Origin of the sequence: Demequina maris (assembly GCF_000971155.1) — a bacterium.
Classification (GTDB): domain Bacteria; phylum Actinomycetota; class Actinomycetes; order Actinomycetales; family Demequinaceae; genus Demequina; species Demequina maris.
This window is the reverse complement of sequence record NZ_BBLX01000009.1, coordinates 1-55,309: the sequence shown is the minus strand read 5'-3', so window position 1 is coordinate 55,309 and position 55,309 is coordinate 1. Positions and strand designations below refer to the sequence as shown.

The 55,309-nt window shown below is 72.9% G+C and carries 59 protein-coding genes (1 of these 59 cut by a window edge); 33 read left to right on the top strand and 26 right to left on the bottom strand.

Annotation, left to right across the window (positions count from 1 at the left end; genetic code table 11):
- The 4 genes in view from moaC to AOM02_RS11015 are tightly spaced (at most 41 nt apart) and all read left to right on the top strand, a layout consistent with a single transcriptional unit that may run on beyond the window.
- On the top strand, window positions 1-170 hold the end of the coding sequence (gene moaC, locus AOM02_RS11030) for a cyclic pyranopterin monophosphate synthase MoaC (protein ID WP_062299209.1). 331 nt of this gene lie to the left of the window's left edge; only the last 170 of its 501 coding nucleotides appear in the window; the start codon falls outside the window, past its left edge; its stop codon occupies window positions 168-170.
- Between the two features lie 41 nt (window positions 171-211).
- Window positions 212-778, top strand: a complete 567-nt coding sequence (gene mobA, locus AOM02_RS11025; RefSeq protein WP_062299208.1) for a molybdenum cofactor guanylyltransferase — start codon at window positions 212-214, stop codon at window positions 776-778.
- The gene (locus tag AOM02_RS14560) at window positions 775-1,026 is read left to right on the top strand and encodes a DUF6457 domain-containing protein (RefSeq protein ID WP_062299207.1); all 252 of its coding nucleotides are present in this window, start codon (window positions 775-777) and stop codon (window positions 1,024-1,026) included. Before mobA ends, AOM02_RS14560 begins: the two co-directional genes overlap by 4 nt.
- Window positions 1,023-1,256: a MoaD/ThiS family protein gene (locus tag AOM02_RS11015; RefSeq protein WP_062299248.1), complete on the top strand. Its 234-nt coding sequence runs from the start codon at window positions 1,023-1,025 to the stop codon at window positions 1,254-1,256. The genes AOM02_RS14560 and AOM02_RS11015 overlap by 4 nt, the downstream gene beginning before the upstream one ends.
- An 89-nt stretch (window positions 1,257-1,345) precedes the next feature.
- On the opposite strand, the gene AOM02_RS11010 is transcribed toward AOM02_RS11015, so the two are convergent.
- Window positions 1,346-2,725, bottom strand: coding sequence for an HNH endonuclease signature motif containing protein (locus tag AOM02_RS11010; protein WP_062299206.1), 1,380 nt, complete (start codon window positions 2,723-2,725; stop codon window positions 1,346-1,348).
- A 154-nt stretch (window positions 2,726-2,879) separates the two neighbouring features.
- On the opposite strand from AOM02_RS11010, the gene AOM02_RS11005 reads away from it, so the two are divergent.
- On the top strand, window positions 2,880-3,500 hold the full coding sequence (locus AOM02_RS11005; protein ID WP_062299205.1) for a GyrI-like domain-containing protein: 621 nt from the start codon (window positions 2,880-2,882) through the stop codon (window positions 3,498-3,500).
- Window positions 3,501-3,511: 11 nt separating this feature from the next.
- Here the strand turns inward: AOM02_RS11005 and moaA are convergent, their stop codons facing one another.
- The 8 genes from moaA to AOM02_RS10965 form a co-directional block, all read right to left on the bottom strand.
- Window positions 3,512-4,510: a GTP 3',8-cyclase MoaA gene (gene moaA, locus AOM02_RS11000; RefSeq protein ID WP_062299204.1), complete on the bottom strand. Its 999-nt coding sequence runs from the start codon at window positions 4,508-4,510 to the stop codon at window positions 3,512-3,514.
- The gene (locus tag AOM02_RS10995; RefSeq protein ID WP_062299203.1) at window positions 4,507-4,923 is read right to left on the bottom strand and encodes a molybdenum cofactor biosynthesis protein MoaE; all 417 of its coding nucleotides are present in this window, start codon (window positions 4,921-4,923) and stop codon (window positions 4,507-4,509) included. Before AOM02_RS10995 ends, moaA begins: the two co-directional genes overlap by 4 nt.
- Window positions 4,920-5,411, bottom strand: a complete 492-nt coding sequence (locus AOM02_RS10990) for a MogA/MoaB family molybdenum cofactor biosynthesis protein (RefSeq protein WP_062299202.1) — start codon at window positions 5,409-5,411, stop codon at window positions 4,920-4,922. Before AOM02_RS10990 ends, AOM02_RS10995 begins: the two co-directional genes overlap by 4 nt.
- A gap of 62 nt (window positions 5,412-5,473) precedes the next feature.
- On the bottom strand, window positions 5,474-6,496 hold the full coding sequence (locus AOM02_RS10985) for a sulfate/molybdate ABC transporter ATP-binding protein (RefSeq protein WP_062299201.1): 1,023 nt from the start codon (window positions 6,494-6,496) through the stop codon (window positions 5,474-5,476).
- Window positions 6,493-7,272, bottom strand: a complete 780-nt coding sequence (locus tag AOM02_RS10980; protein WP_062299200.1) for an ABC transporter permease — start codon at window positions 7,270-7,272, stop codon at window positions 6,493-6,495. Before AOM02_RS10980 ends, AOM02_RS10985 begins: the two co-directional genes overlap by 4 nt.
- Window positions 7,269-8,039 carry a molybdate ABC transporter substrate-binding protein gene (modA, locus tag AOM02_RS14595; protein WP_062299199.1) on the bottom strand — a complete coding sequence of 257 codons (771 nt, stop codon included), beginning with the start codon at window positions 8,037-8,039 and terminating at the stop codon, window positions 7,269-7,271. Before modA ends, AOM02_RS10980 begins: the two co-directional genes overlap by 4 nt.
- A complete protein-coding gene (locus AOM02_RS10970) occupies window positions 8,036-8,437 on the bottom strand; it encodes a TOBE domain-containing protein (protein ID WP_062299198.1) in 402 nt (133 codons plus the stop codon). Before AOM02_RS10970 ends, modA begins: the two co-directional genes overlap by 4 nt.
- A 78-nt stretch (window positions 8,438-8,515) precedes the next feature.
- A complete protein-coding gene (locus AOM02_RS10965; RefSeq protein ID WP_062299197.1) occupies window positions 8,516-9,091 on the bottom strand; it encodes a PH domain-containing protein in 576 nt (191 codons plus the stop codon).
- A 167-nt stretch (window positions 9,092-9,258) separates the two neighbouring features.
- Here AOM02_RS10965 and AOM02_RS10960 point away from each other — a divergent pair, with 167 nt between their 5' ends.
- The 3 genes from AOM02_RS10960 to AOM02_RS10950 are packed head-to-tail and all read left to right on the top strand — an operon-like array spanning window position 9,259 to window position 12,535.
- Entirely contained in the window at window positions 9,259-10,785 is a 1,527-nt protein-coding gene (locus AOM02_RS10960) for a circularly permuted type 2 ATP-grasp protein (protein ID WP_228373825.1), read from the top strand.
- The gene (locus tag AOM02_RS10955) at window positions 10,779-11,702 is read left to right on the top strand and encodes an alpha-E domain-containing protein (RefSeq protein ID WP_062299195.1); all 924 of its coding nucleotides are present in this window, start codon (window positions 10,779-10,781) and stop codon (window positions 11,700-11,702) included. The genes AOM02_RS10960 and AOM02_RS10955 overlap by 7 nt, the downstream gene beginning before the upstream one ends.
- The gene (locus AOM02_RS10950; RefSeq protein WP_062299194.1) at window positions 11,699-12,535 is read left to right on the top strand and encodes a transglutaminase family protein; all 837 of its coding nucleotides are present in this window, start codon (window positions 11,699-11,701) and stop codon (window positions 12,533-12,535) included. Before AOM02_RS10955 ends, AOM02_RS10950 begins: the two co-directional genes overlap by 4 nt.
- Before the next feature lie 19 nt (window positions 12,536-12,554).
- Here AOM02_RS10950 and AOM02_RS10945 read toward each other — a convergent pair whose 3' ends face one another.
- Together AOM02_RS10945 and AOM02_RS10940 are read right to left on the bottom strand one after the other, a co-directional pair.
- Window positions 12,555-14,384: a D-alanyl-D-alanine carboxypeptidase family protein gene (locus tag AOM02_RS10945; protein ID WP_062299193.1), complete on the bottom strand. Its 1,830-nt coding sequence runs from the start codon at window positions 14,382-14,384 to the stop codon at window positions 12,555-12,557.
- 148 nt (window positions 14,385-14,532) lie between these two features.
- A complete protein-coding gene (locus AOM02_RS10940; RefSeq protein ID WP_062299192.1) occupies window positions 14,533-15,294 on the bottom strand; it encodes a CAP domain-containing protein in 762 nt (253 codons plus the stop codon).
- A gap of 354 nt (window positions 15,295-15,648) precedes the next feature.
- Between AOM02_RS10940 and leuS the strand changes: the two genes are divergently transcribed.
- Entirely contained in the window at window positions 15,649-18,150 is a 2,502-nt protein-coding gene (gene leuS / locus AOM02_RS10935) for a leucine--tRNA ligase (RefSeq protein ID WP_062299191.1), read from the top strand.
- Window positions 18,151-18,225: 75 nt separating this feature from the next.
- Window positions 18,226-19,080, top strand: a complete 855-nt coding sequence (locus AOM02_RS10930; protein ID WP_062299190.1) for a DegV family protein — start codon at window positions 18,226-18,228, stop codon at window positions 19,078-19,080.
- A 23-nt stretch (window positions 19,081-19,103) separates the two neighbouring features.
- On the opposite strand, the gene AOM02_RS10925 is transcribed toward AOM02_RS10930, so the two are convergent.
- A complete protein-coding gene (locus tag AOM02_RS10925) occupies window positions 19,104-19,655 on the bottom strand; it encodes a hypothetical protein (protein ID WP_156156192.1) in 552 nt (183 codons plus the stop codon).
- A gap of 176 nt (window positions 19,656-19,831) precedes the next feature.
- On the opposite strand from AOM02_RS10925, the gene AOM02_RS10920 reads away from it, so the two are divergent.
- From AOM02_RS10920 to holA, 3 genes are read left to right on the top strand one after another with little or no spacing between them, the layout of a single operon-like run.
- Window positions 19,832-20,545, top strand: coding sequence for a ComEA family DNA-binding protein (locus tag AOM02_RS10920; RefSeq protein WP_062299188.1), 714 nt, complete (start codon window positions 19,832-19,834; stop codon window positions 20,543-20,545).
- Window positions 20,546-20,549: 4 nt separating this feature from the next.
- Window positions 20,550-22,835, top strand: a complete 2,286-nt coding sequence (locus AOM02_RS10915; protein WP_062299187.1) for a ComEC/Rec2 family competence protein — start codon at window positions 20,550-20,552, stop codon at window positions 22,833-22,835.
- Between the two features lie 5 nt (window positions 22,836-22,840).
- Window positions 22,841-23,821 (top strand): DNA polymerase III subunit delta, encoded by a 981-nt coding sequence (gene holA, locus AOM02_RS10910; protein ID WP_062299186.1) that lies wholly within the window; start codon window positions 22,841-22,843, stop codon window positions 23,819-23,821.
- Window positions 23,822-24,122: 301 nt separating this feature from the next.
- Here holA and AOM02_RS10905 read toward each other — a convergent pair whose 3' ends face one another.
- The 4 genes from AOM02_RS10905 to AOM02_RS10890 all read right to left on the bottom strand — a co-directional run bounded on the left by AOM02_RS10905 (window position 24,123) and on the right by AOM02_RS10890 (window position 27,424).
- The gene (locus AOM02_RS10905; RefSeq protein WP_062299185.1) at window positions 24,123-24,797 is read right to left on the bottom strand and encodes an EAL and HDOD domain-containing protein; all 675 of its coding nucleotides are present in this window, start codon (window positions 24,795-24,797) and stop codon (window positions 24,123-24,125) included.
- 108 nt (window positions 24,798-24,905) lie between these two features.
- Window positions 24,906-25,166 (bottom strand): 30S ribosomal protein S20, encoded by a 261-nt coding sequence (gene rpsT / locus AOM02_RS10900; RefSeq protein WP_062299184.1) that lies wholly within the window; start codon window positions 25,164-25,166, stop codon window positions 24,906-24,908.
- 75 nt (window positions 25,167-25,241) lie between these two features.
- Window positions 25,242-25,736, bottom strand: coding sequence for a type II toxin-antitoxin system PemK/MazF family toxin (locus tag AOM02_RS10895; protein ID WP_228373819.1), 495 nt, complete (start codon window positions 25,734-25,736; stop codon window positions 25,242-25,244).
- Window positions 25,733-27,424: a putative bifunctional diguanylate cyclase/phosphodiesterase gene (locus AOM02_RS10890; RefSeq protein WP_062299183.1), complete on the bottom strand. Its 1,692-nt coding sequence runs from the start codon at window positions 27,422-27,424 to the stop codon at window positions 25,733-25,735. The genes AOM02_RS10895 and AOM02_RS10890 overlap by 4 nt, the downstream gene beginning before the upstream one ends.
- Window positions 27,425-27,590: 166 nt before the next feature.
- On the opposite strand from AOM02_RS10890, the gene lepA reads away from it, so the two are divergent.
- Window positions 27,591-29,444: a translation elongation factor 4 gene (gene lepA / locus AOM02_RS10885; protein WP_156156191.1), complete on the top strand. Its 1,854-nt coding sequence runs from the start codon at window positions 27,591-27,593 to the stop codon at window positions 29,442-29,444.
- Window positions 29,445-29,496: 52 nt separating this feature from the next.
- Window positions 29,497-30,681, top strand: coding sequence for a radical SAM family heme chaperone HemW (gene hemW, locus AOM02_RS10880; protein ID WP_082105044.1), 1,185 nt, complete (start codon window positions 29,497-29,499; stop codon window positions 30,679-30,681).
- Between the two features lie 74 nt (window positions 30,682-30,755).
- Here hemW and AOM02_RS10875 read toward each other — a convergent pair whose 3' ends face one another.
- Window positions 30,756-31,241 carry a DUF4870 domain-containing protein gene (locus AOM02_RS10875; protein WP_062299181.1) on the bottom strand — a complete coding sequence of 162 codons (486 nt, stop codon included), beginning with the start codon at window positions 31,239-31,241 and terminating at the stop codon, window positions 30,756-30,758.
- An 82-nt stretch (window positions 31,242-31,323) separates the two neighbouring features.
- The gene (locus tag AOM02_RS10870; RefSeq protein ID WP_082099344.1) at window positions 31,324-31,719 is read right to left on the bottom strand and encodes a DUF4870 domain-containing protein; all 396 of its coding nucleotides are present in this window, start codon (window positions 31,717-31,719) and stop codon (window positions 31,324-31,326) included.
- Window positions 31,720-31,909: 190 nt separating this feature from the next.
- Between AOM02_RS10870 and hrcA the strand changes: the two genes are divergently transcribed.
- From hrcA to era, 9 genes are all read left to right on the top strand, one after another.
- On the top strand, window positions 31,910-32,917 hold the full coding sequence (hrcA, locus tag AOM02_RS10865) for a heat-inducible transcriptional repressor HrcA (protein ID WP_062299180.1): 1,008 nt from the start codon (window positions 31,910-31,912) through the stop codon (window positions 32,915-32,917).
- Entirely contained in the window at window positions 32,918-34,051 is a 1,134-nt protein-coding gene (gene dnaJ, locus AOM02_RS10860; protein ID WP_062299179.1) for a molecular chaperone DnaJ, read from the top strand.
- 2 nt (window positions 34,052-34,053) lie between these two features.
- Window positions 34,054-34,827 (top strand): 16S rRNA (uracil(1498)-N(3))-methyltransferase, encoded by a 774-nt coding sequence (locus AOM02_RS10855; protein ID WP_062299178.1) that lies wholly within the window; start codon window positions 34,054-34,056, stop codon window positions 34,825-34,827.
- Window positions 34,824-35,168, top strand: a complete 345-nt coding sequence (locus tag AOM02_RS10850) for a histidine triad nucleotide-binding protein (protein WP_062299177.1) — start codon at window positions 34,824-34,826, stop codon at window positions 35,166-35,168. Before AOM02_RS10855 ends, AOM02_RS10850 begins: the two co-directional genes overlap by 4 nt.
- A gap of 38 nt (window positions 35,169-35,206) precedes the next feature.
- Complete coding sequence (locus AOM02_RS10845; protein ID WP_082099421.1) at window positions 35,207-36,211, top strand: PhoH family protein; 1,005 nt, start codon at window positions 35,207-35,209, stop codon at window positions 36,209-36,211.
- On the top strand, window positions 36,208-36,657 hold the full coding sequence (gene ybeY, locus AOM02_RS10840; protein WP_062299175.1) for an rRNA maturation RNase YbeY: 450 nt from the start codon (window positions 36,208-36,210) through the stop codon (window positions 36,655-36,657). The genes AOM02_RS10845 and ybeY overlap by 4 nt, the downstream gene beginning before the upstream one ends.
- Window positions 36,658-36,690: 33 nt before the next feature.
- Window positions 36,691-37,353: an NADase-type glycan-binding domain-containing protein gene (locus tag AOM02_RS10835; RefSeq protein ID WP_062299174.1), complete on the top strand. Its 663-nt coding sequence runs from the start codon at window positions 36,691-36,693 to the stop codon at window positions 37,351-37,353.
- A gap of 83 nt (window positions 37,354-37,436) precedes the next feature.
- The gene (locus AOM02_RS10830) at window positions 37,437-38,753 is read left to right on the top strand and encodes a hemolysin family protein (protein WP_062299173.1); all 1,317 of its coding nucleotides are present in this window, start codon (window positions 37,437-37,439) and stop codon (window positions 38,751-38,753) included.
- Window positions 38,746-39,648 carry a GTPase Era gene (era, locus tag AOM02_RS10825; protein WP_062299172.1) on the top strand — a complete coding sequence of 301 codons (903 nt, stop codon included), beginning with the start codon at window positions 38,746-38,748 and terminating at the stop codon, window positions 39,646-39,648. The genes AOM02_RS10830 and era overlap by 8 nt, the downstream gene beginning before the upstream one ends.
- A 121-nt stretch (window positions 39,649-39,769) precedes the next feature.
- Here the strand turns inward: era and AOM02_RS14370 are convergent, their stop codons facing one another.
- Window positions 39,770-39,928, bottom strand: coding sequence for a hypothetical protein (locus tag AOM02_RS14370; RefSeq protein ID WP_156156190.1), 159 nt, complete (start codon window positions 39,926-39,928; stop codon window positions 39,770-39,772).
- A 379-nt stretch (window positions 39,929-40,307) separates the two neighbouring features.
- Here AOM02_RS14370 and leuA point away from each other — a divergent pair, with 379 nt between their 5' ends.
- Both leuA and AOM02_RS10815 read left to right on the top strand, forming a co-directional pair.
- Window positions 40,308-42,053 carry a 2-isopropylmalate synthase gene (leuA, locus tag AOM02_RS10820; RefSeq protein ID WP_062299171.1) on the top strand — a complete coding sequence of 582 codons (1,746 nt, stop codon included), beginning with the start codon at window positions 40,308-40,310 and terminating at the stop codon, window positions 42,051-42,053.
- Entirely contained in the window at window positions 42,050-42,577 is a 528-nt protein-coding gene (locus tag AOM02_RS10815) for a hypothetical protein (RefSeq protein ID WP_062299170.1), read from the top strand. The genes leuA and AOM02_RS10815 overlap by 4 nt, the downstream gene beginning before the upstream one ends.
- 63 nt (window positions 42,578-42,640) lie before the next feature.
- On the opposite strand, the gene AOM02_RS10810 is transcribed toward AOM02_RS10815, so the two are convergent.
- Together AOM02_RS10810 and AOM02_RS10805 are read right to left on the bottom strand one after the other, a co-directional pair.
- Complete coding sequence (locus AOM02_RS10810) at window positions 42,641-43,399, bottom strand: DUF4386 domain-containing protein (protein WP_062299169.1); 759 nt, start codon at window positions 43,397-43,399, stop codon at window positions 42,641-42,643.
- A 27-nt stretch (window positions 43,400-43,426) separates the two neighbouring features.
- Window positions 43,427-44,437 carry an NAD(P)-dependent alcohol dehydrogenase gene (locus AOM02_RS10805; RefSeq protein WP_228373818.1) on the bottom strand — a complete coding sequence of 337 codons (1,011 nt, stop codon included), beginning with the start codon at window positions 44,435-44,437 and terminating at the stop codon, window positions 43,427-43,429.
- Window positions 44,438-44,536: 99 nt separating this feature from the next.
- Here AOM02_RS10805 and AOM02_RS10800 point away from each other — a divergent pair, with 99 nt between their 5' ends.
- The 4 genes from AOM02_RS10800 to AOM02_RS10785 are packed head-to-tail and all read left to right on the top strand — an operon-like array spanning window position 44,537 to window position 47,411.
- Window positions 44,537-45,211 (top strand): TetR/AcrR family transcriptional regulator, encoded by a 675-nt coding sequence (locus AOM02_RS10800; RefSeq protein WP_062299168.1) that lies wholly within the window; start codon window positions 44,537-44,539, stop codon window positions 45,209-45,211.
- Between the two features lie 19 nt (window positions 45,212-45,230).
- Complete coding sequence (recO, locus tag AOM02_RS10795; RefSeq protein ID WP_062299167.1) at window positions 45,231-45,977, top strand: DNA repair protein RecO; 747 nt, start codon at window positions 45,231-45,233, stop codon at window positions 45,975-45,977.
- Window positions 45,974-46,642, top strand: a complete 669-nt coding sequence (locus tag AOM02_RS10790) for an HAD family hydrolase (protein ID WP_062299166.1) — start codon at window positions 45,974-45,976, stop codon at window positions 46,640-46,642. Before recO ends, AOM02_RS10790 begins: the two co-directional genes overlap by 4 nt.
- 10 nt (window positions 46,643-46,652) lie before the next feature.
- Window positions 46,653-47,411: an isoprenyl transferase gene (locus AOM02_RS10785; RefSeq protein ID WP_062299165.1), complete on the top strand. Its 759-nt coding sequence runs from the start codon at window positions 46,653-46,655 to the stop codon at window positions 47,409-47,411.
- 3 nt (window positions 47,412-47,414) lie between these two features.
- Here AOM02_RS10785 and AOM02_RS10780 read toward each other — a convergent pair whose 3' ends face one another.
- The 5 genes from AOM02_RS10780 to AOM02_RS10760 are packed head-to-tail and all read right to left on the bottom strand — an operon-like array spanning window position 47,415 to window position 50,964.
- The gene (locus tag AOM02_RS10780) at window positions 47,415-47,957 is read right to left on the bottom strand and encodes a DedA family protein (RefSeq protein WP_082105050.1); all 543 of its coding nucleotides are present in this window, start codon (window positions 47,955-47,957) and stop codon (window positions 47,415-47,417) included.
- Window positions 47,957-48,373 (bottom strand): Fur family transcriptional regulator, encoded by a 417-nt coding sequence (locus tag AOM02_RS10775; RefSeq protein ID WP_062299163.1) that lies wholly within the window; start codon window positions 48,371-48,373, stop codon window positions 47,957-47,959. The genes AOM02_RS10780 and AOM02_RS10775 overlap by 1 nt, the downstream gene beginning before the upstream one ends.
- On the bottom strand, window positions 48,370-49,206 hold the full coding sequence (locus AOM02_RS10770; RefSeq protein ID WP_267127686.1) for a metal ABC transporter permease: 837 nt from the start codon (window positions 49,204-49,206) through the stop codon (window positions 48,370-48,372). Before AOM02_RS10770 ends, AOM02_RS10775 begins: the two co-directional genes overlap by 4 nt.
- Window positions 49,203-50,030, bottom strand: a complete 828-nt coding sequence (locus AOM02_RS10765) for a metal ABC transporter ATP-binding protein (RefSeq protein WP_228372998.1) — start codon at window positions 50,028-50,030, stop codon at window positions 49,203-49,205. Before AOM02_RS10765 ends, AOM02_RS10770 begins: the two co-directional genes overlap by 4 nt.
- Window positions 50,023-50,964: a metal ABC transporter substrate-binding protein gene (locus AOM02_RS10760; protein WP_062299162.1), complete on the bottom strand. Its 942-nt coding sequence runs from the start codon at window positions 50,962-50,964 to the stop codon at window positions 50,023-50,025. The genes AOM02_RS10765 and AOM02_RS10760 overlap by 8 nt, the downstream gene beginning before the upstream one ends.
- A 273-nt stretch (window positions 50,965-51,237) precedes the next feature.
- Here AOM02_RS10760 and AOM02_RS10755 point away from each other — a divergent pair, with 273 nt between their 5' ends.
- From AOM02_RS10755 to AOM02_RS10745, 3 genes are all read left to right on the top strand, one after another.
- Window positions 51,238-52,623, top strand: a complete 1,386-nt coding sequence (locus tag AOM02_RS10755) for a glycine--tRNA ligase (protein WP_062299161.1) — start codon at window positions 51,238-51,240, stop codon at window positions 52,621-52,623.
- Between the two features lies 1 nt (window position 52,624).
- Window positions 52,625-53,893, top strand: a complete 1,269-nt coding sequence (locus AOM02_RS10750) for a YibE/F family protein (RefSeq protein WP_062299160.1) — start codon at window positions 52,625-52,627, stop codon at window positions 53,891-53,893.
- 410 nt (window positions 53,894-54,303) lie between these two features.
- A complete protein-coding gene (locus AOM02_RS10745) occupies window positions 54,304-55,254 on the top strand; it encodes an endonuclease domain-containing protein (RefSeq protein WP_062299159.1) in 951 nt (316 codons plus the stop codon).
- Window positions 55,255-55,309 lie beyond the last annotated feature (55 nt).

Below are 55,309 nucleotides of genomic sequence, written 5' to 3'. Positions count from 1 at the left end.
TGTCGACCGCCGACCGCACCGGGGTCGAGATGGAGGCGTTCACCGCGGTGTCGGTCTCGGCCCTCAACATCGTCGACATGGTGAAGGCGCTCGACAAGGGCACCACCATCCGCGACATCCGCCTCCTGGCGAAGGAGGGCGGCAAGTCGGGGTCGTGGCGCCGTGGGTGACGCGATGGGCGCCGCGGGTGCAGCGCGCCCGACGGGATCCCATGGCTGAGCCCTGGGACGCGATCATCGTCGCGGGAGGACGCGGCTCGCGGCTCGGCGGGGTGTCGAAGCCCGCGCTGGTGGTCGGCGGACGGACGCTGCTGGATCGGGCGCTCGACGCGGTCGCGGGGGCCGCGGGTGTCGTCGTGGTCGGAGGGCCTCGCGCGGAGGGTGCGCGGTGGACCGTGGAGCAGCCGGAGGGCTCCGGGCCCGCGGCGGCGGTCGCCGCCGGCGTCGCCGAGCTCGCGCGCGATCGCCGGCCCGCGCCGGTCACCGTGGTGCTCGGCGTGGACACGCCGCGCGCGGGCGACGCCGTCCCGGCGTTGCTCGCCGTCGCCGGTCCGGAGCGGGGCGCGTGGCTGGTCGACGCCGAGGGCTTCGCCCAGCAGCTGCTGGCGGCCTACCCGACCCCGGCCCTGGCGGCGCGGTGCTCCGCCGATCTGGCGGGATCCTCCCTGCGTAGGCTGGTCGTCGGGATCCCCATGGCGGAGGTCCCGTCGGTGGACGACCTCGCGCGGGACCTCGACACGAGCGACGACGAGGACTACTGGAAGGGGCGGTTGGGATGACCGAGGGCACCATGGATCAGTGGGTCGAAGCGCTCGCGGCCGAGCTCGAGCTCGACCTGGGCGAGCTGGACGTGCAGGCGCTGCTCGACGTCGCCCGCGATGCGGCGCACTCGGTGGTGCGGCCGGCGGCGCCGCTCACGACATTCCTCGTCGGCTACGCGGCGGGGCGTCGCGCGGCCGCGGGCGGGGACATCGCCGCCGAGTGCGCCACCGCGTCCGCGCTCGCCGCGCGCTGGGCGGCCGAGTGATCACGGTCAGGCTGTTCGCCGGCGCCGCGGAGGCCGCGGGCGCTCAGGAGCTCACCCTCGCTGTGGGCTCCGTGGCGGGTCTGCGCGAGGCGCTGGCGATGCGCGGGGACGATGCGCCGCGGGTGATCCGTCAGTGCGCCATCCTGCGCGACGGCACCCGCCTCGAGGACCACGAGGCGCTGGCGGGCGGCGACCTGGTCGACGTCCTGCCGCCGTTCGCGGGGGGCTAGGCGACGCGACAGCCTCTCGTGCCGACACGCCGCCTTCCGGGCGTGCCGGTGCGGCGCCTCCCGGGTGGGTGGGCGCCGTCGGGGCGGGGTCATCTGGGTGGGGCGGTGGTGCTGGAGCGGGTGGTGCCTGCGAGGTTGACCTCGAGGGCGGCTTTGCCGCCTTGGCGGGGTCGCTGCTGGGGGTCGACCGTGGTGGGCGGGATGAACCACACCTTGGTCGCGGTGGCGCGTACCTGCCAGCCGTCGTCGTGGATCCTGTGGTGGCATCTCGTGCAAAGGAGCACCCCGTTGGACAGGTCGGTGGGGCCGGAGTCTTCCTTCCACCAGGCGATGTGGTGGGCGTCGCACCACGCGACGGGGGCGTGACAGAACGCGCAGCCGCCGTCACGTTCGGCCAACGCGTGACGTTGAGCGGGGGTGAAGAATCGTCGAGCAAAGCCCACGTCGAGGACCTGGGAGCCGCCACCGAGGACGATCGGCAGCACCTTCATGTCGACCGCCAGGCGTCGCGTCTGACCGGCCGACAACGGCGTCGACACCGCATCGCAGGAGCCCAGCCCCACCCCGGTGCGCAGCGCGTCGTGGTCGATACGGATCACAACCTCCGTGCTGACACCGGAGCCGGGCGCCTCGCAGCGCATTCCGTGGCGGGTGAGGTCCACGAGCGCGTCGACGCGGATCCGGCCGGCCTCACCCGCCGGGGCCGCTCCCAGCCCTTCCTCGCGGCGCTTTCGGAAGGCGGCCTTGACCTGGGCGTCGAACCACGTCTTGATCGGTGCCGCCGACGCCGGATCCAGCAGGCCCGTGATGCGGACCATCCCGTCGGCGTTCTCCGTCAGCGCCAGGTAGCGTTCGCCGCGCTGGCGCTTCTCGCGCTCGGACCACCGGTCCTGGTCCCACCGTGCCCGCAGCGCCAGGCACGCCTTGCGCAGGTCCGCCAACGACAGCTTCAACGCCTTGACCACCAGCGCCTGCTCGACCTCCTCGCCGGCACCGTCCAGGGCTTCCAGGGTCTCGATCAGCAACGCGGCCTGCGCCGCGGACAGGTCGCCGGCCCTCACCGCGGCCGCGACATGCGCGAACCGGGGCGCCTGACCGCCACCACCGGCGCCACCCTCACCACCCGCACCCGCACCCTCGCCCTCGTCGCCGTCGTCGGACCCGAACAGCCCGCCGGTGGCGATCGCATCGTGCGCCTGACCGGCCGACCCACCCCGCTGCTTCGCCACCAAACCCGCCGCGTTGCGATGCCCGCGCCGGCGTGCCATCCCACCCCCGGGCTTGTCCTTGGAGCGACGCTGCACCTCGGCGGCGAGCATCACGCCCGGCACGTCCGCCAGCCGTGCCAGCTTGCCGGCGACCTCCAGCGCGGTCGCGAGCTCGTCCTCGGACAGCGTGCGCAGATCACGCTGCTCGAAGGGCTTGAGCGGCACCAAGCCCTTCGCGACGTCCAGCACCGAGAACTCCATGGAACCAGTCCACCACCAGGGTCAGACAACGCCACAGACACATCGTCCCTGGTATGTGGACAACTTCCAGCGCACGCAGGCCCGGGGACATCAGCCCGCACAGCAACGCGGGGAGCGGCGCGGCGTGCCAGACTCGCCCCAGGGAGGTACCGCGATGCCCGACAAGGTCGACCTCAAGAGGACCCTCGACGCCTACGCAGCCAAGCGCGGCGAGGTCCGGCTGCTCGACGTCCCGCCCACCCGCTACCTCATGGTCGACGGCCACGGCGATCCCAACGCGAGCCCCGCATTCGCCCAGGCCATCGAGGCCCTCTACCCGGTCGCGTACAAGGCCAAGTTCGCCTCGAAGAAGGAGCTGGGCCGCGACTACGTCGTCATGCCGCTCGAGGGCCTCTGGACGGCCGACGACCCCGCGTACTTCACCACGCGCCGGGACAAGTCGGCCTGGGACTGGACCCTCATGATCATGACGCCGGACTGGGTGGGCGATGCGCTGGTCGAGTCCGCGATCGCCGCCGCCGGCGCGAAGGACGCCCCGGCCCGCCTGGACGACGTCCGCCTCGAGACCCTCGCGGAGGGACGATGCGTCCAGACGCTCCACGTCGGGTCCTTCGACGACGAGGGGCCGGTCCTCGCGCGGATCCACGACGAGTTCATCCCGGCGAACGGCCTGCGCATGACCGGCCGGCACCACGAGATCTACCTCAGCGACTTCCGCAAGGTCGCGCCCGAGAAGCTCCGCACGATCCTCCGCCAGCCCGTCGCAACGGCGTAGGGGACGGGACGTCAGCCCCCGATCGCGCTCATCGGCCGGGACGGCTGCACGAAGGACGGGTCGTCGATCCCGTGCCCCGGCTTCTTGAGCGACACGCACGCCTGCATGGCCTCGGCGAGCCGCGCATCGTCCGCGCCCTCGCGCATGAGGGTGCGCAGGTCGGACTCGTCGTGCGCGAACAGGCAGTTGCGGAACTGGCCGTCGGCCGTGAGCCGCACCCGGTCGCAGCGGTCGCAGAACGCGCGCGTCACCGAGGCGATGACCCCGACCGTCGAGGGGGTTCCGACGATCCGGAACTGGGACGCGGGCGCCGAGCCGTCGTGCCCGAGCGCCTCGAGCTCGTACCGCGCCGACACCGCCGCGAGGATCTCCTCGCCGGTGACCATCTCCTCGCGCCGCCACGTGTGGCCGCCGTCGAGCGGCATGTGCTCGATGAAGCGCATCTCGAGCCCGCGCTCCACGGCGAACGCCACCAGGTCGCCGATCTCGTCGTCGTTGACCCCCCGCATCACCAGGGCGTTGAGCTTGACGGGGGAGAAGCCCACGGCGCGCGCCGCCTCGATCCCGGCGAGCGTGTCCGCGAGCCGATCGCGCCGCGTCAGCTCGATGAAGCGCGACCGCAGAAGCGTGTCCAGCGAGATGTTGACCCGGGCGAGCCCCGCGTCACGGAGCGGCGCGGCGAGCGCGGGCAGGCGGAGCGCGTTGGTCGTGAGCGACAGGTCCAGCGGCCCGTCGGGCCCCCGGAGCTCGGCCAGCGCCGCGACCACGTCCACGACGTCCGGTCGCAGCAGCGGCTCGCCGCCCGTGAGCCGGATCTCGCGCACCCCGAGCGACACCGCCACGCGCGCGAGCCTCACCAGCTCCTCGGTGGTGAGCAGCGTCGACGAGGCGAGCCATGGCACCCCGTCGGCCGGCATGCAGTAGGTGCACCGCAGCGAGCAGCGGTCGGTCAGCGAGATGCGCAGGTCGCGGTGGACGCGCCCGAACCGGTCGATCAGGGCCGCCGTCACGACAGCCCCACCCACGTGTGCGAGCCATCCGCGAGCAGCTCGCGCTTCCACACGGGCAGCTCGGCCTTCACGGTCTCCACCAGGGCGGATACCGTGTCGAGCGCTTCGCGACGATGCGGCGCGGACACCGCGGCGACGATCGCCGCCTCGCCGACCGACAGGGAGCCGATGCGGTGGGTGACGGCGATGACGAGGTCGGCGGCGTCGTGGCGCGCCGCCAGCGCGCCCAGCACCTCCGTGGCGGACGGATGCGCCGAGTAGTCGAGGCCCACGACCTCGCCGTCGACGGACGGGTCGTGGTCCCGCACGGTGCCGATGAAGGTCGCGATCGCGCCCGCGCGCGGGCCCGCGACGGCGGCGACGTGCGCGTCGAGCGACAGCACCTCCGAGGTCACGGCGGTCAGCGCGATCAATGGTCCCCTCCGTCCAGCTGGGACAGCGCGTGCGGCAGCACCGCCGCCAGCACCGCGACCGCGGAGCGCGCGGCGCCCGGCGACCCGGCGACGTTCACGACGATCGCGCCCTCCTCGGTCACCCCGGCGAGGCCGCGCGAGAGCACCGCGGTGGGCACGGCCTCGGCGTCGACCGCGCGGAGCCGCTCGGCGATCCCGGGCAGCGGCCGCGAGAGCAGCGGCGCTGTCGCCTCGGGGGTGAGGTCCTGCGGGGTCAGGCCGGTGCCACCCGTGGTGAGCACCACCCGGGCGCCGCCCGCGATCGCGGCACGGATCGCGCCGCGCACCGAGTCGACGCCATCGGGGACGATGCGCGTCGCGACCTCCGCGCCCAGCGCCGCCATCGCGTCCGCGAGCACGGGGCCCGACGCGTCCGCGCGCTCGCCGCGCGCCGATCGGTTCGACGCGGTGAGGACGTGCACGCGCACGCCCGACAGGTCCGGGGCCATGCCCGTCAGTGTACGAACGCCCGTGTTTCCCCCGGGTTGCGGTGCGCTCGCGCCACGGTGCGTCAGTCGGTGAGGGCGTACGCGGCAAGCCCGCGCGGCACGCCGAACCACACGTCCGCACCCGCGTCGAGCTGTGCCGCGACGGTCGCGTCGACGTCCGCCGCGACCGTCGCGCCGACCACCCGCACCTCGTCCCCGCGCGGCTCGAGCGCCGTGACGGCGTCGGGGATCCACGCCAGCGCCCGGTCGCGCGGCGCGTCCCCGACCGCGAGCGCGACGGCCGAGGGCGGCAGCGCGACGGCCCCCGCAGCGCCGCCGCCCGGGCCACCGCTGACGGGCACGCGGGCGCCGCCCGGCAGCTCGAGCGCGCCCCCGCGCATCGTCCCGGCGACCAGCACGCGTGCGGCCATCCGCGCCGCGAACGGGGTGCGGGGCCGGGTCAGCACCTCCGCCGCCGCGCCCGCCTCCACGACGCGGCCGCCGTCCATCACGGCGACGTCGTCGGCGAGCGTGTGCGCATCGAGCGCGTCGTGTGTCGTGACGATCGCGGTGACGTCCGCGAGCAGGGCCCGCAGCATCGTCCTGATCGACGAGGCGGCCTCCACGTCCAGGCCGGCGAACGGCTCGTCCAGCAGGAGGACCCGGGGCTCGGCGGCGAGGGCCCGCGCGATGGCGACGCGGCGCGCCTGCCCGCCGGACAGCTCGCCCGGCCGGCGTGCCGCGAGATCGGCGCAGCCCACCCGCTCGAGCCACGTGCCCGCGACCTCGCGCGCGTCCCGGCGTCCGGCCGCGCGCGGCCCGAACGCGACGTTGTCGAGCACGCTCATGGGGAACAGCGCATCGTCCTGCGCGAGCAGCACGATGCCGCGCTCGCGGGGCGGCACCGGCCGCCCGGCCCCGACAAGCTCAACCCCGTCGAGCACGATGCGCGCACGGGTGGGCCGCACGACGCCGGCGATCGCCTCGAGCGCCGTGGACTTCCCGGACCCGTTGGGGCCGAGCAGCGCGAGCGTGCGACCCGCGCCGACCGTGAGCGTCGCGTCGACGTCGCGCCCTTCGACCGTGACCTGCGCCTCGAACCTCATCGCACCGCCCTCCCCGCGACGGGGCGGTACGCGACCGCGACCACTGTCACGGCGACGACCAGCAGCACGATCGACAGGGCCACGGCGGCGTCGGGGTCGGTCTCGCGCGCGAGGTAGATCTCCAGCGGCGTGGTGCGCGTGACGCCGGCGAGCGACCCGGCGAACGTCAGCGTCGCGCCGAACTCGCCGAGGGCGCGGGCGAAGGCGAGCACGGTGCCCGTGGCGAGCGCGGGCCCGAGCGCCGGCAGCGTGACGCGCGCGAGGATGCGCGTGCGCGAGGCGCCCAGGGTCGCCGCGATCGCCTCGCGCCGCGACCCGTGCGTCGCCAGCGCGGACTCGACCGACACGACCATGAACGGCATCGCGACGAAGGCCTGCGCGAGCACCACGGCGACGGTCGTGTACGCGATCGACACGCCCGCGTCCTCGAGCGGCCCGCCCAGCAGCCCGCGGCGGCCGAACGCGTACAGCAGCGCGAGGCCCCCGACCACCGGCGGCAGCACGAGCGGCGCGAGCAGCACCGCGCGCGCGACGGCGCGGACGCGTCCGTGGAGCCCGTGCAGCGCGAAGCCGAGCGGCACGCCGAGCACGAGGACGAGCGCGGTCGCGGCGATCGAAGTCCGCAGGCTCAGCGCGAGGGCCTCGAGCGACGCGGGCGCGGTGATGAGCGCCCATAGGTCGCCCCAATTCGCCCGCGCGAGCAGCCCGACGAGCGGCAGCGCGACGAGCAGCGCGCCCGCCACGGCGAGCGGCACGAGCCAGCGCGGGCCCGTCACGGCGCCCCGAACCCGGCCTCGGCCAGCACCGCGCGGCCCTCGGCCCCGGCGACGTAGGCCACGAAGTCGTCGGCGATCTCCGCGAAGTCGGACCTCTTGAGCCTGGCGATGGGGTAGCGGTTGACCACGGCGTCCGCGCCGTCGATCGCGACCGCCTCGACGCCCTCCGCGCGCGGGACGTCGGTGACGTAGACGACGCCGGCATCGGCCTGGCCGGAGGCGACCTTGCCCAGGACGTCGGTGACGCTGAGCTCCTCGGAGACCGCGGCGATGTCCACGCCCGCGTGCGCGGCGAGCGTCGCCGTCGCGGCGCCGCACGGCACCTGCGGCGCGCAGACCACGGTGACCACCGCATCGTCCGCGAGGGACCCGAGCCCGGTCACGCCGGCGGGGTTGCCCTCGGGCACCGCGATCGTGAGCGTGTTGGTGGCGAAGACGACCGGCTCGCCCGCGACCTCGTCGGCGACCGCGGCCATCTGCGCCTCGTCCGCCGACGCGAAGACCGCCGCCGGGGCGCCCTCGAGGATCTGCGCGGCGAGGTCGCTGCTGCCGCCGTACGTGACGCGCACGTCGACCCAGGGGAGCACCTCCTCGAAGCCGACGGCGAGCGTCTCCATGACCTCGGACAGCGACGCGGCCGCGTACACGTCCAGGACGTGCGTGACCGCCGTCGAGGGGGCACCCTGCGAGTCCGGCGAGAGGGCGGCGCAGCCGCCGAGCGCGAGCGCGACGACGCCGGCCGCCACCACCCGGGCCGGCGACCTCACCGGGAACCGGCCGGCGTCTCGACGATGACCGTGGTCGCCTTGACCACCGCGGTCGCGACGGAGCCCGGCTCGAGCGCGAGCTCGCGGGCCGCCTCGGCGCTCATGAGCGACACCACGCGGTGCGGTCCGCACTGGAGGTCCACCTGCGCCATCACCCCGTCGGCGACCACCCGGGTCACGATCCCCGTGAAGCGGTTGCGCGCGGACCGCCGCACGTCGGTGGGGTCCTCCGGCGCCTGCGCACGCGCGGCGTAGCCGGCGACGTCGACGCCGTCGACGAGGATCCGGCCCGCGCCGTCGCGCACCGTGGCGATCCCCTCGGCGTCGATCCAGCGGCGGATGGTGTCGTCGCTCACGCCCACGAGCGCGGCGGCCTCCGAGATACGCAGATGCGGCATGAGGGCGACGCTAGCGCCGCAGATGCGGCGGGACAAGGGTGGGGACGATGCGGCGGCGGGGGAGCGCCGCGGCGGTGCCTACGCCGTCGGCGCGGGAGGCGTCGGCGGCGCGGGAGGCGCGGGGGGAGCCGAGCGCGGCGGCTCGTCCTCGTCGCCCTCGAGCGCCTCGAAGACCTCGTGGTAGAGCACCGCGTGCACCTTCTCGACGTTGGGGATGTCGTCGAAGGACAACGGGTCGTCGGACGCGGACTCGATGATCAGCGTGCCCGTGCGGAACATCCGGTCGATGAGGCCGTGGCGGAACTGCACGGTGTTGACGCGCGCGAGCGGGATGTCGATGCCGCTCTTCGTGAGCACGCCGGTGCGGTAGATCACCCGGCGGTCCGTGATGACGAAATGGGTGGTCGCCCAGCGGATGAACGGCGCGATCGCGAGCCACACGATGAGCACGAGCCCCACCACGCCCACCGCGATCGCGAGGCCGGTCTCGAGGATCCCGTCCAGCTCGACGGTGCCGAGCCACCACAGCACGAACGACACGAGCGCGATGGCCAGCACCGACACGAGCACCGGGCCGACGAGCGCTTTCCAGTGGGGGTGGCTGTCGACGACGACGTCCTCGTCGGGGGCGAGCAGGTTCCGCGGGTATGCCATGAGGGGAACGTAGCAGCGGGAACGCCGCGCGGATAGGGGCGGCGATGACGCGCCGGAGACGCGATCGTGACCGCTCCGAAACATGACGTGGCTATCGTGGCCACATGACCGCCGACCAGCAGACGCCGTGGACCGGATACCAGCCGGTTCAGGCGTGGGACGAGGCCATGGACCTCGAGGGCCGCGTGAGGGACCCGTACCGCCGGGTCTACCACGAGATCGATCGGATGTCCGGCGAGGACCTCTACTCGCGGGCGGAGGCGCTCGCGTCGACGTACCTGGCGCAGGGCGTCACCTTCGACCATGCGGGTGAGGAGCGGCCCTTCCCGCTCGACATCGTGCCCCGCGTGGTCGGCGCCGAGGAGTGGGACATCATCTCGCCCGGCGTCGCGCAGCGCGTGCGCACGCTCGAGGCCTTCCTCGCGGACGTCTACGGCTCGCAGCACTGCGTCAACGACGGGATCGTGCCGCGCCGCCTCATCGCGACGTCGCAGTACTTCTACCGGGAGGCCGCGGGCATCGACCCGGCCAACGGCGTGCGCGTCCATGTGTCCGGCATCGACCTGGTGCGCGACCAGCACGGCATCTGGCGCGTGCTCGAGGACAACGTCCGCGTCCCGTCGGGCGTGAGCTACGTGCTGTCCAACCGCCGCGCGATGTCGCAGATGTTCCCCGACATGTTCGGCGCCATGGGCGTGCGCCCGGTCCTCGAGTACTCGCAGCGCCTGCGTGCCGCGCTCACCCGTTGCGCGCCGAACGACATCGACGACCCGACGATCGTCGTGCTCACTCCCGGCGTGTTCAACAGCGCGTACTACGAGCACTCGCTGCTCGCCCGCACCATGGGCGTCGAGCTCGTCGAGGGCCGCGACCTCGAGACGCACAACGGCCGCGTGTACATGCGCACCACCGCCGGCCGTCGCCGCGTCGACGTCATCTACCGCCGCGTCGACGACGACTACCTCGACCCCGTGGTGTTCCGGCCGGACTCCGCGCTCGGCGCGCCGGGCATCGTCCACGCCGCCCGCCTGGGCAACGTCACCATCGCCAACGCGGTCGGCAACGGCGTCGCGGACGACAAGCTCATCTACACGTACATGCCGGACCTCACGCGCTACTACCTGGGCGAGGAGCCGATCCTGCCCAACGTCGACACGTGGCGGCTCGAGGAGCCCGAGGCGCGCGAGGAGGTCATGGACCGCCTCGCCGAGCTCGTCGTCAAGCCGGTCGACGGCGCGGGCGGCAAGGGCGTGCTGATCGGCCCCAAGGCCTCGCGCGAGGAGCTCGACCAGGTGCGCGCGCAGATCCTCGAGGACCCGCGCGGGTGGATCGGCCAGCCGGTCATCCAGCTGAGCACCGTGCCCACCCTCACCGACGACGGCCTCGAGCCGCGCCACGTCGACCTGCGCCCGTTCGCGGTCAACGACGGCGACGACGTCTGGGTCCTCCCGGGCGGCCTCACGCGCGTCGCGCTCGCCCGCGGCCAGCTCATCGTCAACTCGTCGCAGGGCGGCGGCTCGAAGGACACGTGGGTGCTCGGAGGCGAGCGCCAGCGCGGCAGGAAGACCCCGCCGCCGGAGTCCCGCGTCGAGCTGTCGGGCATCGGCGCCGTGCCGCAGGCCGCGCACCCCGACGACATCGAGCACGGCCAGCAGCAGCAACAGCAGCAGCAACAGGGGGAGCCGACATGCTGAGCCGCATCGCGGAGTCCCTCTTCTGGATCGGCCGCTACGTCGAGCGCGCGGACAACACTGCCCGCCTCCTCGACGTCCACCTCAACGTGCTGCTCGAGGACCCGTGGGTCGACGAGCCGAGCGCGAACGCCTCGCTGCTGTCGGTGATGAACTGCGAGTACGAGGCGCCGGTGAGCCGCCGCGACGTGCTCGCGACCCTCGCCTTCGACCCGGAGCGCTCGTCCTCCATCGCGTGGACGCTGGGCGCCGCCCGCGAGAACGCCCGCCGCGCGCGCGAGGTCATCAGCACCGAGGTGTGGGAGTCGCTCAACACCACGCGCAACCAGCTGCCGCGATGGACCGCCTCGGCCCGCCCGCACGAGTACTTCGTGTGGGTGCGCGAGCGTGCCGCCGTCGTGTGGGGCCTGCACTCCGCGACCACGTCGCGCGACGACGCCTGGCACTTCATGGAGCTCGGCCGCTCGCTCGAGCGCGCCGACATGATCGCGCGCCTGCTCATGACGCGTCACTTCGAGGGCACCACGGGCCCCAACTGGACCACGCTGCTGCGTTCGTGCTCCGCGCACGAGGCGTACCTGCGCACCGTCCGCGCTCTCGTCACGGAGGAGCGCGCCGCCGAGTTCCTCCTGGTGGACCGCCTGTTCCCGCGCTCGATCGCGTACAACCTGCAGAAGGCCGAGGACACGCTCGGGCTCATCGAGGGAGCCTCGAACAGCCGGGCGCTGTCGGACCGCGCGCGCCTCGCGCTGGGCCGTGCGCGCACCAACCTCGAGTACCGCGACGTGCGCGACGTCCTCGACGACCTGCCCGGCCAGATGCGCGAGGTGCAGAGCGCCTGCGGCGCCGCCTCGGACCTCATCCGCGACCGCTACTTCCTGCCGGCGTCGACCGTGCTGTGGAGCCAGGAGGCCCTATGACCACCCTCCGCATCGAGCACCGGACGAGCTTCACGTACGAGGGCTCGATCGTGTCCTCGTACAACGAGGCGCGCCTGACGCCCGCCTGGCTGCCGCGCCAGCGCGTGCTCGACTCGAAGGTCGAGATCTCGCCCGTGACGTGGCGCTCGTCGTACCGCGACTACTGGGAGGCCGACGTCGTCGTCTTCGAGGTGCTGCAGCCCCACGAGAGCCTCTCCGTGGTCGGCTCGAGCCTCGTCGAGGTCGCGAGCGTCCCCGCCCGCGAGGAGCGCGTGGCGTGGGAGACCCTCACGGGGCCGCGCTTCCAGGACCTGCTGAGCGAGTACCTCGGCCTGAGCGACACCACCGAGCCCACCGAGGAGCTCGAGGCCTTCGCCCGCGACGCGGCGGGACGCCTCGGCCCGGACGAGACGGCCCGGGCGATCTGCGACCACCTGCACGACCAGATGAGGTACGTGCCCGGCTCGACCTCCGTCCACACGCCGGCCCGCGACGCGTGGGAGGCGCGCTCCGGCGTGTGCCAGGACTTCGCGCACCTCGCGATCGGCGCGCTGCGGACCGTGGGGATCCCGGCCCGCTACGTGTCCGGCTACCTGCACCCCAAGCGCGACGCTGCGATCGGCGAGACCGTGTCGGGGGAGTCGCACGCGTGGGTCGAGTGGTGGACCGGCGACTGGTACGGCTTCGACCCGACCAACGACCGCGAGGTGGGCGACCACCACGTGATCGTGGCGCGCGCCCGCGAGTACGGGGACGTGCCGCCGCTCACGGGCGTGGTCGCCGGCAGCACCACGGGCCTCGACGTCCAGGTGCACGTCACGCAGGTCGAGTAGGGACGATGCGGCGGGCGCCTCAGCCGAGGTGCTCGAGGTGCCACGGCTCCGGCTTGGAGCCGCCCGGCTGCGCCCAGCCGGGGAGCGTCCACCCGTACTGCGGGGCCGCGGACACGAGCCACGCGTAGGCCTCGCCGTCGTAGCCCCCGGGCAGCCCGGGCTCGGAGAGGTCGATCGCCTCGCCCCAGCCGTGGTTGGACGTGCCGGGGACCGCCGCCATGCCGCCGTAGCGCGCGGTCGCCGCGAGCTGGCCCGCGTAGTCGCGGTACGCGCTCGAGACCGGGATGTGCAGGCCGAACAGGTCGTGGAAGGCCGCGTCGAGCCGCGTGAGGTCGTCCGCCGCGCCGCACGCGAGCAGCAGGTCCTCGTGCCAGGGGAGGCCGCACAGCGCCGACGCGGGGATCCGGCCGTTCTCGTACTCCGCGGCGAGCGCGGGCGCGGTGGTGCCGACGCCTCCCGCCGCGCCGCCGGTCGCGGTCGAGCCGCCGGTGCCGTCGACCGCGAGGTAGCCGGGCGAGGCCCACAGCAGGCGGTCGCCCACGACCACCTCGACCCAGCCGTCCGAGGTGACCGCGCCGGTGGTCTCGAGCGACGCCCCGTCCTCGCGCTGCATCGCGATCGCGGCGTTCGTCGACGGTCCCGCGCGCAGGTTCAGCGCGCTGTCGACGTCCACCTGCACCACCGTGGGGTCGACGAGCCGCAGCGGCGCCGCCCAGGACACGAAGCCGACGTCGGCACGATGCGCGAGCTGCAGGATCGCCGCGATCGCGCCGCGCGAGAGCGTCGCGCCGGGGTGGAGCTCGAGCCCGTCGGGGCCCTCCGACCCGAGCTCGCCGACGGTCTCCGCGAGCCAGCTCGCCGCATCGTCCGTCTCGGAACCCGCGACCACGTCGGCGTACACGCCCCGGTCCTTCGCCTTGACGTCGGGCGCCCCGGCGAAGCGGTACAGCCAGCGGGCCATCGCGCCCCGCGTGAGCGGGTCGTCGGGCCGGAACGCGCGCGCGGTGCCGTCGAGCCGGCCGGTGACGATGCCCTGCGCGGCGAGCCACGCGATCTCCGCCGCATGATCGGTGTCGCGGCGCCCGGCGTCGGCGAACGGCGACGCCTTCGGGACGATGCGCGCGGGCGACCCGGCGAGGCGGTACAGGAAGGCCGCGAACTCGCCGCGCGTGAGCGTGGCCTCGGGCTGGTACGCGCGCCCGGCCTCGGTGAGGACGCCGTCCGCGATGCCGGCACGACCCATCCACGCGATCGGCCCGGCGAACACCGAGTAGGTCGGGTCGCCCAGGAGGTCCGACACGTCGTCGAACGTCACGGGCTCGAGCGCCTCCGGTCCGGGCACCCCGGCCGATGCGGGGGCGTCGGGGTCGTACGGCGTCGACTCGGGCGCGGCGGGGGAGGGCGACGGGGTGGTCGTCCCGGTCGACCCGCCGGAGCCGGTGTCGGGCGCGTCGTCCGCAGGGGCGGTCGTCGCGTCCGGCTCGGGAGACGTGGTCGTGCCGCCGGAGGTACCGCCGGCGCTGCCGCCGGACGCCTTGCCCCCGCCCGCATCCGTGGTCGGCGCGGGATCCGGGTCGGTAGCCGGCTCCGGCGCGGGCTCCTCGGTCGTGGCGGTCGGCGCGGGCTCGGCGGTGGGCTCGGGGGTCGCCTCCGCGTGGGCGACCGCCGCATCGTCCGGCGTGACGGTGGTCTCGGGCGAGGCGGAGGCCTCGGGCGGGGCGGGGGAGGGCGTGACGGTCGCGGCCGTGGCGGCGGTGGGGCAGGCGAGCAGGAGGCTCCCCGCGACGGCCGCCGTCGCGAGCCCCGAGCGCAGGACGAGGGGGTGCCCCGACCCGCTTCGATGCGGCATCGGCTCCCTCCCTCCGCAGCCGGGCGGCCGTGCGTCGGGGGTGCCCCGCGAGGGGCCGCGTCAGGCGTGAGTCGATGCCGTCACGTGGTGCCCTGGCGCACGGCGTCCTTCCATGGTGCCACGGCTGCGCAAGGGGGGCCCGGGGAGGTCAGCTGAACTTGACGCCCACGCTCATGCGCTTGGTCGTCTTGTAGCCGCTCTTCTTCGCGATGACCTTGACCTTGATCGTGTGGCCCTTGTCGGCCCACCGCAGCTTGTAGGTCTTGCCGGTGGCGCCATCGATGCGCTTGCCGTCGCGGAACCACCGGTACTGGAAGTTCGGGCTCGGACGCCACGTTCCGGTCTTGGCGGCAACGTAGTTGCCCATCTTGAGCGTGCCGTTGACCTCGGGGCGCGGCGCCTTGTTGAAGGACAGCGGGTACTTGCCGAAGTTCTGGGTGGCCCAGGCGCAGTCGCTGGACTTGTCGTACGCGATGCCGATGCCGATGTCGGTGTAGTTGCCGGTGATGTTGGCCTCGTGGCCCGCGGACTTGAGCCACGCCGACATGATCGCGTTGGTGTTCGCGGCCTTGGTGCCGTAACCACAGGCGTAGCCGACGTTCTCGGCGGCGCTGTAGAGGCCGGACGGCATCTGGCTGGAGAAGTTGGGGTTGTGGGCGAGGGTGCGGGTCGACTTCATGTGCCCGCTCCAGCCCTGGGACACGTCGACGATCCCGGTGCGCAGGTTGAGCGGCTTGAGGCCCTCGTCCGCGCGGTACGTGTTGGTGCGCTGGAGCACCTTCGTCATGGGGTCGACGGCGGCGTCCGCCGGACCTCCGGTCAGCCCGAGGGCGACGACGAGCACTCCGATGAGGGCGAGCACGGCTTTGCTCGCGAGGGTGTGCGGGACCGCGGTGGCGGACGGGCGCATGCTGACCTCCTGTTCGTGGACCACGGGCCTTGTGCGCCCGTCTCCGTCGTGGATATCGGCATGAAATCGCGATTCCGGTAGTCCCGGCAGGGGTTTGTGGGGTATGCCACATTTCGCCCATGCGTAGATGTGGTCAATGTCACTCGCGGTTACGCGTCAGCAACATCCCTGGTCCGCGAACGATGACCGCGCGGCCGGGCCGGAGCGGGGTGCCGGAGCCCTCCTCGCGGCCGGCGCCCCGGGTGGCTGGCGGGTGAGGCCGTTGGAGCCGCCGGGGACGCCGGTCGTCCGCCCCGAACGGGCACCCCTGCGGGCGCGGCCCATCCGCGCATCGTCCCTCGGTAGAATCCTCGGGTGACCGAGACGCCCCAGACCGACGAGCACCGCTACGACTTCCACGAGATCGAGGCCCGCTGGCTTCCCGTGTGGGAGGAGCGCCAGCCCTTCCGCTCGGGCCGCGAGGACGATGCGCGCCCGACGAAGTACGTGCTCGACATGTTCCCGTACCCCTCCGGCGACCTTCACATGGGCCACGCCGAGGCGTACGCGCTCGGCGACGTCATCTCCCGCCACTGGGTGCAGAAGGGCTTCAACGTCCTCCACCCGATCGGCTGGGACTCCTTCGGCCTGCCCGCGGAGAACGCGGCGATCAAGCGCGGCATCGACCCCGCCGGCTGGACCGAGGACAACATCGCGCAGCAGCTGAGCTCGATGAAGCGTTACGCGTGCTCGTTCGACTGGGACCGCGTGCTGATGACGCATCGTCCCGACTACTACCGCTGGAACCAGTGGATCTTCACCCGGATGTTCGAGCGCGGCCTCGCGTACCGCAAGCACTCCAACGTCAACTGGTGCCCCAAGGACCAGACGGTGCTCGCGAACGAGCAGGTCGTGGGCGGCCTGTGCGAGCGGTGCGACACCCCGGTCACCAAGAAGAAGCTCAACCAGTGGTACTTCAAGGTCACGGAGTACGCCGACGAGCTGCTCGACGAGCTGGAGAACCTGCGCGGCTCGTGGCCGTCGAAGGTGATCGCGATGCAGCGCAACTGGATCGGCCGCTCGTCCGGCGCCGACGTGTCCTTCACCATCGAGGGCCGCGACGAGCCCATCGACATCTACACCACGCGTCCCGACACCCTGTACGGCGCGACCTTCATGGTGGTCGCGGCCGACTCCGACCTGGCCGCCGAGCTCGCCGAGGGTGCGGACGCCGCGACCCAGGAGGCGTTCGCCGCCTACGTCGAGAAGGTCAAGGGCGAGAACGAGATCGACCGACTCGCGACCGACCGCCCCAAGACCGGCGTGTTCCTGCAGCGCTACGGCGTCAACCCGGTCAACGGCGAGCGCCTGCCCATCTGGGCCTCGGACTACGTGCTCGCCGACTACGGCCACGGCGCGATCATGGCCGTGCCCGCGCACGACCAGCGCGACCTCGACTTCGCGCGCGCCATGGACCTGCCGGTCCGGGTGGTCCTCGACTGCCGGGACGATGCGGGAGAGCCCTTCGGCGACCCCGCCGAGACGGGCGTCGCCGCGACGGGCGACGGCGTGCTGATCAACTCGGAGTCGCTGAACGGCCTCGCGAAGGCCGAGGCGATCGCGGCCATCACCGCCGAGCTCGAGACCGCCGGCACCGGCCACGCGTCCACCAACTACCGCCTGCGCGACTGGCTGATCTCCCGCCAGCGCTACTGGGGCACGCCCATCCCGATCATCCACTGCGAGACCTGCGGCGAGGTCCCTGTCCCCGACGACCAGCTCCCGGTGACGCTTCCCGCCGCCGAGGGCCTCGACCTCAAGCCCAAGGGCCAGTCGCCGCTCGCGGCCGCGACGGACTGGGTCAACACGACCTGCCCGTCATGCGGCGGTGCCGCCCTGCGCGACACCGACACCATGGACACCTTCGTGGATTCGTCCTGGTACTTCCTGCGCTACCTGTCGCCGCAGAAGACCGACGGCCCGTTCGACCTGGTCCAGGCGAAGCGCTGGGCGCCGATCGACCAATATGTCGGCGGCGTCACCCACGCGATCCTGCACCTGCTGTACTCGCGCTTCTTCACCAAGGCGCTGCGCGACATGGGCATGATCGACTTCGGCGAGCCGTTCTCCGCCCTCCTCAACCAGGGCATGGTGCAGATGGACGGCTCCGCGATGTCGAAGTCGCGCGGCAACCTGGTGCGTCTGTCCGAGCAGCTCGACGAGTTCGGCGTCGACGCCATCCGCCTCACCATGGCGTTCGCCGGCCCGCCGGAGGACGACATCGACTGGGCCGACGTCTCGCCCGGTGGTTCCGCGAAGTTCCTCGCCCGCGCGTGGCGTCTGGCGCGCGACGTGACCTCCGAGCCGGGCGTCGACCCGAGGACCGGCGACGCCGCGCTGCGCGCGATCACGCACCGCACCCTGGCCGATTCGCAGGAGCTGGTCGAGGGCTTCAAGTTCAACGTCGTGGTCGCCCGCGTCATGGAGCTGGTCAACGCGACGCGCAAGGCGATCGACTCGGGCGCCGGCGCCTCCGACCCGGCCGTGCGCGAGGCCGCCGAGGTGGTCACCATCCTCCTGAGCCTCTTCGCGCCGTACTGCGCCGAGGACATGTGGAGCATGCTCGGCCACCAGGACGTGGCGCTGGCGACCTACCCGGCCGTCGACGAGTCGCTGCTCGTCGAGGAGACCGTCACGTGCATCGTCCAGGTCAAGGGCAAGGTGCGCGGCCGCCTCGAGGTGCCCCCGGGCATCTCCGAGGACGAGCTGCGCGAGCTCGCGCTGGCCTCCGACGGCGCGAAGCGGGCCATCGGGGACGCCGCGATCCGCACCGTCATCGTGCGCGCGCCCAAGCTCGTCAACATCGTCACGGCCTGATCCGCCGGCGGCGCCACCCGCGGGTGGCGCCGCCGCGGAGCCGCCCGTCGGCCCCGCCGCCGCTAGGGTGACGGCATGACCGTCGCCGTCATCGCGGACTCCGCGGCCTCGCTGCCCCCTGGGCTGGCGGAGAGCCGCAGCATCGGCGTCGTCCCGCTGCAGGTGATCGTCGACGGCGGGGCGCTCGCGGAGGGCATCGGCATCGGCCCCGACGAGGTCGTCGCGCACCTGCGTGACGGCGCCGCGGTGTCGACGTCGCAGCCCACCCCGGCCGCGTTCGACGAGGCCATCGCCGCGGCCGTCGCCGGAGGCGCCGACGGCATCGTCCTCGTGGCGATGTCGCGCGCACTGTCGGGCACGTGCGAGGCGGCTGAGGCGGCCGCCGGGCGCGCCCCGGTGCCGTGCGAGGTGGTCGACACGGGCACGGTCGCGATGGCGGCCGGCTACGCCGCGCTCGCGGCGGCCCATGTGGCGAGGACCGGCGGCACGCTCGCCGACGTCGCGGAGGCCGCGCGCACCGTCGCCGCGGGCTCGCACTGCGTGTTCACGGTGGAGTCGCTCGACCACCTGCGCCGCGGCGGCCGGATCGGCCCCGCGGTCGCGGCGGTCGGTCGCGTGCTGGGCATCCGGCCGGTGCTCGAGGTGCGCGACGGCGAGGTGGCGCTCGTCGGGCGCGTGCGCTCCGCGGCCAGGGCGCGGGCGGCGCTGCACGCCGCGGTGGACGATGCGCTGGCCGGGCGCACGCATCCGGTCGTGACCGTCCACGGCGTGGGCGCGGAGGAGGCCGCGGTCGAGGCCGCGCGCGAGATCGAGGCCCGCCATCCGTGGCTCGGGCCCGTCGCGGTCGCCGAGGTGAGCGCGGTGCTGGCCGTCCACGCCGGCCCGGGGACGCTCGCGGCGGTGGTCGCGGACCTGCCCGTCGAGGCCTAGGTCCCTCGCCGGGACACGCCGCCTCAGCAGGAGCGGCGCGGCGTGCGCTCCAGCAGGTAGCCGTCGAAGGTCTCCGCGTAGTCGCGCCAGCCGCTCGCGTACCTGATCTCGATGCGGTCGACCCACGCGCGCTCGTCCGGGTCCTCCGGCGTGAGCGCGACCAGCAGCTGGCCCGTCCCATGCGGCGCGATGGTCGCATCCGCGGGGGCGACCGCGCGGGCCATCACGTCGTTCGCATCGTCGACCGGGGAGTCGACCGGCCACTCGAACGTCCCCATCGCCTGTCCGACGTCCGGCCCCGTCGGGTCGATCAGCAGCTCGACTGAGCCGAGGTTGCCGCCCGTGGCGTCCACGGACCAGACGTCGATCTCGCTGCTGCCGTTGTTGGCGAGCAGCACGCCGTAGTACAGCGTGACGCCCTCCGCCCGGTCCGGCGAGCAGATCCCGGCGCCGCCGCTCGTGCCGAGGGGGCCGTCGGCGAGCACGTAGGCGGTGCCGGCCGCGAGCAGCGCGACGGCGCCCGTCACGGCGACCGCCACGGTGCTCCTCCGCGTCGGCGCGGCTGTCTGAAGCATGCTCCCATCGTCGCGTCGAGCCTGGTACGCGCCAAGACCCCACTTCTGGTGGCAGCGGCGGGGCCGATCGTCCGCACCCCCGGGGCCGATGACCCCGGCCCGCAGCATCGTCTGTCCCATCCCCGCGCACGCCGGGCATCGACGCGAGGGGCCGGGCCGGTGCCTACGGTGCCGGCATGGAAGCCTCCGACCCCGCCACGTCCTCCTCCGAGGACGTGCGCGCACGCTGGTCCGCCGGGCTGCGCGACGCCGCGGCGCGCGCGTACGCATCCGGGCACGGGGCCGACCCGCCCGCGCCGCAGCCCACCCGCTGGCGCCTCGACGCGCGCAGCGCCGCCACCGCGGCGGCGGTGCTCGCGGTGCTCGCGGCCGTCGCGTGGTGGGGCCTGCGCGCGGAGCCAGCGACGCCCCTGGCCGTGGTGGCGAGCGCCTCGCCCAGCGCCCTCGCATCGGCGCCGGCGACGGGTGGCGTTGCCGCCGCCCTGATCGTCCACGTCAGCGGCGCGGTCCGCAGCCCTGGGCTCGTGGAGCTGCGCGTGGGCGCCCGCATCGCCGACGCGATCGAGCTCGCCGGCGGGCTCGGACGGCGCGCCGACGAGTCCTCCGTCAACCTCGCGCGGCCGGTCGCGGACGGCGAGCACATCGTGGTGGGCCGGTTGGATGCGGCGGGCGCGCCCGTGGGCTCCGCCGCTACGCCGGCACGCGTCGACCTCAACACGGCGGACGAGGCCGCGCTCGAGACCCTGCCGGGCGTCGGCGAGGTCCTGGCCGCGCGCATCGTCGCCGACCGCGAGGCCAACGGGCCGTTCGCCGTCGTGGAGGACCTCGAGCGCGTGTCCGGCGTGGGGCCGTCGATCGTCGAGGCCATCGCGGACCTCGCGACCACGTGACACGGTGGGCGGCTGGGGGGACCTCCGGCTGGTCCCGGCGGCGATCGCCGCCTGGGGTGCGTCGCTCGCCGTCTGGGCGGCGGGCCCGCGTGCCGGCCTGCCGGTGGCGCTCGCGTGCGCGATCGCGGCGCTGGCCTCGCGCGTGTGGAGGCGGGGCGGTGCGGGCGTCGCCCCGGTGCTCGTGCTCGCGGTGGCGGCCGCGCTCGCCGCCACCGTCACCACGGGCGCCGCGGTGACCGCGCGGGCATGGATCCCGGCGCATGCGCGCGCCGTCGTGGAGGCGCGCGGCCTCGTCGCCGAGGTGCGGCCGGTCGACTCCCACGGCGAGCCGCGCGTTGCTGTGCGCGTGTCGGTTCGCGCGTGGCGGGACGTGGCAGAGGAGGGGTGGCGGCACGGCGCGGGCCTCGTCGTCGTCCTGGCGTCGGCGGACGGCGCCCCCGCGCGCGGCGGTGTCGTGACCGTGCGCGGCACCACCGAGCCCGCCGCGGCGGGGCCGGTCGACGCGTTGCTCGACGGACGCATCGTCGCCGCGGAGCCGCCCACCGGGTGGCGGGCCACCGCCGAGCGGGCGAGGGTGGCGTTCCGCACGGCGCTCGCGGGCGCCCCGGCGGAGACCGCGCCGCTGGTCGCGGGCATGGTGCTCGGCGACACGTCGGCCATGGACCGTCGGCTGGTGGGGCAGATGCGGACCACTGGCCTCGCTCACCTCACCGCGGTGTCCGGCGCGCACTTCGCGATCCTGGCGGTGGCGCTCGGCGCCCTGCTGCGGCGCGCGCGGGCCTCGCCCGCGGTCGTCGCGGTGGGCACGGTCGCGGCGTGCGGGGCGTTCGCGGGGGTCGTGTCGGGCGGCGGCTCGGTGCTGCGGGCGCTCGCGATGGCGGCGATCGCCGGTGGGGCGCTGCTCGCCGGGCGCCGCGGCCAGAGCATCCCGGCGCTCGCGGCCACGGTGCTGCTGTTGGTGCTCCTCCGGCCCGAGCTGGCGCGCGACGTGGGTCTGGCGTTGTCCGTCTCGGCCGTCGCCGCGATCGCGCTGCTCGCGCCCGGGATCGCGGCCCGGCTGCGACGCGGGGTGGCCGCCCCGCTCGCCGACGCCGCTGCGGTGACCCTCGCCGCGCAGGCCGCCTGCCTGCCGGTGCTCGCGTCGATCGAGGCGGGCGTGGGCCCCTGGGCGGTCCCGGCCAACGCCGTCGCGACGCCTTTCGCGATCCCGGTGACGCTGCTCGGCGTCGCCGCGCTCGCGCTCGCCGTGCCGGCGCCCGCGCTGGCCCACCTCCTCGCGGATGCCGCGGCACGATGCGCGTATCCGGTCGTCGCGGCCGCGCGCGCCTTCGCGGAGGCGCCGGGCGGAGACCTCACCACCGACGTCGGTGCGCGCGGGGTGGTGCTCGGCATCGCGCTCGTGCTCGCCGTGGCGGTCGCGGCGAGGGCACCGCGCCCGTGGTGGCGGCTCGGCGCGGCGGGGGCCCTGGCGTTCGCCTTCGTCCTGCACGTGCCGCCGCGATGGCTCCCGGAGGTGTTCGGCGGCGCCCTCGACGGCTGGACCGTCGTGGCGTGCGACGTAGGACAGGGCGACGCGCTCGTCGTGCGCGGGGGAGGCGCCGTCGTCATGGTCGACGTGGGCACCGCGGATGCGGACACCGCGGGCTGCCTCGCGCGCATCGGCGTCACCCGCGTCGACCTGCTGGTCCTCACCCACGAGCACGCGGACCATACCGGCGGGGTCGAGGCGCTGCGCGAGGTCGTCGACGTCCGCGGCGCATGGCTTCCGCCCGCGCCGTCCGAGGCGACCCTGGAGGCGCTCGCCGGGGTGCCGGCGGCGGCGCCGGCCGTGGGCGAGGGGGCGCACGTGGGTGGGGTGACCGTCGAGGTCCTCCAGACGGGACCGGCGCCGAGGTCCCGCGACGGCACCGAGGTGAACGACTCGTCGACCGCGCTGCGCATCGAGGCCGACGGGCTGGTGGTCGTGGCGCTCGGCGACCTGGAGGTGGAGGGGCAGAGGCGGCTCGAGCCCGTGGTCGCTGCGCTCGGCCGCGTCGACATCGTCAAGGCGGCGCATCACGGCTCGGCGGCCCAGGACGAGGCGCTCGTGAGGGCGATCGCGGCACCCGTCGCGCTCGTCTCCGTCGGCGCGGGCAACGACTACGGGCACCCCGCGCCGGAGGCGATCTCACTGTACGGCGCCGGGGGAGCGGCGGTGCTGCGGACCGACCTGTGCGGGGACATCGTGATCGGGGTGCGGGAGGGCGAGCCGGTGCTCGTCCGGCGGTGTCGGAACTCCGTGGGAGGCTAGTCCCCGTGGCGAGACGAGAGGCACCTCAGGCGACCTGGCACCGTGCCGTGCCGGCACCCGTGGTGCTGGTCTCGGGCCCCGAGAAGCTCCTCGCGAGCCGTGCCGTCGAGCGCATCTCCGCGGTCATGCGGAAGAGCGGCGAGATCGAGGTGAGCAGGCTCGACGCGAGCGCGTACGTGCGCGGCGGGCTCGCCGGCGCGACCAGCCCGTCGCTGTTCGCGGAGCCAGGCCTCGTGGTCGTCGAGTCGCTCGAGGCGATGAACGACGACTTCCTCCAGGACGCGCTCGCGTACGTCGGGCAGCCGGATCCCGAGTGCGTGGTCGTGCTGCTGCACGGCGGCGGCGTGCGCGGCAAGAAGCTGCTCGACACGCTGCGCAAGGGCGGCACCCCCGAGTTCACGTGCCCCGCGATCAAGAAGGACGCGGAGCTCGTCGACTTCGCCACCGGCGAGTTCGAGCGCGCCAAGCGGCCGGCTCCCGCCCGCGCGGTGCGTGCGCTGGTCGACGCGATCGGCGACGACGTGGCCGAGCTCGCGGCCGCCTGCGCGCAGCTGGTGAGCGACGTCGACGGCAGCATCGACGAGGCGGCCGTCGCGCGCTACTACGGCACCCGCGTCAACGCGACGGGCTTCGCGGTGGCCGACGCGGCCATCGCCGGCCGCACCGCCGACGCGATCGCGCTCGTGCGCCACGCGCTGTCGACCGGCACGGACCCGGTGCCGCTGGTCGCGGCGCTCGCGATGAAGCTGCGCACGTTGATCAAGGTGGGCGCCGCGAGGGGCCGCGGCGTGAGCCTCAGGGAGCTCGGGATCCAGCCGTGGCAGGAGGAGCGCGCCCGTCGCGACCTCCGCAAGTGGGACGCCGACACGCTCGCGCTGGCCGTGCAGGCGGTCGCCCGCGCCGACGCCGAGATCAAGGGCGCGTCCCGTGCCCCGGGCTTCGCTCTCGAGCGCGCGGTCCGCACCGTGGCCGAGCTCGCGGCGTAGCGCCCGTCCGCGCCGCGCTCCCAGCCCCGCGCCACCCGCCACCTCCGCAATGGGTAGGTGGTGGTCGGTTCTGAGAGGTTCCTGCGCCTCATGGGTGACTCATGGTCGTCTTACCCCAGGCATGGCCCCTCCGGGGAGCTCAGCGACGCTTCTGAGCGGTTCCTGACTCCTGCGGGGAGCTCAGCGACGTCACCGCGTCCGCACCGTCGCTCAGTTCCCCGCAGGAGTCGCAAACCTCGGGAGACCGTCGCTCGGCTCCCCGCAGCGCGCCGGGGGGTGGCGTGGGGGAGGGCGCGACCCGCTAGACCAGCACCGGGTGCTCGCCGCGCTCGAGCACGACGACGCGCTCGAACCACCAGCCCTGGAACAGGTCGAAGCCCAGGTCCTCGCAGGCCTCCAGCACCTCGGCGTCCTCGACCCGCTCCGCGATGAGCGTCGCCCCGCCCCGTCGCGCCGCCTCGACGAGCGCGGGGCCCTGGCGGACGAGGTCGCGGAAGTCGACCTTCACGAAGTCGGCGAGGGGGAGCAGGCTGAGCTGCGATTCCGTCGCGACGAAGTCGTCGACCGCGATGCGGAAGCCGTCGCGTTTGAGCTCGGACACCCGCGCGGCCAGGGCGACGTCGGCGTACGCGGACTCCACCACCTCGATGACCACGCGCGCGGGGTCGCAGTGCCGCGCGACGTCGTGGTCCAGCAGGTACGTGCGCGTGAAGTTGATGAACGCCGGGTGGGGCGCGGTGATGTCGGGGTCGCGCCAGAAGGCGGCCGCGATCACGTGCTCCGTCGCGCGGTCCTGCAGACGAGGAGGCCAGAGGTCGATCGGGAGCCCGTCGTGCCCCTTCGCGCGGTACAGGAGCTCGTGCCCGCGCACCTCACCGGTGCGCGTGAAGATCCCCTGGCGCCCCACGAGCGCGGTCGAGCCGTGACGGCTCAGGTGCGGGGGGTGCCAGAGCCGGGGCCCTGTGGCGTGCGTCACATGGGGAGACTAGCGGCACCGGGCCGGGACTCGTGGCACATCGCGCCGGAAAGCACGAACGCCCCGGATCGCCGAGGCGATTCGGGGCGTAGGTGTGTGCGAGGTCGCTTAGAGAGCGGCGACCTGCTTGGCCAGCGCCGACTTGCGGTTCGCGGCCTGGTTCTTGTGGATGACACCCTTCGAGACGGCCTTGTCGAGCTTGACGGAGGCGGTCTTGAGGGCGGTCTCGGCGGAAGCCTTGTCGCCGGCGGCGATGGCCTCGCGCACCTTGCGGACGTTCGTCTTCAGCTCGGACTTGACGGCGACGTTGCGCAGGCGAGCCTTCTCGTTGGTGCCGATGCGCTTGATCTTCGACTTGATGTTTGCCACAGCGTTCCTTCTGCGTCTTGGTGAAAGTTGGGGGGTGGAGCGCGAGCAGGCGCTCACACACGAACGGAAATTGTATCAGCGATGGTGCTCTTTGAGCGAACCGGCGACGCGGTCGAACGTCGCGCGATCGAGGATCGCGCCCTCGCGACGCACCGTGGCGGGGTCGACCCGCAGGATGCGGTCGAGGCGGACCTCGCTGGGACGCCCACGAGAATCCCACGGTCCGGCGCCGATGTCCATCCAGTACCGGCCCCAGCGCGCCTCCTGGGCGGCGTCCTGGTCGTGGTCCTTGCTCGTGAGCATGAGCCCGAGAAGCCAGCGTCCATCGTGCCCGATGAGCAGCACGGGCCGGTCCTTGCCCTGGCTGTGGTCCTCCTCGAACGGCACCCACGTCCACACGACCTCGCCGGGGTCGGGGTCGCCGTCGCGCGCGGGGGCGTAGGACACCCGCGGCATGCCGGTGAAGTCGCCCGGGTAGCCGGTCGTCGTGCGGGTGGACGATGCGCCGGGAGGCGGCGTGGTGCGGACCGCGCGGACGATGCGCCGGAACAGGTCGAACAGCGAGCTCACCCCGCCGACGGTACCGGCCCCTCGTGCGGGTCCGCCATGGAGGAGGGGCCGCGCAGGTCGAGCTCGTGCACGGGCTTCGCGTGGCCGAACAGGAAGCCCTGGCCCAGGGTCCAGCCGTGCTCGAGGGCGATCGCGCGCTGCGCCTCGGACTCGACTCCCTCGATCACACCGGACATCGCCAGGCTGCGGGTGAGGGTCGCGACGGTGGTGGAGATGCGGTCGCCGGTGCCGCGGTCGCCCAGGCGCAGCGTGAACTCGCGCGCGAGCTTGAGCCCCGAGACGGGGTTGAGGAGCACGGAGCTGAGCGCCGAGTAGCCGGTGCCGAAGTCGTCGATGATGAGGTCCACGCCGAGCGCGGTGAGGCCGTCGAGGTCGGACTTCGCGGCCTGCGTGGCGATGAGCATGCCCGACTCGGTGATCTCGAGCCCCAGGCGGTGGGGGTCGATCCCGGTCGTGTCGAGCGCGTGCGTCACGACGCGGGTGAGGTCGGCCGAGCCGATCTGCCGCGTCGACACGTTGACGAAGACGCGCCCGGTGAACTCGGGGTGCGCGGCGATGAACTCGCACGCCTCGGTGATGACGAACGCGCCGAGCGGGACGACGAGGTTCGCCTCCTCGCACACCTCGATGAACTCGTCGGGCAGGAGCAGCCCGCGGTTGGGGTGCTGCCAGCGCACGAGCGCCTCGTACGCGACCACCTCGCCCGTGTCGAGGCGGACGATCGGCTGGTAGTGCACCACGAGCTCGCCCTCGCGGATCGCGGCGCGCAGCTCGGACTCGATCGACAGCTTGTTGAGCGCGTGCGAGCGCAGCTCGCTCGTGAACACCTCGACGCGCGCACGGCCGCGCTGCTTGGCCGCGTACATCGCGGTGTCGGCGTTGCGCAGGAGGCTCTCGGCGGTGAGGTCGGGCTCGGCGAGGGCGAGGCCGGCGCTCACGGTGGGGACCACCTCGTGGCCGCTCACGTTGAAGGGGATCTGCACGTCCGAGGCGATGACGGTGAGGAAGGCCTCGGCCGCGGCCTGGGTCGCGACGGACTCGAGGATGACCACGAACTCGTCGCCGCCGAGGCGGGCCACGGTGTCGCCCGGGCGGACGGCGCCCTTGATGCGGCGCGCGATCTCCTGGAGGAGGGTGTCGCCGGCCTCGTGGCCGAGCGAGTCGTTGACGACCTTGAAGTGGTCGACGTCGAGGAAGATGCAGGCGACCGTGTGCGCGTCGGTGCGGCGCGCCTCGAGCGCGGCCTCGAGTCGCTCGAGAAGGAGCGTGCGGTTCGCGAGACCGGTGAGGTGGTCGTAGAGCGCGCGGCGCTCGAGCAGGTCCTTTGCCCGGCGGATCTCGGTGATGTCCTCGACGTGCACGAGGTAGCGGGCCTCGCCCTCGCCCTCGGCGGGGGAGACGGTCATGCGCGTCCACACGGCGTCGCCGTTGCGGTGCAGCAGGCGGGTCTGCGCCTGGAAGTACGGCAGCTCGCCACTGTCGAGCTGCCAGCGCAGCTCCTCGTCCCGCGGGATGTCGTCGGGGTGCGTGAGGTCGCGCAGGTGGTAGGTCCGCAGCGCGGCCACCGAGCGGCCCACGATGCGCGCGAAGGCGCCGTTGACGTCGATCAGGGCGCCGTCGGCGCCGAGCACCACCATGCCGATGGGCGATCCGTCGAACGCGGGACGGAACAGATCGGTCTCCGCCATCGCCGCCTCCTCCCGGGTCGTCGCCGTGCGCACCCTGCGCGCGGTCCACCCCATCTATCGGCATGTCAGGCGCGGCCATGAGACCTCGGGTCGCCGCGGCGCGTCCCGACTTCATGGGAGAATAGCCCGCACCGTAGAAAGCCTGAACCGAGGAACCGTCATCACCGTGTCCGCAGATCCCCGCATCGAGCCCGCCTCGACCCAGCCGGCGCTCATCCGCAACTTCTGCATCATCGCTCACATCGACCACGGCAAGTCGACCCTCGCGGACCGCATGCTCCAGCTCACCGGCGTCGTCGAGCCGCGTCAGATGAAGGCGCAGTACCTCGACCGCATGGACATCGAGCGCGAGCGTGGCATCACCATCAAGTCGCAGGCGGTGCGCATGCCGTGGGAGGTCGACGGCGAGCCGCACGCGCTCAACATGATCGACACCCCGGGCCACGTGGACTTCACGTACGAGGTGTCCCGTTCGCTCGCCGCATGCGAGGGCGCGATCCTCCTGGTCGACGCCGCGCAGGGCATCGAGGCGCAGACCCTCGCGAACCTCTATCTCGCGATGGAGAACGACCTCACGATCATCCCGGTGCTCAACAAGATCGACCTGCCCTCGGCGGACCCGGACCGCTACGCGGCCGAGCTGGCGCAGCTCATCGGCTGCGACGTCGAGGACGTGCTCCGCGTGTCCGGCAAGACCGGCGCGGGCGTGCCCGAGCTGCTCGACCGCGTGGTGCGCGACATCCCCGCCCCGGTCGGCGACGCCTCCGCCCCGACCCGCGCGATGATCTTCGACTCGGTCTACGACACCTACCGCGGCGTCGTCACCTACGTCCGCGTGGTCGACGGCTCGCTCAAGCCGCGCGAGAAGATCGCCATGATGTCGACGCTCGCGACCCACGACCTGCTCGAGATCGGCGTCATCAGCCCCGAGCCGAAGCCCACCAAGGGCCTCGGCGTGGGGGAGGTCGGCTACCTCATCACCGGCGTGAAGGACGTGCGCCAGTCGAAGGTCGGCGACACCGTCACGGCGGCCGCGCGTCGCGCCGAGGAGTCGCTCGGCGGCTACCGCGACCCCAAGCCGATGGTCTACTCGGGCCTGTTCCCGCTCGACGGCTCGGACTTCCCGATCCTGCGCGACGCGCTCGACAAGCTCCAGCTCAACGACGCGTCGCTGGTCTACGAGCCGGAGAGCTCGGTCGCGCTCGGCTTCGGCTTCCGCTGCGGCTACCTGGGCCTGCTGCACCTCGAGATCGTCCGCGACCGCCTCGAGCGCGAGTTCGGCCTCGACCTCATCTCGACCGCGCCGAACGTGGTGTACGAGGTCGAGATGGAGGACGGCAAGGTCCACACCGTCACGAACCCGAGCGAGTTCCCCGGCGGCAAGGTCGCCGCGGTGCGCGAGCCCGTGGTCAAGGCGTCGATCCTGGTCCCGAGCGAGTTCATCGGCACGGTCATGGAGCTGTGCCAGGAGCGTCGCGGCGTCATGGGCACCATGAACTACCTGAGCGAGACGCGCGTGGAGATGCACTACACGCTTCCGCTCGCCGAGGTCGTCTTCGACTTCTTCGATCAGCTCAAGTCGCGCACGCGCGGCTACGGCTCGCTCGACTACGAGCCCGCCGGCGACCAGGTCGCGGACCTTGTCAAGGTCGACATCCTGCTCCAGGGTGAGCAGGTCGACGCCTTCAGCGCCGTCGTGCACAAGGACAAGGCGTACGCGTACGGGCTGTCGATGGTGGGCAAGCTCAAGGACCTCATCGACCGCCAGCAGTTCGAGGTGCCCGTCCAGGCCGCGATCGGCTCGCGCATCATCGCCCGCGAGACCATCCGCGCGATCCGCAAGGACGTCCTCGCGAAGTGCTACGGCGGCGACATCTCGCGCAAGCGCAAGCTGCTCGAGAAGCAGAAGGCCGGCAAGAAGCGCATGAAGAACATCGGCTCCGTCGAGGTGCCGCCGGAGGCGTTCATCGCCGCGCTGTCCACCTCCGACGACGGCTCGGACAAGGGCAAGAAGAAGTAGCGTGCTCCCGTCCGACGCGACGGACGATGCTCTCACCAGGCATGATGAGCACATGACTACCGCTGTGGGAGCGCGGGACTTCGGCGTCTACGTGCATGTGCCGTTCTGCTCGGTGCGCTGCGGGTACTGCGACTTCAACACCTACGCCCCGGGCGAGGTCGAGGGCGCGACCCGCGAGGGCTACGTCGAGGCCGCGCTCCGTGAGATGGATCTCGCGCGCGCCGCGATGCCCGGCGACGCGCGCGCGGCCCGCACCGTGTTCTTCGGCGGCGGCACGCCGACGATGCTCGACTCGTCCGCGCTCATCGCGCTGCTCGACGGCGTGCGCGGGACGTGGGGCCTGAGCGCCGACGCCGAGGTCACCACCGAGGCGAACCCCGACTCCGTCACCAAGGAGTCGCTGCGGGCGCTCGCGCGCGCGGGCTTCACCCGCGTCAGCCTGGGCATGCAGTCCGCGGTGCCGCACGTGCTGCGCACGCTCGACCGCACCCACAAGCCGGCGAACGTCGAGCGCGCCGTGCTCGCCGCACGCGACGCGGGCCTCAAGGTCAGCCTCGACCTCATCTACGGCACGCCGGGGGAGTCGCTCGAGGACTGGCGCACCAGCCTCGAGGCCGTCATCGCGCTCGAGCCCGACCATGTCAGCGCCTACGCGCTCGTCATCGAGCCCGGCACCCGCATGGGCGCGCAGCTGCGTCGCGGAGAGGTCGCCCCGACGGATCCCGACGTCCAGGCCGACATGTACGAGCTCGCCGACACCCTCCTGTCCGAGGCCGGCTACTCCTGGTACGAGGTGTCGAACTGGGCTCGCGAGCCCGGCGACCGCTGCCGTCACAACATGGCGTACTGGCGCAGCCAGGACTGGTGGGGGATCGGTCCGGGCGCGCACTCCTACCTGGGGCCGCATCCGCTGCCCGACGGTGGCGAGGCGCCCGCCCGGCGGTGGTGGAACGTCAAGCACCCGCGCGCCTACGCGGCGCGCCTGGCCGCGGGCGAGAGCCCGGAGGCGGAGGGCGAGGAGCTCGCGGGCGACGACCTCCGGCTCGAGCAGGTGATGCTCCGGCTGCGCCTGTCCGAGGGCATCCCCGCGGACTCGGTCGAGGGACGCGCGGAGGCCGTCGCCAAGCTGATCGCGGACGGTGTGCTCGACGGACCGGCCGCGGTCCGCGGCACCCTGCGCCTCACGCGCCGCGGACGGCTGCTCGCGGACCTCGCGGTCCGCGCCCTCGCGTTCTGATCCGCCCGAGCGCACGGGCCCACGCGACACGGCCGGGCCCCGGGGAGAGCCCGGGGCCCGGCCGTGCGGAGCCGCTACCGGATGAACGGGATGACGAGCGGGATCCGGTAGTACTCGCCGCGGTTGGCCTTCACGCCGGCCACGATCGAGATCACCAGCGCGTAGATGGCGTAGCCGATCATCGCGGGGATGGTGACGATGAAGCCGATGCCGAGGGTGACGAGGCCGAGCACGAAGCCGGCGACGATCACCGCGAGCGAGGTGAGCTGCAGGTTGAGGTTGGTCTTGCCGTGCCAGTCGACCAGGGCGCTGCGCTCGCGGTAGATGAGCCACATGATGAGCGGCACCAGGAAGGCGAGCGTGCCCGCGGAGACGACGATCGCGACGGCGGCGAGGATGTGCACCAGCATGGCGATGGTGCGGGCGTCGGTCTCCAGCATCGGGGCCGGGGCGACGTAGGGCGGCGTGGGCGCCGACTGGGGCTGCTGCGGCTGGGCGGGTCCGTCCTGCGGGGGGACGGTGCCGTCCGGCGGCGTCTGGGGCTGGGTCGTGTCGTTCATGCCTCCAGCCTGGCAAAGACAAGAGGGCCCCGCATCCACCACAAGGGGGAGCGGGGCCCTGATCTTGGTCGGGGTGCGACCCTTACTTGATGATGCGCCAGTTGAACGGGTAGCGGTAGCGCTCGCCGCGGTTGGCGGCGACGCCGGCCATGATGCAGAGGATCAGGGTGGCGATGCCCACGGCGAAGCTGAGCACGATGCCGATGAGGACCACCCACAGGATCGACGCCACGATCTGCGCGATGGTCACCAGGATCGAGAAGTTCAGCGCCTCCTTGCCCTGGTCGTCCAGGAACGCGCTGCGCTCGCGGAAGATCAGCCAGATGATGAGCGGCGGCAGGAAGCCGAACAGGATGATGCCGAGGTGCGCGAGCATCGCCCACAGGCGCTCGTCGCTCTCCGTCATCGGCTGGGGCGCGTAGGGCTGCTGGGGCGGCGGCGGCGGGGACTGCGGCGGGGGCGGCGGGTTCTCGGTCATGGCTCTCTCCCTCGGATGCGGACCTGGGCGGGGGCGCGCGAGGCGCCCCCGCACGCCCAATCTATCCAGAAACGCCCGCTATGACACGGATTCGCGCGCGTGAGCCGCCGCGCCGGGACGGGCCCTCCGGGGCCGTCCCGGCCCCGCGTTAGGATTAGCACTCGTCGAGTTCGAGTGCCAGGAGGGGAACGTGAGCGAGGAACGCCGCCGCGCCGTGCTCCGCGCGATCGTGGAGGACTACGTCGCCACTCACGAGCCCGTGGGCTCCAAGGCGCTCGCCGACGCCCGCTCGCTGGGCGTCTCCTCCGCGACCATCCGCAACGACATGGCGATCCTCGAGGAGGAGGGGCTCATCGCGCAGCCCCACACCTCCGCGGGGCGCATCCCCACGGACCTGGGCTACCGCTCGTTCGTGGACCAGCTCGCGGCCGCGGCGCTGCCGGACGCGCACAAGCGCGCGATCGGCACGTTCCTGTCCGACGCCGTCGACCTCAACGACGTCGTGGAGCGGTCGGTGCGGCTGCTCAGCCAGCTCACCCGCCAGGTCGCCGTGGTCCAGTACCCGTCGCTGCGGGAGTCCGCGGTGCGCCGCATCGAGCTGGTGCGGATGGGCGCCGAGCACGCGCTCGTCGTCGTGGTGTCCGCGGACGCCCGCGTCGACCAGCGCACGATCGCGTTGGGCGAGCCCACGTCGGACGAGGCGTTCGAGCGTGCCGTCCGCGAGGTCAACGCCACCGCCGAGGGCCTCACGGGCGCCCGGCTGGAAGCCGCGCTGACGATGTGGGCGGCCGCCCCGGACCAGGTGCCGTGGGCGGGCGCGGTCGCGGACTTCGTGGTGAGCGCCGCACGCGGCGGCACCGTCGAGCGGGTCGTGTTCGCGGGGGCGTCCAACCTGGCACGCGTCGGGTCGGGGCTCGAGGCGGACACGATCGCCCCCGTCCTCGACGCCCTCGAGGAGCAGGTGGTGCTGCTGCGCCTGTTGCACGAGATGGCGGCCGAGGGGGACGATGTCTCGGTTCGCATCGGTGCGGAGACGCACCACGAGGCGCTGTCGCGCACGTCGATCGTCGCCGCGGCCTACGGCCGCGACGCCGCCTCGCTCGTGGGCGCGCTCGGACCGACACGCATGGACTATCCGGGGACGATGGCCGCCGTGCGCGCCGTCGCCCGCTACCTGTCGAAAGTGGTGGAGCTCTAGGTGAAGGACTACTACGCCGTCCTGGGCGTCTCTCGAGACGCCTCCGAGGCGGAGATCAAGAAGGCTTACCGCAAGCTCGCGCGCGAGCTGCACCCCGACGTCGCGGGTGCCGAGGGCGAGGAGCGGTTCAAGGAGGTGGCCGCCGCGTACGACGTGCTCGGCCACGCCGAGAAGCGCGCCCAGTACGACCGCGGCGTCGACCCGCGCGCGGCCTCCGGCGGCGCCGGCGGGCCCCAGGGCTTCGGCTTCGAGGACATCTTCGAGACCTTCTTCGGCGGCGGCGCCGGCCCGTTCGGCGCGCAGCAGCGCGGCCCGGCCTCGCGCGTCCAGCGGGGCGGCGACACGCTCGTCCACACCGAGGTCACGCTCGAGGAGGCCGTGTTCGGCGTCACCCGCGAGATCCAGGTCGACCTCGCCGACGTCTGCACCACGTGCCACGGCTCGTGCTGCGCCCCGGGCACGCAGCCCCAGGGCTGCCGCCAGTGCAACGGCACCGGCTCGGTCCAGCGCGTCGCGCGCTCGCTGCTCGGCCAGGTCATGACCACCGCGCCGTGCCCCACGTGCGGCGGCTACGGCTCGACCATCGAGACCCCGTGCGGCGACTGCTCCGGCCAGGGCCGCACGCACTCGCGCCACACCGTGAGCGTCGACATCCCCGCGGGCGTCGAGACCGGCACCCGCATCCGGATGACCGGGCAGGGCGACGCCGGCATCGCGGGCGGTCAGAAGGGCGACCTCTACATCGAGATCCGCGAGCGTCAGCACGCGGTCTTCGAGCGTCGCCACGACGACCTGCACTGCACCCTCGAGGTGCCGATGACCGCGGCCGCGCTCGGCACGGTCCTCCACGTCGAGACCTTCGACGGCGAGCAGGAGGTCGACGTCCGCCCCGGCACCCACGCGGGCTCGACGGTCAAGCTCAAGGGCCTCGGCGTCGGCCGCCTCCAGCGTGCCGGCCGCGGTGACCTGTTCGTGCACCTCGACGTCGTCACGCCCACCGACCTCACCGACGAGCAGTCCGAGCTGCTGCGCCAGCTCGCGGAGCTGCGCGGCGAGCAGGCGCCCGAGGCCCGCCTCGCGCCGATCGGCGGCGGCGTGTTCTCGCGCCTCAAGGACGCGTTCAAGGGCCGCTAGCGGTGACCGCGCCCGTCTTCGTCGACCCCGCGGCGGCCACGGCGGCCGCGGGCGACGTCCTGCGCGTCGAGGGGGACGAGGCGCGCCATGCCGTCACCGTCCAGCGCCGCCAGGTGGGCGAACGGGTCGACGTCGTCGACGGTGCGGGCGCCCGCGCGAGCGGCGTGCTCGTCGCCACCGGCGACCGCTGGATGGAGGTGCGCGTCGAGGCGGTGAGCCGCGACCGCGACCCCGACGTCACGCTCGTGCAGGCGCTCGCCAAGGGCGGCCGCGACGAGCAGGCCGTCGAGGCGGCCGTCGAGCTCGGCGCCACGCGCATCGTCCCGTGGGCGTCGGACCGCGCGATCGTGCAGTGGCGCGGCCCCAAGGCCGCGAAGGGTCGCGAGAAGTGGGCGTCCCTGGCGCTCGCCGCCGCCAAGCAGAGCCGCCGCGCCGTCGTCCCGACGGTGGACGATGCGGCGACCACCCGCCAGCTCGCGGCGCGGGTCGCCGACGCGGTCGCCGCGGGCACACGCGTGCTGGTCCTGCACGAGTCCGCCGCCGCGCCGATCTCGGCCCTGACCTGGGACGATGCCGACATCCCGGTCTGGTTGGCCGTCGGCCCGGAGGGCGGCATCTCGGACGCCGAGGTGGACGCGCTCGTGGCTGCCGGTGCCGAGGCCGTGGTGCTCGGACCGCACGTCCTCCGCGCCTCGTCCGCCGGCCCGGCCGCGCTCGCGGCCCTGGCCGCCCTGCGCGGTCATTGGGGCGGGCCGGTCACTACGCTAGGAGCATGAGCACCACGGACTGCATCTTCTGCAAGATCGTCGCCGGGGAGATCCCGGCGACGAAGGTCGTCGAGACCGACCACGTCATCGCGTTCCGCGACATCGCGCCCAAGGCGCCGGTGCACGTGCTCGTCGCGTCGAAGCAGCACGTCCCCAACGTCGCCGCGGCCGCGCGCGAGATCCCGGAGGTCCTCGCGGAGATGGCGCAGGTCGCGCAGCAGATCGCCGACGCGGAGTGCGACGGCGAGTACCGCCTGATCTTCAACACCGGTGCCACGGCGGGCCAGAGCGTGTTCCACGTCCACGGGCACGTGCTCGGCGGCGCGGCGCTCGGTTGGGAGCCTGCGTGAGCGTCACCCGGGTGGTCGTCGTCGACGACGCGGCGAGGATGCCGGACCTGCTGGGCTCGGGCGACGGCGTGCTCCGCGAGGTCGAGAAGGCGTTCCCCGCGGTCGACATCATGGTGCGCGGCAACCGCATCACCCTGACCGGCGACGAGGACGACGTCGATGCGGCCGCCTCGGCGGTCGAGGAGCTGCGCGATGTGCTCGGCGCGGGCGTGCCGTTGACCCCGGAGGTCGCGCGCGAGTCCGTGCGCATGCTGCGCTCGACGGGCCCGTCGAGCGGCGGCACGACCGCCGTCGCGGAGCGGCCCGCGGGCGTCCTCAGCCGCTCGATCCTCTCCACGCGCGGGCGCACCATCCGGCCCAAGACGGAGGGCCAGGCGGCCTACGTCCACGCGATGGACTCGCACACCATCACGTTCGGCATCGGCCCGGCGGGCACGGGCAAGACCTACCTCGCGATGGCGCAGGCCGTGGCGGCGCTGCAGGCGAAGCGGGTCAACCGCATCGTCCTCACGCGCCCGGCGGTCGAGGCAGGCGAGCGCCTGGGCTTCCTGCCCGGCTCGCTCAGCGAGAAGATCGACCCCTACCTGCGCCCGCTGTACGACGCGCTGCATGACATGGTCGACCCCGAGTCCATCCCGCGCCTGATGGAGGCCGGCACGATCGAGGTGGCGCCGCTCGCGTACATGCGCGGACGCACGCTCAACGACGCGTTCGTGATCCTCGACGAGGCGCAGAACACCACGCGCGAGCAGATGAAGATGTTCCTCACCCGCCTGGGCTTCGGCACCACGATGGTGGTGACCGGCGACGTCACGCAGGTGGACCTGCCGGGCGGCACGCGGTCGGGCCTGCGCGCCGCGTCGGAGATCCTCACGGGCGTCGAGGACATCGCGTTCTGCCACCTCGGCGCGCAGGACGTGGTCCGGCACCGCCTGGTGAGCGACATCATCACCGCGTACGCGGAGAACGACGAGCAGGATCAGGGCCGCGGCCCTCGACCCACCGGCCAGCGCCGCCGGTTCGACCGGGAGGAGCGGAAGTGATCGAGGTCAACAACGAGACCGACGCGACGATCGACGAGGTCGAGTTCGCGGAGCTCGCGCGGTACGTGCTGGGCCGCATGCACGTGGCCGAGGGCGCGGAGCTCGCGATCATGTTCGTCGACGAGGAGGCGATGGAGCAGCTCCACCTCCAGTGGATGGACGAGCCGGGCCCCACCGACGTGCTGAGCTTCCCCATGGACGAGCTGCGGCCCGGCACGGCCGAGGAGCCCACCCCCGCGGGCCTGCTCGGCGACATCGTCGTGTGCCCGTCGGTCGCGAAGCGCCAGGCGGCCTCCGCGGGCCACAGCGCCGAGGAGGAGATGCTGCTCCTCACCACGCACGGGATCCTGCACCTGCTCGGCTACGACCACGTGGAGCCCGAGGAGGAGAAGGAGATGTTCGCGCTCCAGCGGAACCTCCTGCTCACGTTCCTGGCGTCGCGTTAGGGCAGTTGCGGCACCTTGTGTAAGGTGCCGGGCATGATGCCGCTGAGGGGGGCCGCGCTGCTGGCCGCGTCCGTGTCCGTGCTCGCCCTGGCGGGATGCACCGGGGAGCCGCAGCCGGTGGTGACCGTCACGGTCACCGCGGAGCCCACCACGGCCGCGGAGCCCGCGCCCACGGACACGCCCGCCGTCGTCTCGAGCGAGCCGGGCAACCTGTTCGAGTCCGGCGTCGGCTACACCATCACCGCGACCCAGACCGCGGACGAGTCCACCGATGCCGCCGGCAACGCGGTGTCGTACGACGCGGTCAACATCGCCGACGGCGACCCGGCCACGGCGTGGCGCAAGTCCTCCGACGACTGGTCGGGCGACGACTACCTGCTCGTCACCTTCGACCAGCCCGTGACCCTGACGAGCGCCGGCCTCATCAACGGCTACGCGAAGGTGGACAAGGCGAGCGGCACGGACCGCTATGTCCAGAACCACCGCCTGTGCTGGGCGACCTTCGAGCTCTCGGACGGCTCGGAGTGGAGCATCGAGCTCGACACCGACGACCGCGCGATGCAGTCGGTCCCCGTCGCCGGCACCGTCGAGTGGGTGCGGATCACCGACCTGTACTACTGCGGCACCGAGGAGCCCGAGGCGACCCGCGACTTCGTCGCGATCTCCGACGTCGAGCTCATCGGCAAGCCCGCCTAGCCGCACCGGGCCCGCGATCCGCACGCGGGCAGCGTTCGGCCGCCAGCGCTGCGACTAGTCTGGCTTCCCATGGGACGGCACGCGTGACAGAGACCGCCATCAGCCTGCTCGTGGCGGTCGTGGTCGCGGGCCTCGCGGGTGCGGCGGCCCTCCACGCCGTCGTCGCGGCCTTCGAGCAGATCCCGTACGCGGACGAGCGCCGCATGGCCGGCCAGCTGCGTCCCGACGGCGCCCCCACCCGGGCCGCGCGGCTGGCGGCGCTGCCCGACCATGCCGACACCGCATCGTCCGTCGCCTATGCGGTGCTCGAGACGGTCGCGATCGTCGCGTGGACGGCGCTCGCCCTCGCGCTCGGCGACGCGATGGGCTGGGAGACCGGCCCGACGCTGCTGCTCGCGTGGGTCGTGGCCGCGTTCCTGTCGCTCGTCATCGTGCGCGCCTGGCCGCGCGCCGCCGCGCGCCGGGCCCCCGAGACCGCGATCCGCGCGCTCGCGCCGCTTGCATGGACGCTGATCCGCCTCACCACGCCCATCCGCGCGGTGGTGCCGGCGCTGCGCATCCGCGAGCTGTCCGAGCCCGAGGACCTGGTCGAGCAGGCGGGCGAGGCGCTCGAGGAGGAGGACGCCGAGCTGCTGCGCTCGGTCGTGAGCCTGGGCGACACGCTCACGCGCGAGGTGATGGTGCCGCGCACCGACATGGTGACGATCCAGGCGGGCACGCCCGCGCGCAAGGCGATGCTGCTGTTCATGCGCTCGGGCTACTCGCGCGTGCCGGTGATCCGCGGCGACGTCGACGACACGGTCGGCGTGCTGTACCTCAAGGACGTGGTGCGGGCGACCTGGGATCACCCCGAGCGGCTCGAGGAGCCCATCGACGGGCTGCTGCGCGAGGCGGTGTTCGTCCCGGAGTCCGTGCCCGCGGACGACCTGCTGCGGCGCATGCAGGACGAGGTGTTCCACATGGCGGTCGTGGTGGACGAGTTCGGCGGCGTCGCCGGCGTCGTCACGATCGAGGACGCGCTCGAGGAGATCGTCGGCGAGGTGGTCGACGAGCACGACCGCTCAGCGCCCGAGGTCGAGGACCTGGGCGACGGCCGCTACCGCATGCCCGCGCGCTGCGGGCTCGACGAGCTCGGAGAGCTCTTCGGCGTCGAGATCGACGACGAGGACGTGGAGACGGTGGCGGGGCTGCTCGCCAAGGCGCTCGGCAAGGTGCCGATCCCCGGATCGCGCGCGACCGCGCACGGCATCGAGCTGTTCGCCGAGCGCGCCGAGGGCCGCAGGCGCACGCTGGTGTCGGTGATCGCGACGCGTGCCCCCGAGGACGATGCGGCGCCGGGCACGAGCGAGAACGAGACGGTGCCGCGCAGGCGCGGCCGGAAGGACGAGGACGATGACTGAGAACCACCGATCCGGCTTCGCGGCGTTCGTGGGCCGCCCGAACGCGGGCAAGTCGACGCTGATGAACGCGCTGGTGGGGGACAAGGTCGCGATCATGTCGTCGCGGCCCCAGACCACGCGTCGCGCGATCCGCGGCATCGTCAACCGGGACGACGCCCAGCTCGTGATCGTCGATACCCCGGGCCTGCATCGTCCCCGCACGCTGCTGGGCGAGCGCCTCAACGACCTCGTGCGCGAGACGCTGTCGGAGGTCGACGTGATCGGCTTCTGCCTGCCCGCCGACGAGAAGGTGGGCCCAGGCGACAAGTGGATCGCGCGTGAGCTCGCGGACTCGCGCCGCCCCGTCGTCGCGATCGTGACCAAGGTCGACAAGGTGCCGCGCGACCGCGTCGCCGCCCACCTGCTCGACGTGTCGCAGCTGGGGGAGTGGGCCGAGATCGTCCCGGTGAGCTCGGTCAAGGACATCCAGATGGGCACGCTCGTCGACGTGCTCGCGAAGTACCTGCCGGAGGGTCCCGCGCTCTACCCGGAGGGCGAGCTCACCGACGAGCCCGAGGACGTGCGTATCGCGGAGCTGATCCGCGAGGCGGCGCTCGAGGGCGTCCGCGACGAGCTCCCGCACTCGATCGCCGTGGTGATCGAGGAGATGGTGGAGCCCGACTCGGAGGACGCCCACCGGCCCGTGCTCGAGATCCGCGCCCACGTGTTCGTGGAGCGGGACTCGCAGAAGGGCATCATCATCGGCAAGGGCGGGTCGCGGCTCAAGGAGGTCGGCGCGACGGCGCGGCAGGGGATCGAGCACCTGCTGGGCCGGAAGGTGTACCTGGACCTGCACGTGAAGGTCGCGAAGGACTGGCAGCGCGACCCCAAGCAGCTGGGTCGGCTCGGGTTCTAGGCCCGCCCGCCCTCTCCCACCGACCTGGATCGCGGGCGATTCGGCGAACCGCCCGCGATCCGAGTCAGATCGACCTGGTTCGCGGGCGGTTCCGCGTCGGGCCCGCGTGACGAGCCGCGCTCTACTGGATCGAGGACAGGATCTTCAGCGCCTGCGCGAGGAGCAGGACGAAGCCGCCGCTGCTCAGCAGGATGATCGCGAGCACCGTCGGGACGGCCCAGAAAGGGTTCTCCTTCTTGGTGGGGGCAGCGGGCTGGGGGGTGGCGGTCTGGTCGGACACGGGGGCTCTCCTCATCGGTTTCGTACTAAGTACGCCTAGTGGGATCCACCGTAGTCGTACTTAGTACGAAAGGCAAGGGTTGGCCCCGATGTCGGATCAATCGCGCTTCGATCCGACCTACGTGCTGGAACCGGCCCGTATGAAGGATCGATGCGCGCATGCTCCGACGAGGAGGCTGGCGGGCGGACCCGCGAGGCGGGGCTGGCGGGATCGTCTGCGAGGCGGGGGAGGGCACGCATCGTGCATCGGCTATGGTGGTCGCATGCGTGCACGCTCGCTGCTCCTTAGCTGCCGCGACGAGGCCTAGAACAGGCCGGATCCTCGTCGCGGCGGTTCGTGTGCCGGCTCACAGGACAGCGACACAGCTAAGGAATCACCCATGATCAGCGAGCACTACACCGGCGGCGCGCAGACGCCGTCCCGGATGCCCATCACGAAGTACCTGCCGTTCGATCGGCAGATCGAGGTCGAGCTGCCCGACCGCACCTGGCCGGGCAAGCGCATCACGAAGGCCCCGCGCTGGTGCGCGGTCGACCTCCGCGACGGCAACCAGGCACTCATCGAGCCCATGAACGCCGAGCGCAAGATGCGCATGTTCGAGCTCCTGGTCCGCATGGGCTACAAGGAGATCGAGGTCGGCTTCCCGAGCGCGAGCCAGACGGACTTCGACTTCGTGCGCCAGCTCATCGAGGAGGACCGGATCCCCGATGACGTCACCATCCAGGTCCTGACCCAGGCCCGTGAGCACCTCATCGAGCGCACCTACGAGTCGCTCAAGGGTGCCAAGCAGGCGATCGTCCACCTCTACAACTCGACCAGCATCCTCCAGCGCGAGGTGGTGTTCCGCGCCGACGAGGACCAGATCCTCGACATCGCCACCCACGGCGCGATGCTGTGCCAGAAGTACGAGGAGACCATCCCGGACACACGTGTGTTCTACGAGTACAGCCCCGAGTCCTACACCGGCACCGAGCTCGCCTACGCCGTGCGCGTGTGCAACGCCGTGCTGGACGTGTGGAAGCCCACGCCCGACCGCAAGGTCATCATCAACCTGCCCGCGACCGTCGAGATGGCGACCCCGAACGTCTACGCGGACTCGATCGAGTGGATGAACCGCAACCTCGACTACCGCGACTCGGTGGTCCTGTCGCTGCACCCGCACAACGACCGCGGCACCGCGATCGCGGCCGCGGAGCTGGGCTACATGGCCGGCGCGGACCGCATCGAGGGCTGCCTGTTCGGCAACGGCGAGCGCACCGGCAACGTCGACCTCGTCACGCTGGGCATGAACCTGTTCAGCCAGGGCATCGACCCGGAGATCGACTTCTCGGACATCGACGAGGTGCGCCGCACGGTCGAGTACTGCAACCAGATCGATGTCCACCCGCGCCACCCGTGGGGCGGCGACCTGGTCTTCACCGCGTTCTCGGGCTCGCACCAGGACGCGATCAAGAAGGGCCTCGAGGCCATGGACGCCAAGGCCGCGAAGCAGGGCGTCGGCGTCGACGACCTCGTGTGGGCCGTCCCGTACCTGCCGATCGACCCGAAGGACGTCGGCCGCTCGTACGAGGCCGTCATCCGCGTCAACTCGCAGTCCGGCAAGGGCGGCGTCGCGTACCTGCTCAAGACGGAGCGCAATCTCGACCTGCCCCGCCGCCTCCAGATCGAGTTCTCGCGCGTGGTCCAGCGCGCCGCCGACGCCTCCGGCGCCGAGATGACCGCGGACTCGCTGTGGCACATCTTCGAGGACGAGTACCTGCCGGCCGCCGATCCCGAGCGGATCTGGGGCCGCCTCGCGCTCGTCGGCACGCGCGGCACGTCGAGCGAGACCGGCCCGGACACGCTCGCGGCGGACATCACCGACGGCGGCCAGGCGATCACCATCGAGGGCTCGGGCAACGGCCCCGTCGCGGCCTTCGTGGCCGCGCTCGGCACCCGGGGCGTCAAGGTCGAGGTCCTCGACTACCACGAGCACGCGATGAGCACCGGTGGCGACGCCACCGCGGCCGCGTACGTCGAGTGCGCGATCGGCGACGAGATCCTCTGGGGCGTCGGCATCGACCCGTCGATCACGACCGCGACGCTCAAGGCGATCATCTCGGCCGTGAACCGCGAGGGACGATGATCCGTCGCATCGTGGGAGCCGCCGCGGCCGTCCTGGCCGCGGCGACGCTCTCCGCGTGCGGCTCGTCGCTGCCCGACACCGAGCTGTCCGACCTCTCGGGGCTGGGCCTCGAGTCTGTGCCCTGCGAGGACACGGTGCAGATGGCGGGCATCCAGTCGGACGACGCCGAGGCCGTCATCGAGTGCTGGACCGGCGCGCCCGACGACGGGCTGTTGGCGACCGCGGACGCGGTCCTGGCGGCCCTGCTCGCCGACAACGACGGCGCCGAGGACGTGACTGCTGCGCTGTGCTGGGACGACACGGTGACCGATGCGGAGGCCAGCGCCTGCCGCGCGATCCTCGTGGGCGACACGACCGACGGCGCGGTGGTGTCCGCGGTGCTCGCGCTCAAGGACCCGGGCGCGGTCATCGGCGAGCTGTCGGACGACCCGACGGACGCCGAGGTCGAGGCCGCGCTTGCGGGCGCGGACGTCGAGGCGCTCGTCTTCAGCGAGCCCGCCTCCTCGGAGACCGGCGACCTGTAGTCGGCGAGACCCCCCGGACACGACGACGCCCCGGCCGCCTCGCGCGGCCGGGGCGTCGCGGTGTCACGCCGGGACCGCCTCCCGCGTGACACGCTGGTCCGCGGCCCGGTGGAGCGCGGCGGTCGCGCGCGGCGCGCTGACGAGCAGCCACACGGTGAACCACATCTCGGCGACCATCGACGGGATCGCGACGACCGCGAGCATGACGTCGGCGACCGACGCGTAGTCGGGGAGCAGCACGTGGGCGAACGTGTCCACGATGTACGCGGAGCCCGCCACGCCGAGCGCCCAGCCGAGCGCCCGCGGGGCCAGCCGGGCGGCGATCAGGATCCGGCCGATCACGATGAGGTGGAGGCCGAAGGCGACGAGCCCGATCAGCCATGCCACGTCGAAGGCCTCCATGGCGGTGCCGGTCCAGGCGGCCCGCGCATCGTCCCCGAGCCCGGCGACCGCGGCGCCGCCGGTCGCGAGGTGCAGGGCGACCGCCATGAACGTCACGGCGACGCCGAACACGACGCTGTACGCGAGGCGGAGCCACGCCGCGAGGAGCGAGCGCTGCTCGCCGGTGGGACGCAGCAGCACGTGGAGCGCCCACGCGATGCCGATGTCGATGATCGCGATCGTGACGAACGCGGCGATCCCGAGGCGGAAGGTGCCCTCGTGGTCGGCGATCGCGGTCATGGTCGCGGCCGGGTCGGCGGGGTCGACCAGCTGGTTGCGGACGGCGAAGTTGGCGAAGATCGCGAGGGCGAAGATCGCGAGGTAGCCGGCGCCGGCCCAGCGGGCGACGCGGGCGGACGATGCGGTGGTGACGGCGGTCATGGCGGCTCCTGGTGGGGACGGGTTCGGCTACTTGACGACGACGGCGGCCTTGCCGGCGATGCGGCCGGCGGCGAGGTCCGCGATGGCCGTGCCGGCCTCCGCGAGCGGGTAGGTGCGGGTGAGCGCGGGGCGGACGTCCCCGGCGACGATGCGCTCCGCGAGGGCCTCGAGCGGCTCCGCCGCGGTGACCGCGACGAAGCTGGTGAGGGTCTGGCGGGTGAAGAGCGACACGATCCCGGCGCCCAGCTGGCGGCCGACGCCGCCGGTCAGCGCGTCGCCGCCCTCGCCGCCCACGATCACGAGGGCGCCGGTCGGGGACAGGACCTTGCGCAGGCGGCGCAGGGGGGTGAGGCCGCCGACGTCGAGGATCGCGTCGAACTCGAGGTCGAGCGAGGTGACGTCCGTGGTGCGGTAGTCGATGACGTCCTCGGCGCCGAGCGAGCGGACCAGCTCGGCCTTCGCGGCGCTCGCGACTCCGGTGACGTGGGCTCCCGCGGCGACGGCGAGCTGGACGATGTACGAGCCGACCCCGCCCGAGGCGCCGAGCACCAGCACGCGCTGGCCCTTCTCGATGCCGGCGCGCTCGACGGCACGCTGGGCGGTGACGCCCGAGACCGGCAGGACGGCCGCCTCCGCGAAGCTCAGCTGTGCGGGCTTGCGCACCAGCTTGTCCTCCTTGGCGATCGCGCGCTCAGCGTAGGAGCCCTTCGCGGCGCCCATCACCTCGTCGCCGAGCGAGAAGCGCGTCACGCCGGCGCCGATGCCGATCACGACGCCCGAGACGTCCTCGCCCGCGATGGGCTGGCGGGGGCGGCGCAGGCCGAAGCCGAGGACGCGGATGACGAGCGGGCGGCCGGTCATGAGGTGCCACACGCCGCGGTCGACGCCCGCGGCGCGGACCTCGAGGAGGACCTCGCCCGGCCCGGGCTGCGGCGCCTCGAGGGTGTCGAGGTGCATGTGCTCGGGGCCGCCGTAGCGGCGCTGGACGGCGGCCTTCATGGTGGTGGTGGCGGAGGGGGTGGGGACGGTGGCGGTCATGGTCCTGTTCCTTCGTGTCGATGTGGTTCGTACTTAGTACGACTTGGTACACTCGACGCTAGACGTACTTAGTACGATTCGCAAGGGCTGGAGGCAAGAATGTCGGATACCAGGCAGGATGTTCGCAAGCCGCGGTTGTCGCGCGAACGGATCCTGGACGCTGCGATGGGCCTGGCCGACCGCGACGGGATCGAGGCGCTCACCATCCGCGCGCTCGCAGACGAGCTCGGCACCAAGCCGATGACGATCTACCACCACATCGACGGCAAGGAGGCGCTGCTCGACGGCATGGTCGACGCGGTGTTCTCCGAGATGGCGAAGCCGCCGGTGGAGCTCGAGTGGCGCGACGCCCTGCGGGTGCGCTGCCGTTCCGCCCGCGAGGTCCTCGGGCGTCATCCCTGGTCGGTGCCGCTGCTCGAGTCCCGGCACCACCCGGGCCCCGAGCTGCTCGCCCATCACGAGTCGGTGCTGGTCACCCTCGACCGCGCGGGCATGCCGTTGCCGCTCGTGGCGCACGCCTACGCGGTGCTCGACAGCTTCGTCTACGGCTTCGCGATGCAGGAGGCCAACCTTGCCGTGCAGCGCGGGGACGAGGACGCGGAGCTGGCCGGGGAGATCGCCGCCGCCTTCGATCCGGGCGCCTATCCGATGATGACGCGCTTCGCGATGGAGCACGCGATGCGGCCGGACTTCAACTTCGGGGACTCGTTCGACGTGGGCCTCGACCTGCTGCTCGACGGGCTCGCGCGCGCCGTGGACCGGGAGCGCGCCTGACGCGCGGGACAATGGGCCGGTGCCCCTCTACCGTGACGACGCCATCGTCCTCCGCACCCACAAGCTGGGCGAGGCCGACCGCATCGTCACGATGCTCACGCGGCGCCACGGCAAGGTGCGCGCGGTCGCGAAAGGCGTGCGCCGCACCTCGAGCCGGATCGGCTCGCGCATGGAGCCCTTCATGCTGGTCGACGTCCAGCTCTACGAGGGTCGCAACCTCGACATCGTGAGCCAGGTCGAGACCAAGGAGCCGTACGCTCGCCGCATCGCCGAGGACTACGCGCTGTTCACGTCCGCGACCGCGATGGTGGAGACCGCCGACAAGCTCGTCGACCACGAGCGCGAGCCCGCGTGGGAGCAGTACCGCCTCCTGCACGGGGCGCTCGGGGCGCTCAGCCGCCGCGAGCACGAGCCCGGCCTGGTGCTCGACAGCTTCCTGCTGCGCTCGCTCGCGCTCGCCGGATACGAGCCCAGCTTCTCCGACTGCGCGAGCTGCGGCCGGCCCGGACCGCACCGTGCCTTCGTCGTCGGCGGGGGAGGCGCGGTCTGCGAGACCTGCCGCCCGCCCGGTGCCGCCGCGCCCGCGCCCGAGACGTTCTCCCTGCTCGAGGCGCTGCTGTCGGGCGACTGGCCCACCGCGGACGCCTCCGAGACGCGTCACCGTCGCGACGCGGCGGGCCTCATCGCGGCGTACACCCAGTTCCACCTCGAACGGAAGGTCCGCAGCCTCGGTCACGTCGACCGCTCGGAGGCGGGGGCGCCATGACCGCCACGGTGATCTTCGACTTCGACGGCACGCTCGCGCTCGGCGACGGGCCTCTGCACGCGTACGCCGCGTGCGTCGCCGCGGTCGCGGGCGTCCCGGGCGCCGACGACGCCTACGCGGCCGCGCTCGCGCGCCACGAGGCGGGCGAGGGCGGCTTCCGCGACGGCTACCACGCGGTCCAGCAGACGGCACTGGACCTCGGCGTCGCGCCCGACGCGCTCCAGGAGGGCTACGTCCGCAGCCGCGCGCTGCTCGCCGGTCCCGAGGCGCCCATCGCGCCGCCCGCGGGCCTCGGGGACTTCCTCGCGCGCCTCGCCGAGCACGCGGAGCTGGTCCTCGTCACCAACTCGCCGCCGATCCGCATCGACGAGGCGCTCGAGGTGCTCGGCGCCGCGCCCCACCTCGACCGCGTGGTGTGCTCGGCGGGCAAGCCCGACGGGATGCCCGCGCTCGTCGCGGACGCGCTCACGCGCGGCCCGGTGCTGTCGGTGGGCGACATCTACGCGTACGACCTCGAGCCCGCCGCGCGCCTCGGCGCCGCGACCGCCGCCGTGGGCCCCGCATCGTCCGCGGTCGCGCACCTCGTGACGATGGCCGCGCCCGAGCTCCCGGCGCTCTACGGCGACATCGAGGCCTGGGCGGCCGCCGCATCGTCCCGCCGATAGGCTGACCGGCGTGACCTACGAGCGCCCCTTCCCGCACGCCGGCGGCGCGACGCCGCCCGACCTGCCCGCCGCGGCGGTCCCGCAGCACGTGGCCGTCGTCATGGACGGCAACGGCCGCTGGGCGAAGGAGCGCGGGCTGCCGCGCACCGCGGGCCACGAGCGCGGCGAGGCCTCGCTGCTGGACGTGGTCGCCGGCGGCATCGAGATCGGCGTCAAGCACATCAGCGCGTACGCGTTCAGCACCGAGAACTGGAAGCGCAGCCCCGAGGAGGTGCGCTTCCTCATGGGCTTCAACCGCGACGTGATCCGCCGCCGCCGCGACGAGATGCACTCGTGGGGCGTGCGCGTGCGCTGGGCCGGACGCCGTCCCAAGCTGTGGAAGTCCGTCATCACGGAGCTCGAGAAGGCCGAGGAGCTCACCCGGGACAACGACGTCCTCACGCTCACGATGTGCGTGAACTACGGCGGCCGCGCCGAGATCGCCGATGCCGCCAAGGCGATCGCGATGAAGGTCGCGGCGGGGGAGCTGGACCCGTCCAAGGTGTCCGAGAAGACGCTCGCGGCGCACCTCGACGAGCCCGACATGCCCGACGTCGACCTGTTCTGGCGCTCGAGCGGGGAGCAGCGGTCGAGCAACTTCCTGCCGTGGCAGGCCGCCTATGCGGAGTACGTCTTCAGCGACACCCTGTGGCCGGACGTCGACCGCACCCACCTGTGGGCCGCGATCGAGGAGTACGCGCGGCGCAACCGCCGCTTCGGGGCGGCGTAGCGCTCAGACGCTCGCGGCCTCGTCGGGCGTGCGCGGGGACGATGCGGCGGCGGGGTCGCGCCTCCGGCGGACCACCAGCACCGCGACCACCGCGGCGACGAGCAGCGCGCTCGCGCCCAGCGCCCACGGCGACATGGTGAACGCCTTGAACGCCGAGTAGCCGACCAGCAGGTACGCGGTGGCCCACAGCAGGCAACCGGGGATCATCGCGAGCGTGTAGCGGCCCCAGTGCATGCGCGCGTAGCCGGCGCCGCCGTTGACGAGCGACTGGATGCCGACGGTGAGGAACGACAGGGGGATCGCGATCCAGCCCCAGCGCTCGGTGAAGGCCTGCGCCTTGGTCATGGCCGGGCCCGAGAAGCGCCGCGCGATGCGCGCGCGGCGGCTGTCCTGATGTTCGGCGCGGTCGGCGACCGCATCGGCACCCGCGCGGGCCCAGCGCGCGATCCAGTACGTGGCCTGCGTGCGGAGGAAGACGATGACGACGAGCGCCGCGAACAGCCACCACCAGGGGCCGTCCATCACGAAGTCGGGGATGCCGGGCATCAGCCCCTGCCTGCCGCGGCGCACTCGGGGCAGATGCCCGTGAGCTCGATCGTGTGGCGGATGTCGCCGTAGCCGTGCGCGTCGCCGATGCGGTGCGCGAAGTCCTCGAACTCGGGCACGTCGATCTCGACCGCCTTGCCGCACGAGCGGCAGCGGAGGTGGTGGTGGTGCTCCTCGCCCGCCTCGCAGCGCCGGTACAGGGTCTCGCCGGACTCCGACACGACGGCGTCGACGTCGCCGGTGTCGGCGAGCGCCTGCAGCGCGCGGTAGACGGTCGCGAGGCCCACGGTGGACCCGTCGGCGCGCAGGTGCTCGTGCCACGACTGGGCCGAGCGGAAGTCGCGCGTGTCGAGCGCGTCGAGGATCTCCCGGCGCTGGCGGGTCATCCGCGGGCGCGGCGAGGTGTCGGTGTTCATCGTCGAACCCCCTTGAGCAGCGATGTGACCGCGGCCACGAGGACGTAGAGCAGGACGCCGAGCACGACGATGAGCGAGCCGGGCTGGATGTCCTGGAACACGGTGATCCAGATGCCGGTGATCGTCAGCACGGCGCCGAGCCCCATGGCCAGATGCATGGTGCGGGAGAACGACCGGGTGAGCAGCTGGGCGATCGCGACGGGCACGATCATCAGCGCGCTCACCAGCAGCACGCCGACCACGCGCATCGCGACCGTGATGGTGACCGCGGCGAGCACCGCCACCACCATGTTGAGCGCGTCGACCGGCAGGCCCGTCGACCGGGCGAACTCCTGGTCGTGCGTGACGGTGAACAGCGCCGTCCGGAGGCCGAGCCCGACGAGCAGGATCAGCGCGGCCAGGCCGGCGCTCATCCACACGTCGCCCCACGTCACGGTGGAGATCGAGCCGAACAGGTAGCCGAGCAGGTTGGCGTTCGAGCCGCCGGCCATGCCGATGAGCAGCACGCCGCCGGCGATGCCGCCGTAGAACAGGATCGCCATGACGATGTCGGCGGCGGTGCCGCGCGAGCGCATGCGTTCGATCACGACGGCGCCGATGATCGCGAAGATCACGGCGCCCGGGATCGCGAGGGCGTCCTGCTGGGCGAGGTCGAACAGGCTGCCGGCGAGCCAGCCGGCGGCGACACCGGCGAGCGCGACGTGGCCGATGCCGTCGCCGAGCAGCGCCATGCGGCGCTGGACGAGGTACGTGCCCATGACGGGCGCGGCCATGCCGACGAGCAGGCCGACGATGAGCATCCGCTGGATCAGCGGCTCGGACAGGAGGCTCACGGTCCCTCCAAACCCAGCGACGAGCCCTCGCGCGTGGGCGGGTCGGTGTGGGGGTGCTCGTGCTCGTGGCCCGGCAGCGCGTGCACGCCGAGGTCCTTCGGCGGGATGCCGTCGTACGTGACGCAGCCGTGCTCGAGGACCACGGCGCGGTCGATGTGGCGGGCGAGGGCGCCGAGCTCGTGGAGGACCACGACGATGCCGACGCCCTCGTCCTTGAGGTGGCCCATCGTGTGCGAGAACGACACCTGCGACTGGAGGTCCACGCCGGCCATCGGCTCGTCGAGGATGAGCAGGCGGGGCTTGCGCACGAGCGCGCGCGCGATGAGCACGCGCTGCTGCTGGCCGCCCGACAGGCGGGACACGTCGCGCTTCGCGAGGTCCTCGATGCCGACGGAGGCGAGCGCCTCGCGGGCGCGGGCGCGGGCGTCGCGCGGCGGTACGAGGCCGCGGAGGCGGGAGCCGGAACGGCCGTCGCGCTCGCGCGCGCCGAGCAGCCCCGACGTCACGACCTCGATCGCGGTGGCGGACACGCCGCCGGCCGCGGTGATGCGCTGCGGCACGTAGCCGAGCCGCGCGCGAGCGAGCGGCGACGCGGGGGTGCCGAACAGGCTGATGGAGCCGGCGGTCGTCGGGACCGCGCCCACGATGGAGCGGATGAAGGTCGACTTGCCGGAGCCGTTCCCGCCCATGAGGGCGACGACCTCGCCCGCGGCCGCGTGCAGCGACACCCCGTGGAGGATCTCGGTGCCCTGAAGCGAGACGCGGACGTCCCGCGCCTCGACCAGCGAGGGCGGGACGTCCGCGGAGAAGGACGGATCACTCACAGCCGAGCGCATCCTCCAAGGTCGAGAGGTTCCTGGTCATGACAGCAATGTAGTCGTCGCCGTCCGCGACCGTCTCCACGGGGCTGAGCACCGTGGTCTCGACGCCCACGTCGGTGGCGAGCGCCTCGGCGACGGACGCGCTCACGGCGTCCTCGGTGAAGATCGTCGTGGCGCCGGTCTCGGCGATGATGTCCTTGATCTCGAGGATGCGGGCCGGCGACGGCTCGCTCTCGGGGTCGAGCCCGGCGATGCCCTCCTGGTGGAGGCCGTACGCGTCGGCGAGGTAGCCGAAGGCCTCGTGGCCCGTCACGATCGTGTCGCGCTCGCACTGCGCGAGGCCGTCCGTGTACTGGGTGTCGAGGTCGTCGAGCGACGCGTGGAGCGCCTCGGCGTTCGCGGTGTAGGTGTCGGCGTTGTCGGGGTCCGCGGCGGCGAAGGCCTCGCCCACGGCGTCCGCGTAGTGCGCGAGCAGCTCGGGGTCGAGCCAGAAGTGCGGGTCGGACGAGCCGTGGTCGTGGTCGTCCTCCTCGTCGGCGTGCTCGTCCTCGTCGGCGTGCTCCTCGGCCGCGTGCAGCTCGACCGCCTCGGCCGCGTCGAGGGCCTCGACACCGGTGGTGGAGATCGCGTCGTCGACCGCGGGCTGGAAGTCCGACAGGTAGAGCGCGAGGTCCGCGGTGCCGAGCTGGCGCACGGTGGAGGGGGAGAGCTCGACGTCGTGCGGCTCGACGCCCGCGGGGGTCATCGACACGACCTCGACCAGGTCGCCGCCGACCTGCTCGGCCACGAACTGCAGCGGGTAGAACGCGGTGGCGACGGTGAGAGACGCGTCCGACGCGTCGCCGGCGGCGCCAGCGCCGCTGTCGGACGCCGAGCACGCGGTGAGCGCGATGGACGACACCGCGGCAGCGGCGATGAGGGCGGGGGTCTTCTTCATGGCATCGATCCTAGAACTTGTTGAGAATGATTGTCAAAATCAGGACTTCGGACCCAGCCAGTCCTCGAGCGCATCGTCCGGCGACGCGTCCCGCCCTCGTGCGCAAGTCACACCTGACAGCACCCGTGATCGGCGATCCCCGCACGGATCTCCGGACACAGGTCGCCAACGGTGTGACTTGCGTACGCGAGCCCGACCCGCGCATCGTCCACACGCCCGCCCACGGCTAGACTGTCGCGAGCGATTCCGACCCCCTTCCACAAGGAGCATCACGTGGCCGCACCCAGCCGTCTCGACAACGCCATCTCGCTCGCGAAGCGCCGCGGCTTCGTGTTCCCGTGCGGCGAGATCTACGGAGGCACGCGCTCCGCGTGGGACTACGGACCGCTGGGCGTCGAGCTCAAGGAGAACATCAAGCGCCAGTGGTGGCGCGCGATGGTGACGAGCCGCGACGACATCGTCGGCCTCGACTCCTCGGTGATCCTGCCCCCGCAGGTCTGGGAGGCCTCGGGCCACATCGCCGCGTTCGTCGACCCGCTGGTCGAGTGCCTGTCGTGCCACAAGCGCTACCGCGAGGACCACCTGCTCGAGGAGTTCGAGGAGAAGAAGGGCCGTGCGCCCGAGGGCGGCCTCGCCGAGATCGCGTGCGCGGCGTGCGGCACGCGCGGCCAGTGGACCGAGCCGAAGATGTTCAACGGTCTGCTGCGCACCTACCTGGGCGCCGCGTCCGACGAGTCCGGCCTGCACTACCTGCGCCCCGAGACCGCGCAGGGCATCTTCGTGAACTTCGAGAATGTCATGCGCACCGCGCGCCAGAAGCCTCCGTTCGGCATCGCGCAGGTGGGCAAGTCGTTCCGCAACGAGATCACGCCTGGCAACTTCATCTTCCGCACCCGCGAGTTCGAGCAGATGGAGATGGAGTTCTTCGTCGTGCCCGGCACCGACGAGGAGTGGCACCAGCACTGGATCGAGACGCGCAAGAACTGGTACACGGACCTGGGCATCGCCGAGGACAACCTGCGCCTGTACGAGCACCCGCTGGAGAAGCTCTCGCACTACTCGAAGGGCACCACGGACATCGAGTACCGCTTCGGCTTCCAGGGCTCGGAGTGGGGCGAGCTCGAGGGCATCGCGAACCGCACCGACTTCGACCTGTCGACCCACGCCAAGCACTCGGGCAAGGACCTGTCGTACCTCGACCCGGCCACGAACGAGCGCTTCGTGCCGTACGTGATCGAGCCGGCAGCCGGCCTCTCGCGCTCGCTCATGGCGTTCCTCGTCGAGGCGTACACCGAGGAGGAGGTGCCCACCGCCAAGGGCGGCACCGAGACCCGCACGGTCCTTCGCCTCGACCACCGCCTCGCGCCCGTCAAGGCCGCGGTGCTGCCGCTGTCGAAGTCCTCGGACCTCGTTCCCACCGCCAACGCGCTCGCGACCGAGCTGCGCGGCGCGTGGAACATCGAGCTCGACGTCACGCAGTCGATCGGCAAGCGCTACCGCCGTCAGGACGAGGTGGGCACGCCGTACTGCATCACGGTCGACTTCGACACGCTCGACGACCAGGCCGTGACCATCCGCGACCGCGACACCATGCAGCAGGAGCGCGTGGCGCTCTCGCAGGTGAGCGGCTACCTCGCGCAGCGCCTCATCGGCGCCTGACATGGGCGCCGGGCACTCGCACTCCGAGAGCCCGCCGCGGGCGAGCGCGGCCACGACGCGCGTCCTCTGGGCGCTCGTCGTCGGCGTGCTCGCCGCGGTGATCGTCGGCGCGGCCGCGACTTGGCCGTCGTCGTGGGACAAGCTCGGGTCGGAGAGCTTCCTCTACGAGGGCGCGACCCGGCTCGAGGCCGAGGTGATCTCGTTCGACGAGACCACCGGCGAGTCGACCGTGCAGGTCACGACGCCGGGTGCCGAGGAGGAGCGGACGATGGCGCCCGCGGGCGTCGCGTCGCTCACCTTCGAGCCGGGCGACGAGGTCACGGTGATCGAGGTCGATCCCGCGCAGCCGCTGATCTTCTCCGACTTCTCGCGCGACCCGCCCATCGTGGCGCTGCTGATCGTCTACGTCGTGCTGGTGCTCGCGGTGGCGTGGTGGCGGGGCCTCGGCGCGCTCGTCGGCCTCGCGCTCGCCTTCGGCATCGTCGCGTTCTACACGGTGCCCGCGCTGTTCGACGGCGCCAGCCCGCCCGTCGTCGGCCTGGTCACCTCGGCCGGGGCGCTGTTCGTGCTGCTGTACGTCGCCCACGGGCCCAACGCGCGCACCACCACGGCGTACCTCGGCACCATCGCCGGCCTGCTGTTCACGGCGGTGATCGGCACGTGGGCCGTGACGGCGGCCAAGATCCCGGGCGTGCCGTCGGAGGCGGAGATCAACCTCGCCTTCCTCGACGGCCGGCTCTCGCTCCAGGGCCTCGCGCTGTGCGGCCTCATGATCGCCGGCCTCGGCGTGCTCAACGACGTCACCATCACCCAGGCCTCCGCGGTGTGGGAGCTCGGCAAGGCGCGTCCCGACCTCGGCCCCTGGCAGCTCTTCACTCGCGGCATGACCATCGGCCGCGACCACATCGCGTCGACCGTGTACACGATCGCCTTCGCGTACGTCGGCGCGTCGCTGCCGCTCATCATGCTCATCGCGGTCTACGACAACCCGGTCTCCACGGCCATCACGTCCTCCGAGATCGCGGGCGAGGTGGTGCGGACCCTCGTCGGGTCGATCGGCCTGGTGCTCGCGGTCCCGCTCACGACCGCGATCGGCGCGCTGATCGTCGGGATCGGCGGCGAGGCCGAGGCCGACGAGGCGGGCGAGGCAGGCGTAGCGGGGCACGACCATGCGGGGGACGATGCGGCGCGCGCCGCGGCTGCCGAGCGCGCCGGCCTCGGTTCACCGGAGCACGACACGGACCCCCGGGAGCCCGGCGGCGCCGTCTGAGACGGGGAAAACGGGTCCGAGATGAAGGATTCGTGCTGATTTCCCCCGATTTGTCGTGTTGCGCTTGACTCTCTGGGGCCCCGGGGCCCACGCTTGAGGAGGCGGGCATTCGGGGCGTTAACAGCGCCCCTGGGGGACAGAGCCGAGTGCGACCGTCCCTCCTTGCACGTCGTGGCTGCGCGCCTGGTCGCTGCGCCGCGGCGCCTCGCGCCCGGGCTTTCCCTCAGCGGCCCGGGCGCGAGAGCGTCCGCCCTCCGGTTCCCGCCTCTGCGCGCGCCATTGACACGTGAGGACACGCAGGTGCAGGTTTGCGTGTCCCCAGGTGTCAACGGGCTGCCGCGACGGGCCCTCCATCCACAGGATGCGGGCGCTGGCTGACGACCCGGCACGGCGACCGGGACGATGCGAGCATGTCGCGGTCGCCGCAGCTCGAACGCACGACAGCCGCGTTGGCCGCGCGGCTGCGGGCACCCTCGCCGTCCCTGTACCCCCGGGCACTGGTGCGCGGCCAGGTGATCGTCGAGGTCGGGCGACGCGGGCTCGCGGCGATGGTCCGGAGCGGTGCGATCGTGCCGTTGCTGCCGGGCGTGTACGTCTCGCCCGAGCGGGCCCGCGACCACGACGTGCGGTGTGAGGCCGTGGCGGTGTGGAGCAAGGGTCGCGCGCTGATCGCGGGCGAGTCGGCGCTGCACCTCCTGGACTCCCGGTTCCCGGCGCCCGCGAGGGTGAGGTGCATCGGGCCCCCGACGTGGAACGCGAGGGCGCCGGACTGGGTGCATCTCAGCCGCAAGCCGCTGCCGTCGTTCACCGTCTGGGCCGGCGGTGCCGCATGCCTGACCGCCGAAGAGGCGCTGCTGGACGCGTGGGCGTGCGCGCCGCGCCGCCGTCGCAAGGAGGTCCTCTACCGCGCGCTATGGCTCAGGATCGCCGGTCCGAGGCGGCTGATCGGTGCTGCAGCGCGCCGTGCACGCCTGCCTGATCGGCGGGCCTTCGACGCGATCATGGCCGACTTCGTCACCGGTGCGACGTCGCCGACCGAGGTGATGGCCAGGCGCGAGGTCTTCACGGGCGAGGACCTCGCCGAGCTCGAGTGGCAGGTCGGCCTGGTCGTCGAGGGACGGCGACGGACCGCGGATGCGCTTCATCGACGCGCGCGGATCGTCATCGAGCTGGATGGCGCCGCCTTCCACAGCAGCAGGCCGGCCGTGGACCGCGACCGGGAGCGCGACACCGAGCTCGCCGCTGCCGGATGGCACACCGTCCGGTTCTCCTTCCGCGATCTGCAGCGACGGCCCGAGTGGTGCCGGCGGATGCTGCGGCGGACGATCGCGGCCCGCCTCCACGGCCCCGCTGACACATGACGACACGCAAAACGCGGCGGTTTCAGGGGGTCATCGCAACAGGGCTTGTTGGATT

Coding starts and splice junctions, on each gene's coding strand:
- mobA (WP_062299208.1), top strand. CDS start 212: ATGGCTGAGCCCTGGGACGCGATCATCGTCGCGGGAGGACGCGGCTCG.
- AOM02_RS14560 (WP_062299207.1), top strand. CDS start 775: ATGACCGAGGGCACCATGGATCAGTGGGTCGAAGCGCTCGCGGCCGAG.
- AOM02_RS11010 (WP_062299206.1), bottom strand. CDS start 2,725: ATGGAGTTCTCGGTGCTGGACGTCGCGAAGGGCTTGGTGCCGCTCAAG.
- AOM02_RS11005 (WP_062299205.1), top strand. CDS start 2,880: ATGCCCGACAAGGTCGACCTCAAGAGGACCCTCGACGCCTACGCAGCC.
- AOM02_RS10990 (WP_062299202.1), bottom strand. CDS start 5,411: ATGGCCCCGGACCTGTCGGGCGTGCGCGTGCACGTCCTCACCGCGTCG.
- AOM02_RS10985 (WP_062299201.1), bottom strand. CDS start 6,496: ATGAGGTTCGAGGCGCAGGTCACGGTCGAAGGGCGCGACGTCGACGCG.
- AOM02_RS10970 (WP_062299198.1), bottom strand. CDS start 8,437: ATGCCGCATCTGCGTATCTCGGAGGCCGCCGCGCTCGTGGGCGTGAGC.
- AOM02_RS10965 (WP_062299197.1), bottom strand. CDS start 9,091: ATGGCATACCCGCGGAACCTGCTCGCCCCCGACGAGGACGTCGTCGTC.
- AOM02_RS10960 (WP_228373825.1), top strand. CDS start 9,259: ATGGACCTCGAGGGCCGCGTGAGGGACCCGTACCGCCGGGTCTACCAC.
- AOM02_RS10955 (WP_062299195.1), top strand. CDS start 10,779: ATGCTGAGCCGCATCGCGGAGTCCCTCTTCTGGATCGGCCGCTACGTC.
- AOM02_RS10950 (WP_062299194.1), top strand. CDS start 11,699: ATGACCACCCTCCGCATCGAGCACCGGACGAGCTTCACGTACGAGGGC.
- AOM02_RS10945 (WP_062299193.1), bottom strand. CDS start 14,384: ATGCCGCATCGAAGCGGGTCGGGGCACCCCCTCGTCCTGCGCTCGGGG.
- AOM02_RS10940 (WP_062299192.1), bottom strand. CDS start 15,294: ATGCGCCCGTCCGCCACCGCGGTCCCGCACACCCTCGCGAGCAAAGCC.
- AOM02_RS10930 (WP_062299190.1), top strand. CDS start 18,226: ATGACCGTCGCCGTCATCGCGGACTCCGCGGCCTCGCTGCCCCCTGGG.
- AOM02_RS10925 (WP_156156192.1), bottom strand. CDS start 19,655: ATGCTTCAGACAGCCGCGCCGACGCGGAGGAGCACCGTGGCGGTCGCC.
- AOM02_RS10920 (WP_062299188.1), top strand. CDS start 19,832: ATGGAAGCCTCCGACCCCGCCACGTCCTCCTCCGAGGACGTGCGCGCA.
- AOM02_RS10890 (WP_062299183.1), bottom strand. CDS start 27,424: ATGGCGGAGACCGATCTGTTCCGTCCCGCGTTCGACGGATCGCCCATC.
- hemW (WP_082105044.1), top strand. CDS start 29,497: ATGACTACCGCTGTGGGAGCGCGGGACTTCGGCGTCTACGTGCATGTG.
- AOM02_RS10875 (WP_062299181.1), bottom strand. CDS start 31,241: ATGAACGACACGACCCAGCCCCAGACGCCGCCGGACGGCACCGTCCCC.
- AOM02_RS10870 (WP_082099344.1), bottom strand. CDS start 31,719: ATGACCGAGAACCCGCCGCCCCCGCCGCAGTCCCCGCCGCCGCCGCCC.
- AOM02_RS10850 (WP_062299177.1), top strand. CDS start 34,824: ATGAGCACCACGGACTGCATCTTCTGCAAGATCGTCGCCGGGGAGATC.
- AOM02_RS10845 (WP_082099421.1), top strand. CDS start 35,207: ATGCCGGACCTGCTGGGCTCGGGCGACGGCGTGCTCCGCGAGGTCGAG.
- AOM02_RS10835 (WP_062299174.1), top strand. CDS start 36,691: ATGATGCCGCTGAGGGGGGCCGCGCTGCTGGCCGCGTCCGTGTCCGTG.
- era (WP_062299172.1), top strand. CDS start 38,746: ATGACTGAGAACCACCGATCCGGCTTCGCGGCGTTCGTGGGCCGCCCG.
- leuA (WP_062299171.1), top strand. CDS start 40,308: ATGATCAGCGAGCACTACACCGGCGGCGCGCAGACGCCGTCCCGGATG.
- AOM02_RS10815 (WP_062299170.1), top strand. CDS start 42,050: ATGATCCGTCGCATCGTGGGAGCCGCCGCGGCCGTCCTGGCCGCGGCG.
- AOM02_RS10810 (WP_062299169.1), bottom strand. CDS start 43,399: ATGACCGCCGTCACCACCGCATCGTCCGCCCGCGTCGCCCGCTGGGCC.
- AOM02_RS10805 (WP_228373818.1), bottom strand. CDS start 44,437: ATGACCGCCACCGTCCCCACCCCCTCCGCCACCACCACCATGAAGGCC.
- AOM02_RS10800 (WP_062299168.1), top strand. CDS start 44,537: ATGTCGGATACCAGGCAGGATGTTCGCAAGCCGCGGTTGTCGCGCGAA.
- AOM02_RS10790 (WP_062299166.1), top strand. CDS start 45,974: ATGACCGCCACGGTGATCTTCGACTTCGACGGCACGCTCGCGCTCGGC.
- AOM02_RS10780 (WP_082105050.1), bottom strand. CDS start 47,957: ATGCCCGGCATCCCCGACTTCGTGATGGACGGCCCCTGGTGGTGGCTG.
- AOM02_RS10775 (WP_062299163.1), bottom strand. CDS start 48,373: ATGAACACCGACACCTCGCCGCGCCCGCGGATGACCCGCCAGCGCCGG.
- AOM02_RS10760 (WP_062299162.1), bottom strand. CDS start 50,964: ATGAAGAAGACCCCCGCCCTCATCGCCGCTGCCGCGGTGTCGTCCATC.
- AOM02_RS10750 (WP_062299160.1), top strand. CDS start 52,625: ATGGGCGCCGGGCACTCGCACTCCGAGAGCCCGCCGCGGGCGAGCGCG.
- AOM02_RS10745 (WP_062299159.1), top strand. CDS start 54,304: ATGTCGCGGTCGCCGCAGCTCGAACGCACGACAGCCGCGTTGGCCGCG.